General features: G+C 66.6%; 34 protein-coding genes and 1 tRNA gene. 20 read left to right on the plus strand and 15 right to left on the minus strand.

Features of this window, described 5'->3' with window-relative positions; translation table 11 throughout:
* From AC6H42_RS26955 to AC6H42_RS26965, 3 genes are all read left to right on the plus strand, one after another.
* On the plus strand, positions 1 to 220 hold a 220-nt coding region (locus AC6H42_RS26955; protein ID WP_497549345.1), incomplete at its 5' end, for a hypothetical protein.
* Between the two features lie 122 nt (positions 221 to 342).
* Positions 343 to 672, plus strand: coding sequence for an ArsR/SmtB family transcription factor (locus AC6H42_RS26960; RefSeq protein WP_057158131.1), 330 nt, complete (start codon positions 343 to 345; stop codon positions 670 to 672).
* Complete coding sequence (locus AC6H42_RS26965; RefSeq protein ID WP_057158130.1) at positions 669 to 1,163, plus strand: SRPBCC family protein; 495 nt, start codon at positions 669 to 671, stop codon at positions 1,161 to 1,163. Before AC6H42_RS26960 ends, AC6H42_RS26965 begins: the two co-directional genes overlap by 4 nt.
* 205 nt (positions 1,164 to 1,368) lie before the next feature.
* Here AC6H42_RS26965 and AC6H42_RS26970 read toward each other — a convergent pair whose 3' ends face one another.
* From AC6H42_RS26970 to AC6H42_RS26985, 4 genes are all read right to left on the minus strand, one after another.
* Complete coding sequence (locus AC6H42_RS26970; RefSeq protein WP_497549346.1) at positions 1,369 to 3,006, minus strand: M28 family metallopeptidase; 1,638 nt, start codon at positions 3,004 to 3,006, stop codon at positions 1,369 to 1,371.
* Between the two features lie 77 nt (positions 3,007 to 3,083).
* A complete protein-coding gene (locus tag AC6H42_RS26975; protein ID WP_497549347.1) occupies positions 3,084 to 4,946 on the minus strand; it encodes a glycoside hydrolase family 28 protein in 1,863 nt (620 codons plus the stop codon).
* A gap of 23 nt (positions 4,947 to 4,969) precedes the next feature.
* Positions 4,970 to 6,580 (minus strand): glycoside hydrolase family 43 protein, encoded by a 1,611-nt coding sequence (locus AC6H42_RS26980; protein ID WP_497549348.1) that lies wholly within the window; start codon positions 6,578 to 6,580, stop codon positions 4,970 to 4,972.
* A 2-nt stretch (positions 6,581 to 6,582) separates the two neighbouring features.
* Positions 6,583 to 9,399 (minus strand): TonB-dependent receptor plug domain-containing protein, encoded by a 2,817-nt coding sequence (locus AC6H42_RS26985; protein WP_497549349.1) that lies wholly within the window; start codon positions 9,397 to 9,399, stop codon positions 6,583 to 6,585.
* Positions 9,400 to 9,621: 222 nt separating this feature from the next.
* Here AC6H42_RS26985 and AC6H42_RS26990 point away from each other — a divergent pair, with 222 nt between their 5' ends.
* Positions 9,622 to 11,892, plus strand: a complete 2,271-nt coding sequence (locus AC6H42_RS26990) for a pectinesterase family protein (RefSeq protein WP_157201164.1) — start codon at positions 9,622 to 9,624, stop codon at positions 11,890 to 11,892.
* Positions 11,893 to 11,922: 30 nt separating this feature from the next.
* Here the strand turns inward: AC6H42_RS26990 and AC6H42_RS26995 are convergent, their stop codons facing one another.
* Complete coding sequence (locus AC6H42_RS26995; RefSeq protein WP_497549350.1) at positions 11,923 to 13,284, minus strand: diguanylate cyclase domain-containing protein; 1,362 nt, start codon at positions 13,282 to 13,284, stop codon at positions 11,923 to 11,925.
* 124 nt (positions 13,285 to 13,408) lie between these two features.
* Here AC6H42_RS26995 and AC6H42_RS27000 point away from each other — a divergent pair, with 124 nt between their 5' ends.
* Positions 13,409 to 14,863, plus strand: coding sequence for an SEL1-like repeat protein (locus AC6H42_RS27000; RefSeq protein WP_497549351.1), 1,455 nt, complete (start codon positions 13,409 to 13,411; stop codon positions 14,861 to 14,863).
* Here the strand turns inward: AC6H42_RS27000 and AC6H42_RS27005 are convergent.
* A complete protein-coding gene (locus tag AC6H42_RS27005) occupies positions 14,841 to 15,797 on the minus strand; it encodes a LysR substrate-binding domain-containing protein (RefSeq protein WP_057158122.1) in 957 nt (318 codons plus the stop codon). The genes AC6H42_RS27000 and AC6H42_RS27005 overlap by 23 nt on opposite strands.
* 145 nt (positions 15,798 to 15,942) lie before the next feature.
* On the opposite strand from AC6H42_RS27005, the gene AC6H42_RS27010 reads away from it, so the two are divergent.
* A complete protein-coding gene (locus AC6H42_RS27010) occupies positions 15,943 to 17,505 on the plus strand; it encodes a GMC family oxidoreductase (RefSeq protein WP_497549352.1) in 1,563 nt (520 codons plus the stop codon).
* Here AC6H42_RS27010 and AC6H42_RS27015 read toward each other — a convergent pair.
* The 3 genes from AC6H42_RS27015 to AC6H42_RS27025 form a co-directional block, all read right to left on the minus strand.
* Entirely contained in the window at positions 17,477 to 18,058 is a 582-nt protein-coding gene (locus tag AC6H42_RS27015; RefSeq protein ID WP_497549353.1) for a TetR/AcrR family transcriptional regulator, read from the minus strand. The two genes, AC6H42_RS27010 and AC6H42_RS27015, sit on opposite strands and share 29 nt — an antisense overlap.
* 53 nt (positions 18,059 to 18,111) lie before the next feature.
* The gene (locus tag AC6H42_RS27020) at positions 18,112 to 18,855 is read right to left on the minus strand and encodes an SDR family oxidoreductase (RefSeq protein WP_057158119.1); all 744 of its coding nucleotides are present in this window, start codon (positions 18,853 to 18,855) and stop codon (positions 18,112 to 18,114) included.
* A gap of 101 nt (positions 18,856 to 18,956) precedes the next feature.
* Positions 18,957 to 20,741, minus strand: a complete 1,785-nt coding sequence (locus AC6H42_RS27025; protein ID WP_229418354.1) for a tetratricopeptide repeat protein — start codon at positions 20,739 to 20,741, stop codon at positions 18,957 to 18,959.
* Between the two features lie 97 nt (positions 20,742 to 20,838).
* Here AC6H42_RS27025 and AC6H42_RS27030 point away from each other — a divergent pair, with 97 nt between their 5' ends.
* A complete protein-coding gene (locus tag AC6H42_RS27030; protein WP_497549354.1) occupies positions 20,839 to 22,677 on the plus strand; it encodes a DUF885 domain-containing protein in 1,839 nt (612 codons plus the stop codon).
* The gene (locus AC6H42_RS27035; RefSeq protein ID WP_200954100.1) at positions 22,674 to 23,186 is read left to right on the plus strand and encodes a YgjV family protein; all 513 of its coding nucleotides are present in this window, start codon (positions 22,674 to 22,676) and stop codon (positions 23,184 to 23,186) included. The genes AC6H42_RS27030 and AC6H42_RS27035 overlap by 4 nt, the downstream gene beginning before the upstream one ends.
* Before the next feature lie 7 nt (positions 23,187 to 23,193).
* On the opposite strand, the gene AC6H42_RS27040 is transcribed toward AC6H42_RS27035, so the two are convergent.
* The 3 genes from AC6H42_RS27040 to AC6H42_RS27050 form a co-directional block, all read right to left on the minus strand.
* A complete protein-coding gene (locus AC6H42_RS27040) occupies positions 23,194 to 24,186 on the minus strand; it encodes a DUF4424 family protein (protein WP_057158117.1) in 993 nt (330 codons plus the stop codon).
* A 47-nt stretch (positions 24,187 to 24,233) separates the two neighbouring features.
* Complete coding sequence (locus AC6H42_RS27045) at positions 24,234 to 25,244, minus strand: cyanophycinase (RefSeq protein WP_082552180.1); 1,011 nt, start codon at positions 25,242 to 25,244, stop codon at positions 24,234 to 24,236.
* A 68-nt stretch (positions 25,245 to 25,312) separates the two neighbouring features.
* Positions 25,313 to 26,341 (minus strand): SDR family oxidoreductase, encoded by a 1,029-nt coding sequence (locus tag AC6H42_RS27050; protein ID WP_497549355.1) that lies wholly within the window; start codon positions 26,339 to 26,341, stop codon positions 25,313 to 25,315.
* A gap of 111 nt (positions 26,342 to 26,452) precedes the next feature.
* Between AC6H42_RS27050 and AC6H42_RS27055 the strand changes: the two genes are divergently transcribed.
* Together AC6H42_RS27055 and AC6H42_RS27060 are read left to right on the plus strand one after the other, a co-directional pair.
* Positions 26,453 to 27,073 (plus strand): TetR/AcrR family transcriptional regulator, encoded by a 621-nt coding sequence (locus tag AC6H42_RS27055; RefSeq protein ID WP_057158114.1) that lies wholly within the window; start codon positions 26,453 to 26,455, stop codon positions 27,071 to 27,073.
* A 69-nt stretch (positions 27,074 to 27,142) separates the two neighbouring features.
* Positions 27,143 to 28,093, plus strand: coding sequence for an MYG1 family protein (locus AC6H42_RS27060; protein ID WP_497549356.1), 951 nt, complete (start codon positions 27,143 to 27,145; stop codon positions 28,091 to 28,093).
* Between the two features lie 59 nt (positions 28,094 to 28,152).
* On the opposite strand, the gene AC6H42_RS27065 is transcribed toward AC6H42_RS27060, so the two are convergent.
* Together AC6H42_RS27065 and AC6H42_RS27070 are read right to left on the minus strand one after the other, a co-directional pair.
* Positions 28,153 to 28,980 (minus strand): type 1 glutamine amidotransferase domain-containing protein, encoded by an 828-nt coding sequence (locus AC6H42_RS27065; protein ID WP_497549357.1) that lies wholly within the window; start codon positions 28,978 to 28,980, stop codon positions 28,153 to 28,155.
* Between the two features lie 147 nt (positions 28,981 to 29,127).
* Complete coding sequence (locus AC6H42_RS27070; protein ID WP_497549358.1) at positions 29,128 to 29,892, minus strand: SDR family oxidoreductase; 765 nt, start codon at positions 29,890 to 29,892, stop codon at positions 29,128 to 29,130.
* A 264-nt stretch (positions 29,893 to 30,156) separates the two neighbouring features.
* Here AC6H42_RS27070 and AC6H42_RS27075 point away from each other — a divergent pair, with 264 nt between their 5' ends.
* Positions 30,157 to 30,576 (plus strand): hypothetical protein, encoded by a 420-nt coding sequence (locus AC6H42_RS27075; RefSeq protein ID WP_497549359.1) that lies wholly within the window; start codon positions 30,157 to 30,159, stop codon positions 30,574 to 30,576.
* Between the two features lie 80 nt (positions 30,577 to 30,656).
* Here the strand turns inward: AC6H42_RS27075 and AC6H42_RS27080 are convergent.
* Positions 30,657 to 30,732 (minus strand) — tRNA-Phe (locus tag AC6H42_RS27080).
* 194 nt (positions 30,733 to 30,926) lie between these two features.
* On the opposite strand from AC6H42_RS27080, the gene AC6H42_RS27085 reads away from it, so the two are divergent.
* The 9 genes from AC6H42_RS27085 to AC6H42_RS27125 form a co-directional block, all read left to right on the plus strand.
* Positions 30,927 to 32,078, plus strand: a complete 1,152-nt coding sequence (locus AC6H42_RS27085) for a ScyD/ScyE family protein (RefSeq protein WP_057158109.1) — start codon at positions 30,927 to 30,929, stop codon at positions 32,076 to 32,078.
* Between the two features lie 100 nt (positions 32,079 to 32,178).
* Positions 32,179 to 32,991 (plus strand): 2,5-didehydrogluconate reductase DkgB, encoded by an 813-nt coding sequence (dkgB, locus tag AC6H42_RS27090; RefSeq protein WP_057158108.1) that lies wholly within the window; start codon positions 32,179 to 32,181, stop codon positions 32,989 to 32,991.
* Positions 32,992 to 33,051: 60 nt separating this feature from the next.
* Positions 33,052 to 34,275, plus strand: coding sequence for an FAD-dependent monooxygenase (locus tag AC6H42_RS27095; RefSeq protein ID WP_497549360.1), 1,224 nt, complete (start codon positions 33,052 to 33,054; stop codon positions 34,273 to 34,275).
* Positions 34,276 to 34,289: 14 nt separating this feature from the next.
* On the plus strand, positions 34,290 to 35,015 hold the full coding sequence (locus AC6H42_RS27100) for a DsbC family protein (RefSeq protein ID WP_057158106.1): 726 nt from the start codon (positions 34,290 to 34,292) through the stop codon (positions 35,013 to 35,015).
* 12 nt (positions 35,016 to 35,027) lie between these two features.
* Positions 35,028 to 35,486: a (2Fe-2S)-binding protein gene (locus AC6H42_RS27105; protein ID WP_057158105.1), complete on the plus strand. Its 459-nt coding sequence runs from the start codon at positions 35,028 to 35,030 to the stop codon at positions 35,484 to 35,486.
* A 10-nt stretch (positions 35,487 to 35,496) separates the two neighbouring features.
* Positions 35,497 to 37,767 carry a xanthine dehydrogenase family protein molybdopterin-binding subunit gene (locus AC6H42_RS27110; RefSeq protein WP_057158104.1) on the plus strand — a complete coding sequence of 757 codons (2,271 nt, stop codon included), beginning with the start codon at positions 35,497 to 35,499 and terminating at the stop codon, positions 37,765 to 37,767.
* 35 nt (positions 37,768 to 37,802) lie between these two features.
* On the plus strand, positions 37,803 to 38,408 hold the full coding sequence (locus AC6H42_RS27115) for a nucleotidyltransferase family protein (protein ID WP_497549361.1): 606 nt from the start codon (positions 37,803 to 37,805) through the stop codon (positions 38,406 to 38,408).
* Positions 38,405 to 40,234, plus strand: a complete 1,830-nt coding sequence (locus AC6H42_RS27120) for a M61 family metallopeptidase (protein WP_497549362.1) — start codon at positions 38,405 to 38,407, stop codon at positions 40,232 to 40,234. The genes AC6H42_RS27115 and AC6H42_RS27120 overlap by 4 nt, the downstream gene beginning before the upstream one ends.
* The coding region (locus AC6H42_RS27125; RefSeq protein ID WP_497549363.1) for a GGDEF domain-containing protein at positions 40,234 to 41,175 on the plus strand (942 nt) is incomplete at its 3' end. The genes AC6H42_RS27120 and AC6H42_RS27125, both read left to right, overlap by 1 nt.

The raw sequence follows: 41,175 nt of genomic DNA on the forward strand, positions 1-41,175 counted from the left end.
GTTCAACGTGACGCCGCAATGGAACATCCGCGCGCTGAATGCGACAGGCCAGGCCATCCTGGACGACAAGACGGCTAACGCCACCACCGGCCTGACCCCGGCCGAAGTGCAGCGCAACCTGATCACGTTCAACGGCCGTTATTCGATGGTGACCTACGATGGTTCGCAGTTCAGCCAGCTGGGCCGCACCTTCGCCGCGTCGCTGAACTACCGCTTCTAAATCCCGACGCAGTCCCAGGGGCATGCCCCCAAGCCGCCCGGTGCAAGCCGGGCGGCTTTTTTCGTTTGACAGGATGCGGCCGCAGGCTTATATTCCAACTTGGTTATATACTAAGCGACGCCATGCACTCCGATGCCCTCAACCGCGCCTTTGCGGCGCTGGCCGATCCGACGCGGCGCGCCATCCTGGCGCGGCTGGCGTCGGGCCAGGCCACCGTCAACGAACTGGCCGAGCCGTTCGCCATGACGCAGCCCGCCATCTCCAAGCACATCAAGGTGCTGGAGCAGGCGGGACTGGTGTCGCGCGGCCGGGTGGCGCAAACGCGGCCGTGCAAGCTGGAGACGGCGCGGCTGAAAGACGTGTCGGACTGGCTGGACACCTACCGCGGCATGTGGGAGGACCGCTTCGACCGGCTGGGCGACTACCTCAACAAGGAAGGGAACGAAACATGAAGCAAGCATTCACCATTACCCGCCAGTACCCGCAGCCACTGGCAACGGTGTGGCAAGCCTGGACCGAAGCCGAACGCCTGCAGCAGTGGTGGGGGCCGCAGGGCTGCAAGGTGGAAGTGAAACGGCTGGAACTGCGCCCCGGCGGCTTCTTCCACTACGCCATGCATTTCGCCGGCGCCCCGGTCATGTGGGGCCGCTTCAACTACCGCGAGATCGTGCCGCAGCAGCGCATCGTATGGCTGAATTCCTTCGCCAACGAGCACTGCGGCATCGAGCGCGCGCCGTTCAGCCCGGCCTGTCCGCTGGAGATCGAAAACACGGTGGTGTTCAGCGAACAGGACGGCGTCACGACCGTGTCGCTGAGCGCCATCCCCTTCGGCGAAACGGCGCCCGAATACCAGTTCTTCGACGAGCTGCGCCCGTCGTTGCAGCAAGGCTACGGCGGCACCTTCGACCAGCTGGAAGCGCACTTGCGCGGTCCGGCGCTTTGATAAATATCAAAGCGGCGTTCGCCGGGATTGCTACGATGAAGGTCTGGTTGGCGGTTGGAGGAGACAACCGGACATAGCGTACAAAGAGACGCTACTACCGGGGCCGGCGGTCGGGAAATATACCGGCACCAACAATGAGAAAGCCCGCACAGTTTGCACTGTGCGGGCTTTTCTCATGGCGCACGCTTGTTTCGCTTATTTTCGCTTATTTTCTCTTACTTGCGCTCTGGTCGCGGATGGCGCGGAACTCGGAGTCCTTGCCCCAGTTCGGCCAGTCCTTGGAGTCGGCCAGGTCGCGGCCAACCGTGTACAGCAGTTCCAGGTCGCGCGCCAGGCCGGTGAACGGCCACTGCGCGCTCCACTCGTCGGACGGCTGGTGGTAGTTGTTGGTGTTGTACGCCACCTCGGCGGCCTTGCCTGCCGCCAGGCCGCCGTCGATCCAGTCTTCACCCGAGCCGATGGAGAACGCCGGCACGCCGCGCTTGGCCATCGAGAAATGGTCGGAGCGGAAGAAGTGGCCCGCTTCCGGCTTCGGATCCGGCGAGTAGGCCATGTTCCAGCGCTTGGCTTTCTCGATGGTCTGGTCGATCAGTTCCAGCTTGGCGCTGCCGGAAATGGTGAAGTTGCGCGACGGGCCCATCGGGCTCAGGGCGTCCATGTTGATCACGCCTGCGGTCTGCTCCAGCGGGTACAGCGGGTTGGCGCCGTAGTATTCGGAACCCAGCAGGCCTTTCTCTTCAGCCGTCACGGCCAGGAACACCACGCTGCGCTTGGGTGCCGGCTGCTTGCCGTACACGCGCGCCAGTTCCAGCAGCGCGGCGATGCCGGTGGCGTTGTCCACCGCGCCGTTGTAGATCTTGTCGCCTTTGGCGTCCGGCAGGCCTACGCCCAGGTGGTCCCAGTGACCGCTGTAGATCACGGTCTGCCTGGGACGCTCGCTGCCTTCCACCAGGGCCGCCACGTTCTTCGACTTGATCACCTGCGTGTCCACGGCATAGTGCGCCGACAGGGACAGGCCGGTCAGCGGGACCGGCTTGAAGTCACGCGTTTGCGCCTGTTTCTTGGCCGCCTCGAAATCCAGGCCGGCGCGCTTGAACAGGTCGACGATCACGTCGCGCTGGATCCACGCTTCCATCGGAGCGTGCGCCTTGCCCGGCTGCTTGCGCACGATGTCGTACATGGTGTTGGTGTTGGAGTTTTTCACCGTCGGCCAGCCGTAGGAGGCGGGTGCGGTTTCGTGCACGATGATGGTGCCCAGCGCGCCACGGCGCGCCATCTCTTCATACTTGTAGGTCCAGCGGCCGTAGTAGGTCATGGCCTTGCCGCCGAAACCGCCGTCGCCGGTCTCGAAGTCCGGGTCGTTGATCAGCACCACGGCCAGCTTGCCCTTCAGGTCCACGCCCTTGAAGTCGTCCCACTTGCGCTCCGGCGCGTTCACGCCGTAGCCGACGAACACCAGCGGCGCCTTGTCGAAATCGACCCGCTTGGCGCCGTTCATGGCGGCGCGCACGGCCATCTGGTCGCCCTGCAGGAAGAGCTGGCTGCCCTTGGCGTCGTTCAGCGACAGCGTGACCGGGCCCTGGATTTCGAAGCGGCCCAGCGGCACTTCCTGGGTCCAGCTGCGCTTGCCCTTCACCAGGTCGCCGCCCGGTTTCATGCCGGCCGCCTTGAACTGCTCGATCAGGTAGTCCACAGTTTTGGTTTCGCCGGCGGTGTTCGGCCCACGGCCTTCAAAGTCGTCCGATGACAAGACTTTCACGTCCTGCGACAGGCGCTGCGGGTCGAACTTGGGCGTATCGTTGGCCTGCGCCGCAGCTGCGGATAGCAGCAGGGTGGCTAGCATGGCGTTTTTCACTGTGAACCTCCTTGGGTAATGGATAGGCAAAAACGCTGCAAGTATCGGCCTAAACATTGCGAAGGTCAAACCCTGATCGCTGTGTCGTAGCGCTTGCCGGCTATCGTGACGTCGCTCAGCACGACGTTGCGCACGTTGTGCACGAACCAGGGTTCCCCGGCGCGCGGCGTGCCGAAATTGCAACGGCTGATGCTGACGTTGGACAGCGGCAGCAGCGGCACGCCCGCAGGTCCGTTGTAGCTGTGCGCCACGGGACCGAGCAGCACGAAGGCCTGGTAGCAGGAGTAGGCGCCGTCCCCGGTCTGCACGTCGGACACGCGCACGTCCGAGATGTGGATCTCCGATACTTCCGGCGGCCGGGTGCGCACACTGTCGAAGGCCGGCGTGTAGTCGCAGTCGATGGTGATGATGGCGCCGCCGCTGGTGGAGACGGTCCTGGGCGCGATCGCGCCGCCCGGGATCGGCGTGTAGAAGCCCGGCTTGGTGCGCACGCCGTTGGCCAGGGTCAGGTGGCGCACGTAGAAGTGGCGCAGGAAGCCGCCGCGGTTCATATTGGTCTTCATGCGGATGGCGGTGCCGAGCGGATCGGTGGCCCAGTGCATATTGCGCACATCCAGGTTCTGCGCGTAGACGTGTTCTATGCCGGCCGCCATCTCGCTGCCCAGCGTGATAGCGCCGTGGCCGGTGTTCATGATGCTGTTCTGGACCACCATGTCGCGCGTGGGGCCGTACTGCACGTCGGTGTTCTTGCCGGCCTTGATGGCGATGCAGTCGTCGCCGGTGTTGAACAGGCAGCCGTTCACCAGGATGGTGTCGCAGGATTCGGGATCGAAGCCGTCCGAGTTCGGGCCCATGCTTTCCATGCGCACCTTGTTGATGTGCACGTTGCGGCAGTTGACGGGGTGGTGCTGCCAGAACGGGGTGTTGACCAGCTGGTAGCCCTGCATCAGCACGTCGGTGCAGCCGACGAATTCCACCATGCAGGGCCGCAGGTAGTGGCCGATGCCAAACACGCGGCGCTCGGCGGGCACGCGCGCCTCCGACAGCGCGGGCAGGTATTTCTCGTCGCTGCGCCAGTCCGCGTGGCTGCCCTTGATGGCCGTGAGCTCGGCTGGCGTGAGCTGCGGCGCCAGCGCGGACAGCGAGGCCGGGTTGGCTTCGTTGGTGACGTTCTGGCGCGCGGCGACGCCGGCCGGCTTGCGCGCGGCCCAGCCCCACCAGCCGCCGCCGCCGGCGCTGGCGTCCTCGAACGGCACGTTGCCCTGGCCGTTCAGGATGCTGGTCCAGTCCTCGCCGGTAAGGGCGATGTTGGCCTGGTTGCGGGCGTACACCATGGGCGAGTAATTCAGGCAGTCGTTGCCCTGCCAGCGCGACAGCACCAGCTTGCCGTTCGGGCCGCAATCGAAATCGCCGTCGCGCGCATAGTCGGCCGGGTTGGCGCTGAAGTGCACGCGCGCGCCTGCCGCCAGGTGCACGTTCACATTGGACAGCAGCACGATGGGGCCCTTGCAGTACCAGTCGCCGGCCGGGATCAGGACGCGGCCGCCGCCGGCCTTGCTGGCGGCGGCGATGGCCGCGCGGATGGCGGGCTGGCTGTCCGGTGAGCCGGGCGCCGGGGACGGCTGCGTGGCTGATGGCGTGCCGTGTGCGCCGGCCACCGGCGTCACGTCGGCCATGGCGCAGGGCCTGGCGCCGTGCGCGGTGATGACGAAGTCGCGCGCCGGGAAGGACAGCGGCTTGGCGAACTTGGCGACAATGCGTTCGGCACGCGCCCACGGATCGCCAGGCGCGGCTGCGGCGCCCGCAGCGGCGGGTGCATCGACAGCACCGGCGTTGGCCAGGCCGGGAGCTGCGGCAGCCAGTGCGGCCGCAGCGGAAGCGCCTTTCAGCAGCGCGCGGCGGCGCTGGTCGGTAATGGTTGTATTCATGCTTTTATGTCTCGGTAATTAACTCAGCGGCTAAGTCTGAAATAATCCACGTCCAGGTGGCCCGGGGCGGCGGCAGGCGCGGTCCCGCTGCCCACGCTGAACAGGCCTACTTGCGCGCCCACCCAATGCCCCTTGGTGGCGGAAAACGGCGCGCCGGCTGCAGCGTACTCTTTGCCATCCACGCTGTAGTGGAACTGTGCCTTCGCGCCGTCGGACATGACCATGCGCAGTGAGAGCGCGGACGGCGCTTGCGGCAGCAGCACCGTGCTCTGTTCCTTGCAGCGCGGGGCGAACGGCGTGCAGGTGGTGTAGACCAGCTGTGTGTCGCCGTCCTGCTTGCGCAATCCCAGCCACGCGTAGCTCATGCCGTTCAAAATCAGCCCGGCGCGGTCGCCTTCGGCCGCGTTGCCCAGTTCGATGCGGGTGTCCACGGTAAATGTGCCGGCGGGCAGCTTCTGGCCGACGATGTTGGGGGCGGCGCGCACATAGCCATCGGCTTGTGGCGCAGCCAGCACCGGCAGGCGCAGATGCCCCGGCCGCGCGCCCAGCGCGTGCCAGCCCTGCTGCGGATTGGCGTTCCACTGCCACTGCAGGCCTAGCGTCCTGCCGCCGAATTCGTCGCTGGTGGCGGGCATTTTGACGGCCTGCCCGGCCACCGGCTTGCGGTAGGTCGCCACCGGGTTGCCGACGCCGGGCTTGGGGCCGGGCTGGCCGATCAGTGGCCAGCCGTCGGTCCAGGTCATCGGCTGCAGGTGCACCACGCGGCCGTAGGCCTTGCGGTCCTGGAAATGCAGGAACCAGTCCTTGCCGTCCTGTGCGCGCACCCACGCGCCCTGGTGTGGGCCGTTGACTGCCGTGGCGCCCTGTTCGAGTACGATGCGGTCCTCGTATGGCCCGTCGATGCTGCGCGAGCGGAACACCGTCTGCCAGCCTTCCTCCACGCCGCCCGCGGGCGCGAACACGTAGTACCAGCCGTCCTGCTTGTAGAACTTGGGCCCTTCCAGCGTCCGGTAGCCTGGCAGCTTGTTGCCGTCGATGACCACTTTGCCGGCGGGGTCCAGCACGCGCTTGCCGTCCGGCGCCATCGGATGCAGCGTGAGCACGTTGTTGAAGCCCGCGCGGCTCTTGGCCCAGCCGTGCAGCAGCCAGGCCTTGCCGTCCTCGTCCCACAGCGGGGTCGGGTCGATCAGGCCGCGCCCCGGCAGCAGCAGGTGCGGTTCGCTCCACGGCCCGCTGAAGTTCTGCGCGGTGATGACGTAAATGCCGAAGTCCGGGTCGGGGTAGAAGATCCAGAACTTGCCGTCGTGGTAGCGCAGGCAGGGCGCCCACACGCCGGCGCCGAAGCGGGGCACGTCGAAGTGCGCGGCCGGCACCTGCTTCGGCAGCGCGTGGCCCACCAGTTCCCAGTTCACCAGGTCCTTCGACTGCAGCAGCGGCAGGCCGGGGGCACTGTTGAAGCTGGACGAGGTCATGTAATACGTGTCGCCGACGCGCACCGCGTCCGGGTCCGAGTAGTCGGCGTTCAGCACCGGGTTCTGGTAGCTGCCGTTGCCCAGGTCCGCCACCCATGGCTCGGCCGCGTGGGCCAGGTTCAGCGCCGCCAGCAGCGCGCAGGTCAATAGTGGTTTCATCATGGTTAGAAAGTGTAGTTCACGCGCACGTTGTAGGCGCGGCCGATTGGCTTGGAGACGTTTTGCGCGAACACCACGCGCGAGCCCAGGCGCTGGTTCGACAGCGGCGGATCCTTGTCCAGCAGGTTGTTGATGCCGAACGTGATCTTCAGCTTTTCCTTGATGCTGTAGCTGCTGGTCAGGTTGTACAGGATGTAGGGATCGATCACGTTGAAGAAGGGCTGGCCCGGCTTCTGCGTCGGCAGCGCGTTGGTGTCCTCGTAGCGCGAAGTGTAGGCCTGGGTCAGCTGCAGGCCGAAGCCCTTGTGGCTCCAGGATGCGCGCAGGTTGTGGCGCCAGCGGTAGACATAGGTGTTGGCCGAGGTGGCGCCGGTGGCCAGGGAACCCGGCTTGCCGACGCTGTCGATCCAGGTGCCGCCGGCTTCGTTCTGGCCTTCGTAGCGGTCCACATAGGTGCCGTCCAGGCTCAGGCCGAACTTGCCCCAGTCGGTTTTCGGCCAGGAGTAGCTCATGCTGGTGTCGATGCCGCGCGTGCGCAGGCCGCCCATGTTCAGGCGTGTCTTGACGATGTAGTCCAGCGTGCCGTCGGCGTTGCGCACGAACAGGTCGTTGTAGCCGGCCGTGTTGTTGAAAATGGTGTCCTCGCCGATCTGCGCGATGGTGCCCTTCATCTTGATCGACCAGACGTCGAACGACAGCATCATGTTCTTCACCGGCGCCAGCACGATGCCGGCGGTGACGGTGCGCGCCTTCTCGGGGTCCAGGTCCGGGTTGGCGCCGGTCAGCGTCACCAGCGTGGTGTTGCATACTTTGCTTGGGTCCAGGTTCAGGCCTGCGTATTTGGGGTCCTTGGTCACCGAGCCGGTGCCGGGGATGGAAGGCGTGGCGCTCGGGCACAGCAGCGGGTCGTCCCATTTCCCGGTCGAGCTGGTGCGGGTGCGCGGCGTGCCGTACAGCTCCGGCAGCGTGGGTGCGCGGAAGCCGGTGCTGGCGGTCCCGCGCAGCATCACTTCCTGCGCCGGCTGCCAGCGCACGCTCAGCTTCGGATTGACGGTGTTGCCGAAGTCGCTGAAATGGTCGGCGCGCACTGCGGCCGTGATGTCCAGCGTCTTGGTCAGCGGCGCATCCATTTCCATGTACAGCCCGGCCACGGTGCGCGAGGCGCTCGGGTAGGTGTTGGGCGTGCCGGACACTTTGTACACCACCTCGTTGGCGACCGGATCGGTGCCGTCGTTGTAGATCTCCTTGTGCCAGTCGCCGCCCACCGCCAGCGCGAGCGAACCGCCGGCCAGCGGCATCAGGTTGCGCGTCAGGTTGAAGTCCGGGCCGAAGTATTCCACCGTGGCGCGGCGGTAGGTGGTGCCGTCCGCGCGGATGCTGTCCAGGTAGGCCTGGCCGGCGGCGTCCTGCTTGCCGAAGGGATTGAGCACGCCGTCGGCCACGCCCTTGTAGATGCCGGCGGTGGTGAAGAAGCCGCTCTTCCAGCTGACGTCGCGCCGGCTGCGCGAGGCGTTCATGCCCACGCGGTAGTCCCAGCCCATCACTTCGCCCTCGTCCGCCACGATGATGCGGGTGGTGTGCTGGCGGTCGTCGGTGATGGCGGGGCCGGCTTCGTCCAGGCTCCAGGTCAGCGCCAGGTCCTGGCCGTTCACGCCTGCCACGGCGGGCACGCCGCCGCTGCCGCCCGGGTACCACTTGCTGGTCTTGGTGATGAACAGCGGCTTGCGCAGGCCGGGGTTGTACTTGTCGTAGTCGGTCTGCGCGCCGAAGGGCTGCGGCGGATTGAGCGCGTCGATATAGGACTCGGTGGCCAGCAGCTCCATGGTCAGCAGCTTGTTGTCGCCGTGGCGCAGCGTAGCCTTGGTAAACAGCGTGGCCTGCATGGCGTCGGCCAGCAGCTGCGGGTACAGGTCCGGATCCAGGATGCAGGTCTTGCTGCCAGCGCCGGAGGCCTTGGTGGAGGCCAGCGCGTACTGCGCGTCGTACGGGCCTTTGCAGCCGGCCGCGAAGTAGGGGTTGCCGGTGGTGGTGGTGGCCTTGCCGTTCTGGTACACGGTGAAGTTGGCCGGCGCGGACGAGGAGCCGGAGGTGTTGGTGCTGAAGGGATTGCCGCCCAGTTGCGCGATCAGATTCGGGTCGCTGATGTTGGGGCGGTCCTTCTGCAGCAGCGAGTCGCGCTTCTGCACGTCCAGCGCGGCGTAGACGTTCCAGCCTTGTTCCTGCAGGTCGCCCCAGCCCGAGATGATGCTAACGCGCCGCTGGTCGCCGCCGCCGTGGCGCTCGGGCTGCACCAGGCCGCCGCTGATGGTGGTGTTCTTGAAGCTGCGCTTGGTGATGAAGTTGACCACACCGGCAATGGCGTCGGTGCCGTAGATCGAGGAGGCGCCGTCGCGCAGCACTTCGACCCGCTCGACGGCGCTCATCGGCATCACGTCCACGTTGATCGAGCTGTCGCCGATGGCCTCGTTGGGCAGGCGGCGGCCATTGAGCAGCACCAGCGAGCGGTTGGTGTTCAGGCCGCGCAGGTTGATCTGGGTGCCGCTGCCGCCGCCGCCCACCGGTTCATTGGTCGCGCCCACCGTCAGCGAGGTGGCCACTTCGGACATGGTGGTCAATCCGCGCGCCACCAGTTCCTCGGCGTTGATGGTGGTCAGCGGCAGGGCGTTTTCAGCGGCCACTTTGCGGATCGACGAACCGGTGACTTCAACGCGGGTCATGCTGCCGGCAGTGCTTTGCGCGGACGCGCCGGTGGTCAGCGTGAGGACTGCCAGGGCGATGGCGGACAGCGCCAAACGGCACTGCGTGTGCTTGCTTCGGGTCATAAGGTCTCCTATAATTTTTGCTGGTCAGGCCGCAGGGTTATTGGCCTGACCAGATTTTCCAGAGCATGCGCGAAGAAGCATGATTGCGCAAACATTATTTTGTAAATTTGTCAGAAAATCACTACATTGCGCAGAGAGAAGCTCATCCTGACTGTGAAAAACGCTGGCGCCAAGTGGTCAGGCCAGTTAAAGTAACCCGCTCGTCCTTCACCTGGAATCCCGATGCCCAGCCGCCTTGTTTCCTTGTTTTTCATGTTTGCCGCCGCTCCCGCACACACTCATGCGCAGGGGCTGGAGGCCTTCGCCGCCACCGGAAAAGTGCAGCTGGCGCAAGCCGCCGGCGCGGCTGGGCACATGCCCGCCGACAGCTATGTTGAAAGCCGTTTTCGTCCCCTGCAGGCCGGGGCCGGCCAGTTCTACGTGGTTGGCCGCTACCGGGACGAGGGCAACTGGTACGGCGCCGGCCTGGCGTTCGCCCCCTCCGGCAAACGCATGCAGGTGGAAATCGTGCGCATGCAGGACGGCGTGCTGACGCGCCTGAAGCAGTTCGGGCGCGAGGCGGCCGGCGACGGGCGCCTGTATGCCGTGCGGCTGGAAATGGCGGGCCAGATGCTCACCGCTTATCTGAACGGCGAGAAAATCACCAGCGTAGCGGACAAGGCCCTGCCGCAGGCCGGCGGCAGCGGCGTTATCGCCAGCGGCGCCGCGTTCGAAGCGAGCGCACCGGCTAGCGGGGACGCCGCCGACAAGCCGGCCCGCATTGCGCTGGCGCGGGCGCCGCAGCGTTTGCGACTGCAGGCCGGCGAGGCGCCGCTGCGGCTGCAAGTGAGCGCGCTGCGCGGCGGCGAGGGCGCGCGGTTGCCGTTCACGGCGCGCGCGGCCAATGCGGCGCTGCTGCGGGTGGAAACCCAGGGCGCGGAGCTCATCCTGTCCCCGTTGGCCGCCGGCTCCACCACGCTGACGCTGGCCAGCGAACAGGACCCCAATGTCTTTAATGTGGTGGCGGTGGATATCGAGGCGCGGGCGCCTGCGGCGGAGCCGGTGGCTGCCGCTGCCCAGGCCTTGCGTACTGCGGCGGTCCCGGAGGCGGGCGCGCGCAACGTTCCTTACGACACGCCGTTGCGGCTGCGCTTCGACCACCCGCCGCTGCTGGGCGCCCAAGGCGCCATCCGCGTGCTGCGCAAACGCGACAATATGCTGGCCGATACCATCCGCGTTGCCGATGAATACGATGTGCTGGGCTACGAAGGCCAGCCGTACCGGCGCGCGGTGCGGCGCCAGCCGATTGCCATCGAAGGCCGCAACGTCACCATGCACCTGCACAGCGCGCGCCTGCAGCCGGACGAAGAGTACTACGTCACCATCGACGACGGCGTGTTCGCCGGCACGCTCAACGGCCTGCCGTTCCGTGGCGTCGCCAAAGAGCAGGGCTGGACCTTCCGCACGCGCGCGGCGGTGCCGCGGCGGCAGCGCATCACGGTGGACGACGATGGCGCGGCGGACTTCCGCACCGTGCAGGGCGCGCTGAACCACGTGATGCGGCAGCCGCAAGGCGCGCGGCCGGTCACCATCGCCATCCGCGACGGCCGCTACCGCGAATTGCTGTACCTGCGCGGCAGGAACGCGGTCGCGCTGCGCGGCCAGAGCCGCGACGGCGTGGTGATCGAGGCCGTCAACAGCGACGGCATCAATCCCGGCTCGGGCGCCGGCCAGGCGGCCGATTCTCCGGCCATCAACGGCGGGCGTTCGCTGTTCCTGGTGGAGGACGCGGACCTGCTGACGCTGGATACGCTGACCCTGCGCAACAGCGCATTGCGCGCCTCGCCTGCCGGCGGCCAGGCCGAAGCGCTGTTCTTCAGCAGCGAAGGGCGGCTGGCTGTGAAGAACGCCAGCCTGTACAGCGAGCAGGATACGGTGCAGGTCAAAGGCTACGCCTGGTTCTACCGCACGCTCATCGCCGGCAATGTGGACTACGTGTGGGGCAACAACCACGCAGCCCTGTTCGAGGACAGCGAGTTGCGCACCGTGGGCGACAGCGGCAATCCGGCGGGCGGCGGCTATGTGCTGCAGGCGCGCACGGTGGGACAGCAGGACAAGGGCTTCGTGTTTCTGAACAGCCGCCTGACGCGCGGCCGCGGCCCCACCGGCAACCTGGTGCCGGACGGCGCCACCTGGCTGGCGCGCAGCGCAGGCTATGAAACCAGCTGGGACCACGTCGCTTTCATCAACTGCAAAATGGATGCGCACATCGCGCCGGCCGGATGGGCGGGCAAGGGCGTGGGCAGGCAGCCGGCGCCGAATCCGGCCCAGGGCAGCGCAACGGCGGGTTGGCGCGAGTACGGCAGCACGGACCTGGACGGCAAGCCGCTGGACCTTGGGGCGCGGCGCCATGTGCGCCTGCTGACCGCGGACGAGGCGGCTGCGCAATTCGGCAGCCGGGCGGCCGTTTTCGCCGGCTACGGCGGCGGCAGCGGCTGGAATCCGCAGCCGTAGCGGCGACGCCGGCGGGCGCGAATGCCCGAGTCAGGCGGCGGCAGCCCCAGTGTCCTGCTTGGCAGCGTACATGGCCTGGTCGGCGTGGCGCAGCAGTTGCGCCATGTCGCTGCCGTCTTCCGGGAAGTGGGCAATGCCGATGCTGGCGCTGACATGCAGCGTGCCGCCGTCGCCGATATCGACCGGCGCGGCCAGCGCCTGGTGGATCTTCTCCTTGACCAGGGCGGCCGCTTCGGGCCGCGCCAGCTGCTCCAGCACCACCACGAATTCATCGCCGCCGATGCGCGCCACGGTGTCGGCGTCGCGCACGCAGTCCTTGAGGCGGTGCGCCACGATTTCCAGCAACCGGTCGCCGGCATCGTGGCCGTACAGGTCGTTGACCTGCTTGAACTTGTTCAAATCCACAAACAGCAGCGACAGGCGCGATTGCTGGCGCTGGGCACGCGCGATGGCGGTACTCAGCCTGTCATGGAACAGGCGCCGGTTCGGCAGCCGTGTCAGCTCGTCGTGCTGGGCCATGAAGTGCAGGCGCTCTTCCAGCTGCTTGCGCTGGATGGCGGTGGCAACCTGGGTCGAGACGAACAGCAGCAGCTCCTGGTGCTGGTCCGTGTAGCCCGCGCAGCCGGCCGAAGACAGGCCGGCGGGCGCGTCCTGCAGCACCAGCGCGCCGATGGTGCCCTGCGGCGTGCTCAGCGGCACGCCCAGCCAGCACGCCTGCTGCGTGCGCGCCGCCGTCGCCAGCTGGGGGGGCAGCGCGGACATGGTATCGGGCGCCACGCGCAGCGGCAGGTTGCGCCGCAGGACTTCCTCGCACAGCAGCACCGCCAATTGCGCGTCCGATTCCGGGCCGCTGGCGTTGGCGTGGTAGGCGAAATACAGCGATTCGTGCGGCGCGTCCCGCAGCACCACGGCAAACGATTGCACCGGCAGCAGGCCGCCGATGATCTGGTGCATGCGCTGGTACAGCGCCGCCAGGTCCTCCGCCGCGTGCGCCGATTCGGAGATGGCGTACAGCGCGGCCTGCATCGCCTCCGCCTGCTTGCTGGCGGTAATGTCGCGCGCCACCGCCACGCGCAGCTGGTCGGCCTCGGACCAGCGCGCCGTCCACATGATGTGGACGATGCTGCCGTCCTTGCGCACGTAGCGGTTCTCGAAGCGGGAATTGGGCTGGCCGTCCATGATGCGGCGCGCCGCCGCCAGCGTGCGTTCGCGGTCGGCCGGGGCGACCAGGTCTATCATCGCCATGCCTATCATCTCGTCCTGCCGGTAGCCGAAGATGCGCTCGCACGCCGCACTGACAAAAACGAACTTCCCGCCGGCGTCCACCATGCAGATGGCGTCGAGCAGGAGATCGGTGAAGCTGGCGACGGGTGCACTGACTAGCGGATTCATAGTGACCTATTCTATTCGCAAACGCCTGCCCATGCCGGATTGCTCAGCGGGTTGATTACCCGGCATGGTGATAACAGGATAGCATCGAAGGCCCGTATTCATATCATGGACCTGAAAGGCGACGATGATCTCATTCCGCAAGCCGCATCTGACGTTGGCACTGTTGCTGGCGCTGCCATTGTGCGCCGGTGCGCAGCAAGCCCCGGGTTCCAGCGTGGTAGTCAAGGGCCAGCGCGGCGCGGCGGGCGATCCACGCGAGGTTGTGGCGGCGAAAAGCAAGGTCCTGTCGCGCGACCGGGCCTCCTCGTGCGCCTTCATGAGCGGCTACAGCAGCAGCGACGACGAGACCATGCTGCGCTACATGGAGGATTTCAACCACACTGCCACGCTGGGCGACCCGGCCGAATACTTCCACGAGAACAGTCCCGACGGCGACGCTTCGAAAGGCGCCGACGGCAGCCCGTCCGCCGACTTCGCCGCAGCGCCCGACCCGTACGGAAACAGCACCGCCTGCGGCCAGGCCGACCGGCGCTTTGCAGCGGGCCGCAACCGCATCTTGCGCAAGGACAAGACGCTGACCAACGCCTTCGTGGCGATGGACAAGCAGGACTACGCCACCGCCATGGCCCAGTTCAAGGCCGCCTACGACAAGATCGGCTACGACGCCGCCGCGCTGATGCTGGCGAAAATGCACTTGTACGGCATGGGCACGCCGCGCGACGCCAAGCAGGCCATCTACTGGCTGCAACAAGTGGTGGACACGCGCTACCATCCGACCTTCGACCGCATGCGCTTCGACCCGGCCGCGCCCGACATGATCAATGAGCGGGTGGAAGCGATCATGCTGCTGGCGAAGATCAACCTGCTTGGCATCGGCGTACCGAAGAACGCGGAAGAAGTGCGCAAGTGGTACGCCAAGGCGGCCGATGTCGGCTACACGCCCGCCGCCAGCATGCTGGGCATGGCTTACCTGAACGGCTTCGGCGGGCGCAAGGACGTGGCGCAGGCGCGCGCGCGGCTGCAGGCGGCCGGCGAGGAGGGCTATGTGCCCGCGCTGTACGAGCTGGGACGCCTGTACTACAACGGCGACGACGGCCTGCCGCAGGACTACAAGATGGCGGGCGCCTATTTCAGCGCCGCCGCCAAGGCGGGCCACGTCGAATCGACCTACGCCGCCGCGCGCATGTATGACCTGGGCTACGGCGTGGCGCCGGACCAGCAGCGCGCCATCGCGCTGTACAAGCAGGCCGCCGTCAAAGGCCATCCGGCCGCCGAGGGCGCGCTGGGCACCTACTTCTACGAAGGCAAACTGGTGCCGCAGGACTATCCGACGGCACGCAAGCTGTTCAACGAAGCGGCCAAGCAGGGACAGGCGGACGCCATGTTCAACCTGGCCGTGATGACGATGGAGGGCCAGGGCGGCAACAAGGACCTGGCGCTGGCCTATATCTGGTTCAGCCTCGCCAAGTCCGCCGGCTATGCCGACGCCGACGCGGCGCTGAAGGCGGTGGCGCCGCAGCTGACGGCGCAGGACAAGGTGCGGGTGGACGCGGTGCTCAAGCCGGCCGCCAAGCGCTGAGCCGGAGGGGCGCTGCCCGTATGCCGAACACGGGATCGTCCAGCAGCGCGAACTGGGCCACCAGATAGTCAACCAGCAGGCGCGCTGCGGGCGGCATGCCGCGCCGGGTGGGAAACACGGCGTAGATGACCTGCGGCTGCGGAGCCCAATCCGGCAATACCTGCACCAGTTCGCCGCGTGCAATGTGGTCGTGCACCAGCGCCGTGGACATTTGCGCGACGCCCACACCGCTCACCGCCGCCGAGCGCAGCATGGCCAGGCCATGGGTGACCAGCTGCGGGCGGTGGGGGATGGCGGCCTGCGTCCCGTCCGGCCCGCGCAGTGTCCAGCTGTAGTCGCGCTGCGGGCTACCGTGATGGAGGAAGGGAAAGCGCTGCAGGTCGTCCGGCGTGCGCGGCTGGCCCAGGCGCTCCACCAGCGCGGGACTGGCAACCAGGCATTGCTGGCGCTGCGACAGCACGCGCGCCACCAGTTCCGAATCCTGAAAAGGCGGGGTCCGCACGCACAGCGCGATGTCGACGCCCTCTGCCACCACATCCACGTTGCGGTCGCTCGACTCCAGGTGCAGCTGCACACGCGGATGCGCGGCCATGAAGCGGGCCACCATGCCGCACACGCACACCTCCAGCAAGGTCACCGGGCATGACAGGCGCAACAGGCCGCCCGGTTCGGCATGCGTCATCGCCACTGCAGCTTCGGCCGCCTTGGCCTCGCTCAGCATGGCGCGGCAGTGGGCGTAGTAAGTGTGGCCCAGCTCCGTGACCCTGAAATTGCGCGTGTTGCGGGCGATCAGGCGCACCCCAAGCCGCTGTTCGAGCAGGGCAATGCGGCGGCCCAGGCTGGATCTCGGAATGTTGAGTGCACGCGCGGTCGGCGCGAAGCCGCCGTGGTCTATCACCATCACAAAATACTGCAAATCGTTGAGATCGTACACAGGCGGTTCTTCTTGTCTATACAAGTTGCCATTATACGAACCGAAGCCATCCCACGGATGGGAAAGTCCTGCCCGCTTTTGCCCTCTACTGCAGCGTCTCAAGCGCTCATAGACTGGCGCGCACCCTTAACGAACCGGAAACAGTATGATCGATATCGAGAAAACCTATGACTTTGTCATCCTCGGCGGCGGCTCGGCCGGCGCGGTGCTGGCGGCGCGCCTGTCCGAAAGCGGGGGGCACCAGGTGCTGCTGGTGGAAGCCGGCCGCGCTTTCGATCCCGATGAATATCCCGAGCAGATCTACAGCAGCAACATCATCGCCGCCAACGGCGACGCGCGCTACGAGTGGGGCTATTTCGCCAAACCCGTGGCACAGGGCGCTCCGGTGTACGCGCCCCGCGGCAAAACGCTGGGCGGCAGCTCGGCGATCAACGGCGCCGTTGCGTGCCGCGCCTTGCCGTTCGACTTTGCCCGCTTGAGCGCGAAAGGCTTGCGAGGATGGAGTTTCGAAGAGGTTCTGCCCTACTACAAGAAGATGGAAAGCGCTCCGCACGGCGACGAGCGCTGGCACGGCCGCAGCGGGCCGCTGCCTATCCACCAGATGTCGATGGAATTCATCACGCCGGTGCAGCGCGCCATGGTGGCGGCGGCATGGTCGCTGGGCGCAGGCCGGGTCGACGATTTCAACAACCCAGAAGCCAACAACGGCGCCGGTCCCAACCCGATGAACGTGGTGAACGGCGTGCGCGTAAACACCGGCATGGCCTACCTGACGCGGGCGGTGCGGCGGCGGCCCAACTTGGCGATCCTGGACCTCAGCGTGATTGACAAACTGCGCTGCGCCGGCGGCAAGGTGCAGTCGGTACAGCTGGCGGACGGCCGCCAGCTGCGCGGCAGGGAAGTCATCCTCTGTGCGGGGGCCTACGGCTCCGCAGCCATCCTGCTGCGTTCGGGCATCGGCCCCAAGGCGGATCTGGCGGTGCTGGACATTCCGCTGGTGCGGGACGCGCCAGTGGGTACACGTCTGCTCGACCATGCGTTCTACTGGATGAATTTCAGTGGCAAGCCGGAGCTGAAAGGCCAGGAGCATCCGGTAGTCGGCGCCCAGCTGTGGACCAACTCATCCTATGCCAGTTCAAGCGCGGAACTCGATATCGGCATCTCGCCTTCGCACCTGCTCGATCCCGCCAGCAGTCCCACCGGCGTGGCGTTCTCGCTCGGCCTGGAACTGATGCACTGCACTTCCGAAGGCCGCTTGCGACTGAAAAGCCGTAATCCGCTGGATGCGCCCATCATCGAACTGAATCACCTGACCAGCGAGGACGACATGCGGCGTATGGTGGCGTGCTTCCGCCTGGCGCGCAAGCTGGCCCGCACCGAGCCGCTGAAGAGCCTTATCGTGGACGAGCTGTATCCCGGCGCCGCCACCGGCGACAGCGACGCGGAAATCCGCCGTGCGCTGGCGCAAGGGGTGGGCACCTTGCAGCATCCGTGCGCCACCGCCGCCATGGGCTTGCCGGACGATCCGCGCGCGGTGGTCGATGAACAGGGCCGCGTCTACGGCGTGCAGGGGCTGCGCGTGATCGACGCGTCAATTCTGCCGGAGATCCCGCTGATCAACTTGAATCCTACTGTCATCATGATGGCGGAGAAGCTGGCTGAGGCCATTCTGGCAGCAGCTACGCCGGCCGCAGCGCCAGCGCCGTAAAGCGCGCCATCTGTTCCAGCGCAGGCGTCCCGGCGCCGGCGCGCGCGGATACCCGCATGCCGGCCATGCTGGACGCGATGAAGCCGGCGGCGGCTTGCACGTTCAGGTCCGCCGCCACTTCGCCGGCGGCGGCGGCGCTGCGCAACTGGCGCTCCAGCGCCGCCAACTGGCTGCGCGAGCTGGCGCCGGTGAGCGCGGCCACGTCAGGGTCGGACTGGCCGAACTCGAGCACCGCGCCCACCCCCATGCAGCCTTCGCAGCCGGCGCCGGCGCGGCGCGCAAAGCCATGCAGCGCCGCTTCCAGCGCGCGCAGCGGCGTGCCGCCTGCTTCCATGTCGCGCACGAATTCCGCCACGCTGTCGCTGTTGTAGCGCTCCAGCGCGGCCAGGTACAGGCCGCGCTTGTCGCCAAAGGTGTCGTACATGCTCTGGCGGCCGATGCCCATGGCGCCGAGCAGGTCGTCCGTCGACGCGCCCGCGTAGCCCTTGTCGCGGAACAGGGCGATGGCGCGCTGCAGCGCGGTGTCTCGGTCAAATGCCTTCGGTCGGGCCATGGGATGCAATCGGTGCTGGGAGGCGGCCATTATACGGCTAGCCGGCCACGCGCTCAGGCGATCAGGCCGCCATCGATGGTGAAGCTCGATCCGGTCACGTAGGCCGCTTCGGCCGAGGCCAGGTAGGCCACCATGCCGGCGATTTCCTCCGGCTTGCCCATGCGGCCAACCGGCAGCATGTTGACCAGGGTGTCGATGTACTCGGCCGGCACGATGTCGGTCTGGGTGGGGCCGGGCTGCACGTTGTTGATGGTGATGCCGCGCCGCCCGATGTCGATGGCGATGCCGCGCACCATGGAGGCGAGGGCGCCCTTGGTCATCGCGTACACGCTGCTGTTGGCGAAGCCGGCCCGCACGGCGGCCATGCTGCCGATGGTGACGATGCGGCCGCCGGGCTGCATGTGGCGCAGCGCTTCCTGGATGGCGATGAAGGCGCCGCGCACGTTGATGGCGTAGCTGCGGTCCAGCTGCGCGATAGGGAAGCTCTCCACCGGCGCCATCTCCAGCACGCCGGCGCTGTTGACCAGGATGTCGAGCGAGCCGAAGGCTTCTACTGTGCGGTTCACGGCGGCGCGCAGTTGCGCCTCGTCGGCGCTGTCGGCCCTGATGGCCAGCGCGCGGCCGCCTCCAGCCTCCACCGCAGCCGCCAGTTCCCGCGCCGCCGCCCCGGACGACGCATAGGTGAACGCCACGGCGGCGCCGTCGCGCGCCAGCCGTTCCACAATGGCCTTGCCTATGCCGCGCGAACCGCCCGTGACCAGCGCCGCCTTTACCGCCTCTGCTTGTGCTTGTTGCATGACTACCTCCAGGTTTATTCTGGACTAAATTGTCAAGAATTGCCCCGAGTGTAGTTTGTTTTGGATCGAACAGTCAATAATAATTTCAGCGGCCCGTAAAATCACAAGCGCGACAATTCCGGCCCGCTGCGGCGTCCCAGCCAGGTGGCGTCGAAGCGTTTCTGCGCGGCAGCCAGGGCGGCCTGGTCGCCGCGCTGGCGGTACACCTCCATCAGCCCGCGCAGCGCCCAGCCGTTGCTGGGCGTGCGCGCGAAGGAAGTGCGGAAAGCGGTCTCCGCGTCGTCCAGCCGGCCGGCGCGCAGCAGGGCCGCGCCGAGCGACTGGCGCACCGGGTAGTACCAGTAGGGCGGTTCCGTGTACGGCATGCTGTCCTGCACCGACACGCCCGTCTCATAGGCCTTGATGGCGGCAGGCAGGTCGCCGCGCGCCTCGGCCAGGCGGCCGCTGGCCACCGCGTGCGCGGTGCGCACAATGTCCGGCGCCGGCACGCCCCAGCTGGTGATGGAAGAGAAGTCGGCGGTGCGCCCGATGGCCGCCAGCGTGTCGATTTCCTTCTGGCTCTCGGCGTGCGCCCCCTTGCGGGCGTAGCCGACGGCGCGCGCATAGTGCCACATGGCGCGCACCAGCACATGCTGCGGATCGGGCGCGGGCAGGGCGATCAGCTGCGCGGGGCTGCTGAACTGCACATGCGAGAAGTAGGGCGCCGCCTTGACCGGCTGCAGCATGCCGAAGCTGGGCAGCGCTTCGGCCGGGATCGACTGGTCCAGTTTGGCGGCCGCCGCCAGCGCACTGGGGCCGTCGCCGCCCATCAGCGCGGACACCATGGCGAAGTGGATGTTGTGCGGGTAGTAGGCGCCCTTGTAGACCGCGTCGCTGTCGGCCCTGGCGAAGTACTTCTCGTCGATGGCGATGGCGTCCAGGTTCGATTGCAGCGCTTCCTTGTACAGCCCGACGCGGTAGTAGATATGCGACGGCATGTGCACGATGTGGCCGGCGCCCGGGATCTGGCGCGCCAGGCCGCGCGCATAGGGCAGCGCCTTGTCCGGATGGCTGGACGCTTCCACCGCGTGGATGTAGTAGTGCACCGCGCCGGGGTGGGTCGGATTGCGCTCCAGCACGCGTTCCAGCGCGTCCACCAGCTCCGGCGTGCGGCCCTTGCCGCGCGCGCCGCCCGCTTCCCAGTAATCCCACGGCGACAAGTCCATCAGCGCTTCGGCGAACAGCACCTGGATGGTGTCGTGGTTGGGGAAGGCGCGCGCCGCGTCCGTCATGCCGGCCGCATAGGCGGCGTCGAGCGGGGCGCGGTCGGCCGGCGCCGGCGACTGGTAGCGCATGGCCACTGCCCGGATCAGCGCCTGCTCGGCCGGCGTGGCGCGTGCGGCAAGGCTGGCGGCCTTGGCTGCCGCTGCGGCGGCGGGCGCCACCGCTTCCGGGAACATGGGCGCGTTGATGTTGGGCCCCAGCACCAGGGCTTCGCCCCAGTAGCACATGGCGCAGTTGGGGTCCTGGCGCTGCGCGGCGCGGAAGGCGCGCGCCGCTTCGGCGTGGTTGAAGGCAAAGGTCAGGCGCAGGCCCTGGTCGAAATAGGCCTGCGCCTTGGCGCTGGCTGTGCTCACCTGCAGGTGCAGGCTGCCCAGGTTGGTGTACAGGGGCGGATCGGCGGCGGGAGCGGTTTTGCGCTCCTGCTGCGCGGGGCGGAAGGGCGCCGTTTCGGTCTGCAATGCCAGCATGGCCAGCAGCAGGGGCGGGCGGCCGGCCTTGTCCGGCGTGCAAAGCGCCTGGTCGAACAGAGGGTCGAATCCTGTGCTGGCGCGTTCCGCTTGCGTCAGCGCCACCGGGCACAGGGATAGCAGTGCGGCGGCCGCGAGGGTGCGGGTGCAGGGCATGGTGCCTCCTCTTTTTGTCATGGGACGCATAGAGTTTAGGTGCGCGCAGGGCAAACGCAAGGCAAAATAGAGGGCTGAGCTCACTTGAAAGGCCGACATGTGCCCCCGTTTTGCCATTGCGCTGCTACCGCTTGCCGTCCTGACCGCCGCCGCCCCGGCTGCGGCCGTTCCGATGGCCGCCCCGAAGGCCGCGCCCGCGGCGGCGTCTGCCCGCAGCGCCCCCGCCAGTGCCGCGTTCGACAAATGGTCGGAGGCGTTTGCGGCGGACTACATGCGCCTGAACCCCGAGTCGGCCACAGCGAGCCAGTATTTTTCCGGCGCGGAACAGGATGAACTGGACCGGCGCCTGTCGCCCATCACCCAGGCCACGCGCGACAGGCAGGCCGCGCTGGCGCGCAAGGGCATTGCCAGGCTGGACGCCTTCCTGGCCGGCCCGCTTGGCGCCACCCAGCGCGCCTCGGCCGAAACCATGCGCTGGACGCTGTCCAACGAACTGGCCGGCCGCCCCTTCCAGGACCACCTGTTCATCTTCTCTCAGCTGGGTGGCCCGCAGGTGGGCCTGCCGCGCCTGATGACCCAGGTGCACCCGCTGCGCCGCGCGGCCGACGTGGACAGCTACCTGGCGCGCCTGGAACAAATTCCGGCCCGCATGGACGAAGCGGCGGCCATGGCGCGCGCCGCCGCCGGCCGCTCGCTGCTGCCGCCGCGCTTCATCCTGGAGAAGGCGCAGCAGCAGGTGGAAGCCTTCCTCAAGCCTGAGCCGGAACAGAACGTGCTGGTCACTTCGCTGGCCGAACGCAGCGCCGGGCTGGCCGGCCTGTCGCCGCAGGCGCGCAGCGCCGCCATCGGCCGCGCCACCCGCGTCGTCGCCGAACGCGTACGGCCCGCGTATGCGCGCGTGCAGGCCATGCTGGCCGAGCTGCACCCGCGCACCGGCAACGAAGCGGGCATCTCGCGCCTGCCCAACGGCGCGGCCGCCTACGATTACCTGCTGGCCCGCAACGCCGGCACCAGCCTGAAGGCGGACGAGGTGCACGCCATCGGCCTGCGCGAAGTGGCGCGCATTGAGGCGGAGATGGACAAGTATCTGCGCCAGCTCGGTTTCGCCGAGGGCAGCATCCAGCAGCGCATGGTCAAGCTCGACAAATCGCTGCAGCCGCCGGCCGAGCCCGATCCGCGTCCGGCCATCCTGGCGCGCTACGCGGAACTGGTGCGCGACGCCGAGCAGCGCAGCGCAAGCCTGTTTAACCTGAAGCCGCGCGCGCCGATCGAAGTGCGGCGCGAACCGGCGCTGACCGAAGCGACCGGCTCGGCGCGCTACAGCGCCCCGGCGCCGGACGGCAGCCGCCCCGGCGTGTTCTGGATGCCGCTGCCCGGCCCGGAATACGAGATGGTGGTGATGCGTACGCTGTCTTACCACGAGGGCGTGCCGGGCCATCACTTCCAGATCGCGCTGCAGCAGGAGATGACGGACCTGCCGAAGTACCGCGCGCGCCGCATCTTCAGCGGCGGCAGCGCCAACAGCGAAGGCTGGGCCTTGTACGTTGAACAGCTGGCCATGGAGCAGGGCTGGTACGACGGCGACACGGTGGGCATGCTGGGCGGGCTGGCAGAACAGCTGTTCCGCGCGCGCCGGCTGGTGGTCGACACCGGCCTGCACACCAAGGGCTGGACGCGCCAGCAAGCCATCGACTACGGCATGCCGGCTTCCGAAGTGGACCGCTACGTGGCCAATCCCGGCCAGGCCTGCTCCTACCTGCTCGGCATGCTGCGCATCCTGGCACTGCGCGAGCAGGCGCGCAGTGCGCTGGGCCCGCGCTTCACCCTGCCGGGCTTCCACGACGTGGTGCTGCGCGCCGGTTCGGTGCCGATGGACGTGCTGGCCGGCATCGTGGAGCAGTGGGTCGAAGAGCGTAAAGGCAAGGCGGCATCGTGACGATCGACTGGTTCTCGCCGGCCCAGTACGTCGGCTATGTGGCTTTTGTGCTGGGCGTCGGCTCCTTCATGCAGACCGACGACCGCCGTTTCAAGCTGTTCATGGCGGGCGAGTGCCTGGCGTACGTGCTGCACTTCGCCCTGCTCGGCAACTCCACGGCGGTGGCCAGTTCCAGCATGTCCTTGCTGCGCTCCCTGCTGGCGCTGCGTACCCGTTCCAAATGGGTGGCGGCGGCGGTGATCGCGGCCAACCTGGCGCTGGGGCTGGCGCTGGCCAAGCAGGCCAGCGACTGGCTGCCGCTGGCCGCGTCCTGCCTCGGCACCTATGCGCTGTTCCAGCTGCAGGGCGTGGCCATGCGCCTGGTGATGCTGTGCGGGACAGGGCTCTGGATCGCCAACAACGTGATCGCCGGATCGGTGGGCGGCAGCGCGCTGGAGGTGGTGGTGGCGGCCGTCAACATCGTCACCATCTGGCGCATGGTGCGCCTGGCCAGGGCGCAGGCCGCCTGAGAGCTAGTTATTTCGCCGGTACCGGCATTTCGCCGCCGCTGCCGGCGCCGCCCTCGACATTGCCGAAGTAGACTTCCAGGTCTTGCGCCGGCTTGAAGTTGCGCAGGCGGACCTGGTAAGTCTTCGCGTCTGTTTTCTTGAACGTGCCGGGGAAGCACAGGCTGACCAGTTCGGACGGATGGCTCTTGACGACGTTGAGCGTGAAGTCTTCGATGCCGTTCTTCCAGGTATTGGCGGTCTTGAGGATGTAGGACACCTTGGCGGCGTTCAGATAGCTGCCGCCCGGATCGCCGTTGCGCGCCGCCAGTTTTTTCCACGATTTGAGGAAGGCCGCGTCGGCGCAATAGCGGCGCGCGGTGTCGTCGTCCATGCCCGACTCGCCCGGCCCGGCCGAGACGAAGGGCCGGTATGCGTGGTGCACGCGCACTACCTTGTTGGCCGGGAACTTCTGCTTCCACACGTAGTTGACCTGGATGTCCCACACCGGCCCGATGGAACCGGCCGCCCCTTCACCTATCAGTTTCAGCCTGACCAGCTGCTGGCGCTGCTGCGCGGTGAACGGCGCCACTTGCGTGTCCGGCGCGAAGCTGGGGTGGAAGGCGATCTGCGCGTCGCTCAGGCCCAGCTTCCTGAGCTGGGCCGTCACGTCGGCGCCGTCCAGCGCGGCTTGCACCACGGTGCGGTAACCCACCGGCTTGCCGTCCACCTCGATGGTGAACCCGCCCGGACGGCCGAAATAGGTGTCGCTGGGTTGCTCGGAGGCGGGGTAGGCGGGCAGCGGGAAGATGATGGTTTCCTCCACATCCGCCGGGGATTCGTTGACGAACTCATAGTCCACGCTGATCAGTTCATGGCTGACGTTGAGGACTTCCTTCTTCATGGCGATGGCGTCGGTCTTGCGGAACACGATGCCGCCGGCGCTGACGCCGCCGATGCCGTCGTTGGCGAAGGCCAGGGAAGGCAGCAGCAGGACGGCGAGTGCGGATTTAAGTATTGTCATCCAGTCATGTTACCACCGGCCCCGCCTCCCGTCCGCCGCGCGGGCGCCTAATAGATCGCGCCGCCGGCCTGGGTGGAGCTGAGTACGCCGTTGACTGCGGAGATGCTGTAGTTGACCGTGCCGCCGTCGTAACTGGCCCAGTTGCGCATGTCGAAAGCGCCGCCGCCGGACAGGCGCTGGGTGGTGACGTTGCGGTAGGTCAGCGGCGTTTTGGGCTTGCAGACTTCCGGCAGGCCCACGGTGCGCAGGAAATAGACCGAGCCGGCCCCCACGCGCGTGGCCTGGCCGCCCTCGATCAGCAGCGCGGTCTCGACGTCCACCCCCACGCCATGCACGCTGCCGCTCCAGCCGTCGTTCACGATGCGCGCCATGAAGGTGATCAGGCGCCCCATGCGGTCGCGCGCTTCCAGGTGCGGATCGGCGACCAGGCCGCCCATGTCGGGCAGGGACAGGAAATCGCGGCCCAGGGTGATGGTCTTGTCGTACGGATTGGCCAGCGCCGATGGCGAGGTGATGGTGCCGTTCAGCGCGGTGAACGCGAACTTGCTCATGACCGCCATGCCGGCGCTGGTGCCGCCGATGGGGATGTTCCTGGCGGCCAGCGCCTCGATGGCCGTCTGCACCGGCGTGCCTTTCCAGAATTTGACGTAGTCGCTCTGGTCGCCGCCGGCGATGAACAGCGCCTCGGCGCCCTGGATGCGCGCGATCACGAAAGGATCGCTGGCGGCGTCGCGGCTGGCGATGGTGATGGTTTCCACCGAAGTCACGCCGCCCATCGCATACACATAGGGATTGTAGGCGTCCGTGCCGCGCGAGCGCAGGATGACGAAATTGCCGCCGCCGGACTTGCGTATCATCCATTTGAAGGCGTCGTCCACGTCCGGCCCGCCGCCCATCAGCACCAGGGCAGGCAGGGCCGGCGCCGGCCGCGTCACGTTGGCCGGGTCGCCCACCACCGCATAATCATAGGGTTTGCCCGCCGCTGCGTGGCAGGGCATGAGCGCCGCGAGCGAGAAGAACAGGGCAGACAACAGACCGCGGGGGACAGGTGTACGCATCACAGGCTCCGGCAAGGGGGAAAGGTGCAGTCGATTGTACGCCTATCCCAGCAGGCGCGAGCCGCTTTTCAGAACCAGTTCCGGCTGCGGTACCAGCCGACCGTATCGGCGACGGTCTGTTCCAGTGGACGGAATTTCAGTGCCAGTTCGCGTTCGCTCTTGGCGTGATCGAAGTGGGTGCGCCCGGCTTCTTTCACCATCAGCCGCACCGTGGCCAGGCTGAGCAGGATGGGCCGGCCGGTCAGGCGCGCATAGACTTCCTGCGCCGCCGCCAGCACGTACAGCAGCGGCACAGGCAAGCGGCGCGTGGGCGTCTTGACGTTCGCGACCTTGCCCAGCAAGGGCACCAGCTGGCGCATGGTCATGTGGCGCCCCGCCGCCAGATAGCGCTCGCCGCGTTTCCCTTGCAGCGCTGCCGCGATGTGCGCCTGCGCCACGTCGCGCGCATCGACCACGGAAAAGCTGCCCGGCACCAGCCCCGGCAGCTTGCCCAGCACCACGTCGTTGACGAACTGTCCGGACGACGTGGGGCCGATATCGGCCGGCCCCCACATCCAGCCGGGCAGCACCAGGCTGGCATGCATGTCCGGGTGGCGCGCCAGGAAGCGCAGCACGGCCTGGTCTGCCAGTATTTTGCTGCGGTAATAGTCGTCGGCGTCGCCCAGCTCGCGCAAGCAGGTTTCGTCGATGGGCACGCCGGGTTCGCCGTTGAGCACGCCTATCGACGAGGTCTGGACAAAACGCCGGACGCCGGCGCGGTAGGCCTGCGCGATCAGCGTCGCGGTGCCGTCCACATTGATGCGTTCAAGCGCCTCCCGGTGGCTGCCGCCCTTGTAGTTGTCGCGGAAGAAGGCCGCCGTGTGGAACACCGCGTCGCAGCCTTGCAGCCTGGCGGCGAAGCCGCCCACGTCCGCCATGTCGCCCGGCACCAGTTCCACGCCCGCCAGGCCGTCGAATTGCTGGCGGCCCTTGTCCAGCGAGCGTACCAGCGCGCGCACGGCAACGCCGCGCAGGACCAGTTCGCGCACCAGGTTGTTGCCGAGCAGGCCGGTGGCGCCGGTGACGAATGCGGACTTCAATGGATTTGGATTTTGCATGATGGTTGAATTTCAAAGTTCGAATGAAATCCAGTTTGGCGATGCGGCATTGAAATGTCAACTGATATCTGAATTGGCGCTATCCGAAGTTCGTGTGATATCTTTACGGCCATGAGCGAATCTCCACCCAGAAAGCGGCTAAGCCGCGAAGAAAGCCAGGCCCAGACCCGCACCCGCCTGATCGACACCGCGCAGCAGCTGTTCGTCGCGCACGGCTATGGCGGCACGTCCATCCGCGATATCGCGGAGCGGGCCGGCTACTCGCAGGGGGCGTTCTACTCGAACTTCGCCAGCAAGGAGGAGGTGCTGCTGGAACTGCTGCGAGGACATATGGAGGCGGAGGGGGCCCAGCTTGCCAGCGTCATGGACAGCGACGGGCGCATGCCTGAGCAGATCTTCGCGGAATTGGAGCGCTGGGCGGCGACCCTCAATCGCGATGCCAGCTGGTCCATGCTGTCAATCGAGCTGCAGCTGCACGCCAAGCGCAGCCCGGCGTTCGCGGCCAGGTACCAGACCGTGTGGGACGCGCACCGGGCCAGGCTCGGCCGCGTGATCGGCAAGCTGTTCGCCACGCTGGGCCGCACCCCGCCGGCCGACCCGGAAGAACTGGCGGCAGCCTTCATGGCGCTGACGCATGGCCTGGCGCTGCAGGGCACGGGCAAGCGGCCCGATCCGTCGGGGCGCATGATCCTGGTATTTCTGCGCGGGCTGGTCGCCAGCGCCGGCGCATAGGAAACCGGCAGGGCCCGGACTCCAATGCGGGTATGATCGTGCCAATTTCATCTGCAATTGGACATTCCCATGGTCATCGTGACTCACAGCGGCAAATTTCATGCGGACGACGCATGGGCGGTCGCGGTACTGAACATCTTATTTCCCGATAACGAAATCGTCCGGACACGCGATGCGGCGGCTGTCGAGGCGGCCGACTTCGCGGTCGATGTCGGCGGCATCTGGGACCCTGCCAGCGGCCGTTTCGACCACCATCAGAAAGGCTTCAACGCGACCAGGCAGACCGGCGTGCCCTATGCGAGCGCGGGGCTGGTCTGGCGGGAATACGGCACGCGCTGCGTCAGCGCCCTGGCCGCCGCACACACCGGGCAGCAGCTGGCCGATGACAAGGCGCGTGAAATGGCCTACGCCATCGATGCCGACATCGTGCAATACCTGGATCTGTCGGACGTGGGGGCCGCGAAGAATGCGCCCGGAGGCTATGGACTGTCGGCGGTGGTTTCGGGCTTCAATCCCAACTGGCTCGACGAGGAAAGGCTGGGCTATGGCGGGGCCGCCGACGCCTACCGCCTGGAGCAGTTCCGCAAGGCGATGGCCCTGCTGACCGACGTCATGATCAACGCAGTGAAATACCGCGTCGGCGCCTTGCTGGCGGTGGAGCAAGTACGGCAAGGGGAAATACTGGAGGACGGCCAGATCCTGCTGCTGCAAAACAGCGCGCTGCCATGGACCCAGGTGGTGCGCAAGGAAATGCCCAAGGTGCTGTTCGTCATCAGCCACAGCCCTGCCGAGCAGCGCTACATGCTGCACACCGTGCCGGTCAGCCCGGAGAGTTTCAAGGCGCGGGCAGATCTGCCCGAGTCATGGGCGGGCCTGCGCGACGCCGAACTCGCGGCGGTCACCGGCGTGCCGGACGCGGGTTTTTGCCACAACGGCAGATTCATCGCGGCGGTCAAGTCCTACGAGGGTGCGCGCGCCATGGCAAAGCAGGCGCTGCAGGCGCTGGAACGCGGCGAGTAAGCGGCAGCGGACGGGCGGGCAGCCTGGGCTGCCCATCCGGCGCGGCCTCGCCGTGGGGATCAGTGCAGCTTTTTCAGCATGGCCAGAGCAACCGCCTTGGCTGACTGCGGATTCTGGCCGGAGATCAGCTCACGGTCTTCGACGACGTTTTCGCTCCACGCCTTGGCTTCGACGAAGTTGGCGCCAGCGGCAAGCAGGCCATCCTGGGGGAACAGCTTCATCTGGCCGCCGTTCAGGAAGCCCTTGGCCTGCTCTTCCTCTTCATTGGTGAAGGCCGTCATCTTGTAGCCCTTGTAAATCCACTGCGCAGGCTGCGGACGCTGGCCCGCTTCCAGCTTGCCCACGTAGCCGCGCGCATCCGGGATGGCCGACAGCAGGGCGATGGTGCCGTGGCAGGTCAGGCCGGTAACTTTGCCATGGTTGTGGAAGCTGGTGAGCAGTTCGCCCAGGTCCTTGTTCTTCAGCAGATCCTGCATCGGTATATGGCCGCCGGGAACGAACACGGCGTCGAATTTGTCGTAGCCGGCTTGTTTCACCTGCGCCAGGCTGATGGCGGGGGAGCCGGTCTTGGCTGTCAGTTTGAGCGTCGCCAGCAGCGCCTTGCTTTCCTGGCGCGCTTGTTCATTGCCGCCCCAGAAGGTCACGTCATCCGATTTCTGGTCGGCGGACGGCGCCTTGCCGCTGGGCGTGGCGAACACCACCGTGTGGCCGGCGGCGATGAACGCCTGCACCGGCTCCATCAACTCGTTGAGGAAAAAGCCGGTCTGCATGACTTTGCCGTCCTTCAGGTCCAGCCTGTCCTGGTCGGACACCACCACCAGCACGGTGCCGGCACTGGCAAAATTGGCGGCGGCAGCCAGCAGGCCGGCGATAAGGGTTTTTTTCATGTTCAACTCCTGAGTGAAAGGGCAGCTTGCCCTCGGATAACGACAGCGTATTGCACGCGCCGGAAGCCGTAAATGCACCCAGACTTACTTCACTTGTTACATGGGGTAATAAGAAAAAAGTCGCGCGGCTTCACGCCTGGCCGCAGCTCAGGTTTTTGACATGGAAACGCCACCGTCGGCGAACAGGGTGGCGCCGGTTACAAAACTGGACGCGTCCGAAGCCAGAAACAGCACCGCCTTGGCGATCTCAAGCGGCTGAGCGAGACGTTTCATCACGTGGAGGTTCTCAACGAAAGCCAGTGCCTCCGGGCTGGCTGCAGCGGCGTGTCCCATTTCGGTATCCGTTCCGCCGGGCATCAGGGCATTGACCCTGAGGCCGCGCCCGCCGTATTCGACTGCCAGCGTGCGCGCCAATCCCACCAGGCCAGCCTTGCTGGCGCTATAAGCGAGCATGCCCGGCATGCCGATGGTGTACCCGACAAAAGACGAGGTGAAGATGAGCGATGCCTTGCCACGCTTGAGCATCGCGGGAACCTGGTACTTTGCTCCGAAAAAGGCGCTGCTCAAGTTGGTGTCGATGGTGTCGCGCCAGTCCTCGGCGCGCATGGCGGCGAGATCGCCTGTCGCGCCCAGCGTACCCGCGTTATTGAAGGCGATATCCAGTCCGCCGAAATGCTCGATTGCAAGCTCAACGCCTCTTTTGGCGACGTACTCGTCCTTGACGTCGCCCACCAGGGCTAACGCCTTGCCGCCCGCAGCGACTATCCCGTCCACCAGCGAGTGGAGCTGTTCGCTTCGGCGGGCGACCAGGACGACGCTGGCGCCTTCACTTGCGAACAGCTTCGCCGTCTCGCAGCCGATGCCGGAGCTGGCGCCAGTGATGATGGCGGTCTTACCTGCCAGAATGCCCATGTATTCTCCCTCAATATGACGCCGGCTCGCGCTACCCGGACACATCCCGGCTTTATGTCCATAGCGACAGGGTACACAGGGAGGACAACGTGGAAACTCCGTTTCTTGCTTTCACGTTCGCTGAATGAAAGCCCGGACACGGGCGGGTCCTGTTAGAATTTCCAGCAGCCTTGTGGCGCCATTTGCAGGAGAATCCAAATCCTACGTTTCATAGTCGCAGCGGCGATACGCGCGCCAAAGCTAGCGATCGCTGTTGCTTTATTCGTGCTCGCGGTCTTGGCGGGCACGATTAGCTACACCGGTCTCCTTGTCGTCGGCGTGTTGGCCGATTATCTCGGCACGGGGCGGGTGATCGCAGGCCTGCTTCTTGGCGTTTTGTTCGCAAGATTTCCCTGGATAAGCAAAGGTAAGCCGCGCATGGTTGGCCTGTTGCCTAAACCGCTCCGCCGGCCGCTCGTGGTCGGCATGCTCGCAGTGTGCCTGGTGAACTTTCTGTCGAAAGGCGAATCCGTGCCCGCATTGTTCACAGCTTTCGTTGCCGCATTTCTTCTCGGCTACCCCTGGTTGAGGCGAGCTGTTTTTGATCGGATCTTATCGTCAGTCCTCAAATTTACCGGCCAGCACCCTCGCAACAGCACTGACGACAAGGTGATCGATGGCGAATTCAGGGAGAAGAAGGAATGAGTTTGACTGGCTGACGCTGCAACTTCGGAAACGAAAAAGCCAACCTGCGTGGGTTGGCTTTTCTTGTTTGACACTGTTCTTGGTGGCCCGGGGCGGAATCGAACCACCGACACAAGGATTTTCAATCCTCTGCTCTACCAACTGAGCTACCAGGCCAAGGAGCAGAATTATAGCAGATCATTTCGGGTATGCAAGGAGCTTTTTTGAAAATGGCGGGATAGGCGTGCGCAGGCGTTGGCATTCCGGCGTGGCTGCAGCCGTTCTTGACTTAGCGAACTGCCGGGCTAAACTGGATTTTGCAATTTTGACACTATCAATCCCGAAGTCCAGTCCGCCAAGAGGAGCTAGTCATGAAAGGTATACGCCGCACTTTCGCCAGCGCCATCGTTTCCGCCGCCTTTGCTGCCGCCGCACCGCCGGCACTGGCGGCGCCCCAAGTTGAAGTGATCGCCAAGGGCTTGAGCAACCCGCGCGGCCTGGCGTTCGCCCCCAATGGCCAGTTGTTTGTGACCGAGGCCGGGCGGGGCGGCGACGGCAAATGCATCGTACTGGCCGATTCGCGCAGCGCCTGCTATGGCGAGACCGGCGCGCTGACGCGGGTGGACCCGACCGGCAAGGCGGCGCCGGTGCAAGTGATCAGCGGCTTGCCGTCGATGGCGGCGCCGGGCGGCTTTGGCGCGCTGGGGGCGCAGGGCATTGTGTTCACGGGCGCGGGCAATGGGCGCCTGGCGATGGGACTGGCCGCCGACGCGTCCGCCCGAGCGGGCTTGGGCGCCAAGGCCAACTTGCTGGGGCAGGTGCTGCAGGTCGGCGCCACCGGCAACTGGAAGGTGTCAGCCGACATTGCCGCGTTCGAGGCGGCCAACAATCCTGTCAGCGGCGGCACCGACAGCAATCCTTATGCGGTGGCCGCGCTGGGCCAGCAGCACATCGTGGCCGACGCCGGCGCCAATGCGCTGTTCTCGGTGGCGGCCAACGGCAAGATCACCACGCTGGCCAAATTCGAGGCGCGGCCGGTGCCGGCGCCGCCGTTCATCGGCTTGCCGGCGGGCGCCACCATTCCCATGCAGGCCGTGCCCACCAGCGTGATCGACGGCCGCGACGGCTGGCTGTACGCCGGCCAGTTGACCGGCTTCCCGTTCCCGGCCGGCGCCGCCAATGTGTACCGCGTGTCGCCGCACGGCGGAACGCCGGAGGTGTTCGCCAGCGGCTTCACCAACATCATCGGCCTGGCGTTCGACGCCAGCCATCGTCTCTACGTGCTGCAGGTGGGCAGTGGACTGGCCGGCGCAGGCGGGCCGCCGCTGCTGCCGCCGGGGCGCCTGATCCGGGTGAATGCGGACGGCAGCCAGACCGTCATCTACCAGGACTTGTATTACCCGGGCGGCTTGACGATAGGGCCGGACGGCGCGGCGTATGTCACCAATTTCGGCATTGTGCCGGGGCCGGTGGCGGGCAGTTTCCCGGATGGCGGGCAGGTGCTGCGCATTACGCTGGATTGAGTTATTTGCGCTGGAGGCAAATATAATTTGAGGTTTGCGGGGTTTTTCTCAACAAAGGGTGAGGGCATAGTGTAGCCATCATCTGAACAAGGAAAACCCCATGAACCACAGCACCATCCCGGCAATCGGCCTCGGCACCTTCCGGCTGCAAGGCCAGGTCGTTATCGATTCGGTACGCAATGGCCTGGAGCTTGGCTACCGCCATATCGATACCGCGCAGATCTACGGCAACGAGGCCGAAGTTGGCCAGGCCATGGCCGACAGCGGCGTACCGCGCGCCGAACTGTTCGTCACCACCAAGGTCTGGACCGAGAGCCTGGACGGCGGCAAGCTGATTCCCAGCCTGAAGGAAAGCCTGCGCAAGCTGCGCCTGGAGCAACTGGACCTGGCGCTGATCCACTGGCCGTCGCCGGGCGACGCGGTGCCGGTGGCCGAATACATGGCGGCGCTGGCGGAGGCCAGGGAGCAGGGGCTGTCGAAGCAGATCGGCGTGTCCAACTTCACCGTCGCGCATTTGCAGCAGGCCGTGGCCGCGGTCGGCGCGCAGCAGATCGCCACCCAGCAGATCGAAATTCATCCCTTCCTGCAAAACCGCAAGGTGGTGGAGTACGCCCGCAGCCAGGGCATCCACCTGACCGCTTACATGCCGCTGGCTTACGGCAAGGTGATGCAGGAGCCGGTAATGGTGCAGATCGCACGCCGCCACAACGCCACCCCGGCGCAGGTGGCGCTGGCCTGGTTGCTGCAGCAGGGCTTCGCGGTAATCCCGTCGTCGACCAGCCGCGCCAACCTGCAAAGCAATCTGGCGGCGCGCGGGCTGGTGCTGACTGGCGACGACATGGCGGCCATCGCCGCGCTGGAGCGCAACGAGCGCATCGCCAATCCTGACGGCCTGGCGCCGCAGTGGGACTAGGCTTCTGCCCGCCGGCGGCGGCGCTGCCCGCGCGCCAGCCGCCGCCGCTATAATGGCTGGATGAATAATCCATCCTCCCCCGCTTTGCAGCGCGTCGTTCAAAGCGATATTTGCATTGTTGGCAATGGCGCCATCGCCAAGACGGCGGCGCTCGGATTTGCCCAGGCCGGGCAGAGCGTCACCTTGCTCTGCCCTCCATCCCCTCCCGTTTCGTCCAGCCCGGCCGTGCAGGCCAGCTGGGACGTGCGCGTCTATGCACTGAACCACACCGCGAACAATCTGCTGTCGTCCTTGAAGGTGTGGGGCGCGCTTGATGCCGCGCGCGTGGCGCCGGTGGACGCCATGCTGGTCAACGGCGACGGCGGCCAGCCCGGCGGCCTGGCGTTCGACGCCTACGGCGCTCATACCGGCACGCTGGCCTGGATAGTCGAAGACCGCAACCTGAACCAGGCCCTGGACGCGGCGCTGCGCTTCGCCAGCAACGTCACCACCGTCAGCGGCCGCGCCATCGGCCTGCTGCGCGGCGCCGACGACGTCGCCGTGCTGCTGGAGGACGGTTCGGCCGTGCGCGCCGAGCTGGTGGTGGGCGCGGACGGCGCCGAATCGTGGGTGCGCGGCCAGTGCGACATCGGCATGGATTACCGCTCCTACGGCCAGCACGCCATCGTGGCCAACTTCCATTGCGAGCATCCGCACCACGGCGCGGCCCAGCAATGGTTCACCGGCGCCGACGGCATCGTGGCGCTGCTGCCGCTGCCGGGCAATCTCGTGTCGCTGGTGTGGTCGGCGCCGGAAGCGCTGGCGGACCGGCTGCGCGAGGAGGGCGCCCAGCGCCTGGCCGAACGGCTGGCGGTCTACGCGCAGGAAAAGCTGGGCAAGCTCACGCCGGTGCAGCCGGAGATGGTGCGCGGCTTCCCGCTGCGCCTGATGCGCCCGCACGCCATGGTGGCGCAGCGCGTGGCGCTGGTGGGCGACGCGGCGCATGTGGTGCACCCGCTGGCCGGCCACGGCATGAACCTGGGCTTTGCGGACGTGGAGCAGCTGGTGCGCATCGTCAACGAGCGCGAGCCGCACCGCGGCATGGGCGACGAGCGGGTGCTGGCGCGTTATGGCCGCGCGCGCAAGGAGGATGTGCTGCTGATGCAGCTGGCCACCGATGGCCTGGACCGTTTATTCGGGACCGATCTCGAGCCTTTGCGCGTGGTGCGCAATTTGGGATTAAACTTGCTGGACAAATTGCCGGGCTTGAAGCGCCGGCTGATTTCCCACGCACTTGGTAAGTGATCACCGGAGCTTTTATGAAATTCAGCAAGACCGTACTATTGTTCGCCTCCGCCTTCATGGCATCCTGCGTCGGCGCCGAAAACCCGACCGAAGCCAGCATCAAGAAAGCCATCGAGCCCCGCCTGGGCAATAACGTCAAAGTCGATTCGGTCAAAGAGACGCCGTACGCCGGCCTGTACGAAGTGCGCATCGGCGACGAAATCCGCTACACCGACAAGACCGCCAGCTACCTGATCGTCGGCCACGTGTTCAATCTGAAGACGTCCGAAGACCTGACCCAGGCCCGCATCGACGACATCAACAAGATCAAGTTCTCCGACCTGCCGCTGGAAATGGCGCTGAAAACCGTGAAGGGCAACGGCAAGCGCGTGATGGCGGTGTTCGAAGATCCGAACTGCGGCTACTGCAAGCGCTTCCGCCAGCAGGCGCTGAAGGATGTGGACAACGTCACCATCTACACCTTCATGTACAACATCCTGTCGGAGGATTCTTTTACCAAATCGAAGAACATCTGGTGCTCGGCCGACCGCAACAAGGCCTGGGACGACTGGATGCTGTCCGGTAAAGCGGCGCCGGCCGCGCCGGCCGGTTGCAACACGCCGAACGAAAAGGTGCTGGCGCTGGGCCAGAAGCTGCGCATCAACGGCACGCCGAATATCTTCTTTGCCGATGGCAGCCGCGTACCGGGCGCCATCGACATCAAGACGCTGGAATCCAAGTTGTCCTCTATTAAACAGTAAGGAGCGCGGAAGATGATCACTTTGAATGTCAATGGCAAGGACGTGCAGGTAGACGCGGATCCGTCCACCCCGGTACTGTGGGCCCTGCGCGACAACCTGAACATGACCGGCACCAAGTTCGGCTGCGGGATGGCGCTGTGCGGCGCCTGCACCATCCATATCGACGGCAATCCGACGCGCGCCTGCATCACACCGATTTCGGCGGTGGCGGGGCAGAAGATCACCACCATCGAGGCGATGGAGGGCGATGCGGTGGGCAAGGCGGTGCAAGCCGCCTGGGTCAAGCACGACGTGCCGCAATGCGGTTACTGTCAAAGCGGCCAGGTGATGAGCGCGACGGCGCTGCTGCGCACCAACAAGGCGCCGAGCGATGCCGATATCGATAGCGCCATGGCGGGCAACATCTGCCGATGCGGCACCTATCAGCGCATCCGCGCCGCCATCAAAGACGCTGCAAAAACCATCGCCTGAGGAGAACGCCATGCGCAAAGAATGGTTGAATCAAGGGACCGCGATGGCGGATGTCAGCGCGGCAGCGGTAGCAGCCGTGGCGCCTGCCGCGCCGCAAGGCGGCGTGTCGCGCCGGTCGTTCATGAAGGCGGGGGCGGTCGCCGGCAGCGGCCTGGTGCTGGGTTTCTTCGTCAGCGGCGGCAACAAGATGGCGCGCGCGGCCGACGCTGCGGCGCCTGCCAAAGTCTATGAGCCGAACGCCTTCCTGCGCATCGCGCCGGACAATACCGTCACGGTACAGGTGAACCGCCTGGAGTTCGGCCAGGGCGTGCAGACCTCGCTGCCGATGCTGATCGCCGAGGAGCTTGACGCGGACTGGGCGCAAATGCGCGGCGAACTGGCCGACGCGGGCGAGCAGTACAAGGATCCCGCTTTCGGCATCCAGATCACCGGCGGCTCGGGCTCGATCGCCCACTCCTACGTGCAGTACCGCGAAATCGGCGCCAAGGCGCGCGCCATGCTGGTGGCCGCTGCCGCTGCCGAGTGGAAGGTCAGCCCGGACCAGGTGCGCACGTCGAAAGGGATGCTGATCGGTCCCGCCGGCCAGCAGGCCAAGTACGGCGCCTTCGCCGACGCTGCCATGAAGCAGCCGGTACCGGCCACCGTCAAGCTGAAAGACCCGAAAGACTTCGTCATCATCGGCCAGCCGGTCAAGCGCCTGGACGCGCAGGATAAATCGACCGGCAAGCAGCAGTTCGGCATGGACTTCAAGCCGGAAGGCACCATCGTTGCCGTGGTGGCGCGCCCGCCGGTGTTCGGCGCCAAGGTGGCCAAGCTGGACGCCAGCAAGGCCAAGGCCATCCCGGGCGTGATCGACGTGCTGGAAGTGGCTACCGACCGTGGCGGACGTGGCGTGGCGGTGTTCGCCAAGGGTTACTGGCCCGCCAAGCAGGCGCGCGAAGCGCTGGTGCTGGAATGGGATACCAGCGCGGTTGAGAAAGTGAGCACCGCCAGGCAGATGGCCGAGTACAAGGCGCTGGCGCAGAAGCCCGGCCTGCCGGTGAAGAAGGCCGACATGTCGAAGCTGGCCAAGGCGCCGAAGAAACTGACCGCCGTCTACGAGTTCCCTTACCTGGCGCACGCGCCGATGGAACCGCTGAACTGCGTGATCGACCTGAAGGCGGACCGCTGCGAAGTGTGGGCCGGTTCGCAGTTCCAGACACTGGACCAGGCGGCCATCGCCCGCACGGCGGGCTTGAAGCCTGAGCAGGTAACGCTGCACACCATGATGGCCGGTGGCGGTTTCGGCCGCCGCGCCGTGCCAAGCTCGGACTACCTGGTGGAAGCGGCCAATGTGGCGCTGGCGTACAAGGCGGCCGGCAAGTCCGGCCCGCTGAAGATCATCTGGAGCCGCGAGGACGACATCCGCGGCGGCTACTACCGCCCTGCTCACGTGCACCGCGCGGAACTGGGCTTCGACGCCAAGGGCAAGCTGCTGGCGTGGAACCACAGCATCGTGGGCCAATCCATCATCACCGGCTCGCCCTTCGAGCCGATGATGGTGAAGGACGGCGTGGACGCCACCATGATCGAAGGCATGGGCGAACCGTACGACCTGCCAATGAACCTGTCGGTGCACAACGCCAAGGCCAACGTGCCGGTGCTTTGGTGGCGCTCCGTGGGGTCGACCCACACCGCCTTCGTGATGGAAACGCTGATCGACGAGGCCGCGCACGCCGCCAGGATGGACCCGGTGGCCTACCGCAAGCAGGTGATCGACGCCAAGCACGCGCGTCATCACGCCGCGCTGGACCTGGCGGTGGCCAAGTCCGGCTACGGCAAGAAGGCCCTGCCGAAAGGCCAGGCCTGGGGCGTAGCGGTGCATGAATCGTTCGGCACCGTGGTCGCCTACGTGGTGACCGCATCGGTCAAGGACGGTGTGCCGCATCTGCACACGGTTACCGCCGGCGTGCATTGCAACACGGCGGTCAACCCCATGACCATCGAAGCGCAGGTGCAGGGCGCCGTGCTGATGGCGGTCGGCACCACGCTGCCGGGCGCCGCCATCACGCTGAAGGACGGCGTGGTGGAACAGCAGAACTTCGGCGACTACGTGGTGGCGCGCATGCCGGACATGCCGGTGGTGGACGTGCACATCGTGCCGTCGACCGATGCGCCGACCGGCATGGGCGAGCCGGGCTTCCCGCCGCTGGCGCCGGCCTACGCCAACGCCATCTTCAAGCTCACCGGCAAGCGGCTGCGCAAGCTGCCGTTCGACCTGGCCAAGACGGCCAAGGCCTGAGCCTGGCCGGCGCTCGCCGCAACGTGGGCGGCCAGGTGGGGATCTGCGGCATTCTGCTGGCGGCCGGGAGGGGCAAGCGTTTCGACCCTTCCGGCCAGCGCAACAAGCTGCTGCAGTCGCTCGGCGATGAGCCCGTGGTGGTGCGCAGCGCGCGCCACATGCTGGCCGCGCTGCCGCGCGTGGTGGCCGTGGTGCGGCCCAGCGATGCCGCCGGCGGCGACCCCGTGGCGGCCCGGCTGCTGGCGCTGGGCTGCGAAGTTACTATCTGCCCGCAAGCCGACACCGGCATGGCCGCCTCGCTGTCGCACGCGGTTGCGCATGCGGACAAGGCCTTCCCCGACGCACAGGGATGGATCGTCGCGCTCGGCGATATGCCCCACGTGCGGCCATCTACAATACAATCACTGAAAACCGCCCTGGAGCAAGGCGCAGGCATCGCCGCGCCCATGTACCGGGGCCAGCGCGGCAACCCCGTCGGGTTAAGCCGCCACTACCTGCCGCAGTTGCTGGCGCTGGAGGGCGACCAGGGCGCGCGCGGCATTTTGAAGCACTCGGCAGTGACGGAGCTGGAGGTGGACGACAGCGGCATCCTGCAAGACATCGACACACCGGCCGACCTGCCCCCCAAGGACAAGACATGAAGAAAACCGCATCGAAGAACAAGCCAGGCGTCAGCTACGCCATCGTCGGCAAGGACCTGGCCGGCCATATGTTTGAAGTAACGCTGACCGTGGAGCAGCCGGCGCCGGAAGGCCAGTTGCTGGCGCTGCCGGCCTGGATACCTGGCAGCTACATGATCCGCGAATTTTCGCGCAACATCGTCCGGATTCGGGCGGAATCGGGCGGCGCCGAAGTCAGGTTGGCCAAGGTGGACAAGCATACCTGGCAGGCCGCGCCGGTGGCGGGCAAGCTGACCGTGGTCTACGAAGTCTACGCCTGGGACCTGTCGGTGCGCGCCGCCCACATGGACCGCACCCACGCCTTCTTCAACGGCACCAGCGTGTTCCTGCGCGTGGCCGGCCAGGAGGATGCGCAGCACGTGGTGGACATCCAGCGTCCGGCCGATCCAGCAGCGAAGGCCTGGCGCGTAGCCACCTCGCTGCCCGAGCTGAAGGCCAGGCGCTACGGCTTCGGCACCTACGCCGCCGCCAGTTACGATGAGCTGATCGATCATCCGTTCGAGCTGGGCGACTTCGCGCTGGCCACCTTCAAGGCGCACGGCATCCCGCATGACGTGGTGATCACCGGCCGCGTGCCCGGCCTGGACATGGCGCGGCTGTGCGCCGACCTGAAAGCCATCTGCGAAACCCAGATCGCTTTCTTCGAGCCGAAAACCAGGCGCGCACCGATGGACCGCTACGTCTTCATGACCATGGCCGTGGGCGACGGCTACGGCGGTCTGGAGCACCGTGCCTCCACCGCGCTGATCTGCGCGCGCGCCGACCTGCCCACCGCCGCCACGCCGAAGGGCGCGGAGATCGGCGAAGGCTACCTGAAATTCCTCGGCCTGTGCAGCCATGAGTACTTCCACACCTGGAACGTCAAGCGCATCAAGCCGGCGGCATTCGCGCCGTATGACCTGAACGCGGAGGGCTACACGCCGCTGCTGTGGCTGTTCGAAGGCGGCACCAGCTATTACGACGACCTGATGCTGGTGCGCGCCGGCATCATCGGCGAGCCGGCCTACTACAAGCTGCTGGGTAAAACCGTGGGCGGCGTGCTGCGCGGTGCGGGGCGCCTGAAGCAGAGCGTGGCCGATTCCAGTTTCGACGCCTGGGGCAAGTACTACCGCCAGGACGAGAACGCGGCCAACGCCATCGTCAGCTACTACACCAAGGGTTCGCTGGTGTGCATGGCGCTGGATTTGACCATCCGCACCAAGACCGCCGGCAAGAAGTCGCTGGACGACGTGATGCAGGCGTTGTGGCAGCGCTATGGCCGCGACTTCTATGAGAACCAGGCGCGCGGCCAGGGCGTGACGCCGGCCGAAGTGGAAGCGCTGTGCGACGAGGTGGCCGGCGCCAAGCTGAAACCGTTTTTCGACAAATACGTGCGCGGCACGGAAGATCTGCCGCTGGCCAAAATGCTGGCGCCGTTCGGCGTGAAGTACAGCGACGAGCGCAAGGCGGCCAAGCCCAGCCTGGACGCCAACCTGGGCCGCGATGGCGCGGACGCCAAGCTGTCCGCCGTGCACGAAGGCGGCGCGGCCCATGCGGCCGGCCTGTCGGCGGGCGACTTGCTGGTGGCGGTCGACGGCCTGCGCGTCACCCCCGGCAATCTCGATGGGCTGCTGTCGCGCTACAAAGTCGGCGCCACCGTCGAGGTGCACGCCTTCCGGCGCGACGAGCTGCACACCTTCAGCGTGCGCCTGCAGGGCGACCGCGTGCCCGCAGTGACCCTGGCCGTGGCTGCCGACATTCCCGGCAAGAAGCCCGCCGGACCAGCCCGGCCTAGCGCGGTCCGCTGATGACCCCCTGGCCGGCGCCGCTGCTGCAATTGGATCTGCGGACTCTGCTGCTGATGACGATCGTGATGAGCGGCGTCATGAGCGTGGTGATGTACTCGGTACACCGCAGCTTCCGCGGCGAGGTGCGCGGCCTGGACCGCTGGGCGCTTGGCCTGCTGTGCGTGGTCGGCGCCGGCGTGTCGTTCGCGCTGAACGGGTGGGCCGGCAAGATCGGCCTGCTGGCGGCCAACATGCTGCTGTTCTGGGGCGTGGGCCTGTCCATGATAGGCACGCAGGAGTTCTTTGCGCGGCGGCCGGGCTGGGGTTTGTTCCACGGCGTCTGGCTGGTGGGCGGTGTGCTGACCGTCTGGTGGCTGTACCTGCAGCCGCACCTGGGCGCGCGCATCGCCGCGTTCTCGCTGGGCGCCTTCGTGTTCTACGCAATGCAGTGCTGGCTGGTGTGGCGCCACGGCCTGCGCCATTTCTCCTATTGCTTCTTCGGCGTGCTGGTGACGCTGCAGGCGCTGACGGTGCTGGCGCGCCTGTTCATCGCGCTGCGCACCGACGCGGTCACCGACGATGTGCTGCGCAACGGCGCGCTGGTGAACGTGTTCATGGCGCTGGCCAGTTTCATGTCGCTGATGCTGGCGATTGCCTTCCTGATGATGGCCATGCGGCGCTTGCAGAGCATCCTGGAAGACCGTTCCACGCACGACCCGCTGACCGGGGTGCTGAACCGGCGCGGCTTCGACATTTTTTATGGCAAGCAGCGCGTGCAACTGGGGCGTGAAGGCCGGCCGCTGTCGCTGATGAGCATAGACCTGGACCGCTTCAAGGCCATCAACGACCGCTATGGCCACGTGGTGGGCGACCGGGTGCTGGTGCAGATTGCCAATATCATCAGCGGGGCCCTGCGCGAAAGCGACTACGTGGCGCGCTTCGGCGGCGAGGAGTTCGTGGTG

The sequence above is a fragment of the Massilia sp. NBRC 108631 genome (assembly GCF_059704565.1).

What these genes read in the sequence shown, in the direction of transcription:
- AC6H42_RS26960 (WP_057158131.1), top strand. Translation starts at nt 343, where the DNA reads ATGCACTCCGATGCCCTCAACCGCGCCTTTGCGGCGCTGGCCGATCCG.
- AC6H42_RS26965 (WP_057158130.1), top strand. Translation starts at nt 669, where the DNA reads ATGAAGCAAGCATTCACCATTACCCGCCAGTACCCGCAGCCACTGGCA.
- AC6H42_RS26970 (WP_497549346.1), bottom strand. Translation starts at nt 3,006, where the DNA reads ATGCTAGCCACCCTGCTGCTATCCGCAGCTGCGGCGCAGGCCAACGAT.
- AC6H42_RS26975 (WP_497549347.1), bottom strand. Translation starts at nt 4,946, where the DNA reads ATGAATACAACCATTACCGACCAGCGCCGCCGCGCGCTGCTGAAAGGC.
- AC6H42_RS26980 (WP_497549348.1), bottom strand. Translation starts at nt 6,580, where the DNA reads ATGATGAAACCACTATTGACCTGCGCGCTGCTGGCGGCGCTGAACCTG.
- AC6H42_RS26985 (WP_497549349.1), bottom strand. Translation starts at nt 9,399, where the DNA reads ATGACCCGAAGCAAGCACACGCAGTGCCGTTTGGCGCTGTCCGCCATC.
- AC6H42_RS26990 (WP_157201164.1), top strand. Translation starts at nt 9,622, where the DNA reads ATGCCCAGCCGCCTTGTTTCCTTGTTTTTCATGTTTGCCGCCGCTCCC.
- AC6H42_RS26995 (WP_497549350.1), bottom strand. Translation starts at nt 13,284, where the DNA reads ATGAATCCGCTAGTCAGTGCACCCGTCGCCAGCTTCACCGATCTCCTG.
- AC6H42_RS27000 (WP_497549351.1), top strand. Translation starts at nt 13,409, where the DNA reads ATGATCTCATTCCGCAAGCCGCATCTGACGTTGGCACTGTTGCTGGCG.
- AC6H42_RS27010 (WP_497549352.1), top strand. Translation starts at nt 15,943, where the DNA reads ATGATCGATATCGAGAAAACCTATGACTTTGTCATCCTCGGCGGCGGC.
- AC6H42_RS27015 (WP_497549353.1), bottom strand. Translation starts at nt 18,058, where the DNA reads ATGGCCCGACCGAAGGCATTTGACCGAGACACCGCGCTGCAGCGCGCC.
- AC6H42_RS27020 (WP_057158119.1), bottom strand. Translation starts at nt 18,855, where the DNA reads ATGCAACAAGCACAAGCAGAGGCGGTAAAGGCGGCGCTGGTCACGGGC.
- AC6H42_RS27025 (WP_229418354.1), bottom strand. Translation starts at nt 20,741, where the DNA reads ATGCCCTGCACCCGCACCCTCGCGGCCGCCGCACTGCTATCCCTGTGC.
- AC6H42_RS27030 (WP_497549354.1), top strand. Translation starts at nt 20,839, where the DNA reads ATGTGCCCCCGTTTTGCCATTGCGCTGCTACCGCTTGCCGTCCTGACC.
- AC6H42_RS27040 (WP_057158117.1), bottom strand. Translation starts at nt 24,186, where the DNA reads ATGACAATACTTAAATCCGCACTCGCCGTCCTGCTGCTGCCTTCCCTG.
- AC6H42_RS27045 (WP_082552180.1), bottom strand. Translation starts at nt 25,244, where the DNA reads ATGCGTACACCTGTCCCCCGCGGTCTGTTGTCTGCCCTGTTCTTCTCG.
- AC6H42_RS27050 (WP_497549355.1), bottom strand. Translation starts at nt 26,341, where the DNA reads ATGCAAAATCCAAATCCATTGAAGTCCGCATTCGTCACCGGCGCCACC.
- AC6H42_RS27055 (WP_057158114.1), top strand. Translation starts at nt 26,453, where the DNA reads ATGAGCGAATCTCCACCCAGAAAGCGGCTAAGCCGCGAAGAAAGCCAG.
- AC6H42_RS27060 (WP_497549356.1), top strand. Translation starts at nt 27,143, where the DNA reads ATGGTCATCGTGACTCACAGCGGCAAATTTCATGCGGACGACGCATGG.
- AC6H42_RS27065 (WP_497549357.1), bottom strand. Translation starts at nt 28,980, where the DNA reads ATGAAAAAAACCCTTATCGCCGGCCTGCTGGCTGCCGCCGCCAATTTT.
- AC6H42_RS27070 (WP_497549358.1), bottom strand. Translation starts at nt 29,892, where the DNA reads ATGGGCATTCTGGCAGGTAAGACCGCCATCATCACTGGCGCCAGCTCC.
- AC6H42_RS27085 (WP_057158109.1), top strand. Translation starts at nt 30,927, where the DNA reads ATGAAAGGTATACGCCGCACTTTCGCCAGCGCCATCGTTTCCGCCGCC.
- dkgB (WP_057158108.1), top strand. Translation starts at nt 32,179, where the DNA reads ATGAACCACAGCACCATCCCGGCAATCGGCCTCGGCACCTTCCGGCTG.
- AC6H42_RS27095 (WP_497549360.1), top strand. Translation starts at nt 33,052, where the DNA reads ATGAATAATCCATCCTCCCCCGCTTTGCAGCGCGTCGTTCAAAGCGAT.
- AC6H42_RS27100 (WP_057158106.1), top strand. Translation starts at nt 34,290, where the DNA reads ATGAAATTCAGCAAGACCGTACTATTGTTCGCCTCCGCCTTCATGGCA.
- AC6H42_RS27105 (WP_057158105.1), top strand. Translation starts at nt 35,028, where the DNA reads ATGATCACTTTGAATGTCAATGGCAAGGACGTGCAGGTAGACGCGGAT.
- AC6H42_RS27110 (WP_057158104.1), top strand. Translation starts at nt 35,497, where the DNA reads ATGCGCAAAGAATGGTTGAATCAAGGGACCGCGATGGCGGATGTCAGC.
- AC6H42_RS27120 (WP_497549362.1), top strand. Translation starts at nt 38,405, where the DNA reads ATGAAGAAAACCGCATCGAAGAACAAGCCAGGCGTCAGCTACGCCATC.